We start from the raw sequence: 57,671 nt of genomic DNA, 5'->3' as shown, positions 1-57,671 counted from the left end.
ATCGGTTTCGTACGTTTGTAATTTTCTAACGGAGTTCCTGGAATCGCATGTAAAAAGTTAACTGGAATGGAATCAGCATCAATTTCTCGTAACGAATAAGCAATTTCTACAATTTGCTCATCGGTTTCACCCATCCCGATAATACAGCCAGAACAAGGAGACATACCTGCTGCCTTTACTTCTTCAACCGTATTTACACGGTCGTCATAAGAGTGAGTAGAAGTAATGTTTGTGTGATTGTCCTTATGTGTATTAAGGTTATGGTTATAACGATGAACCCCTGCTTCTTTTAACTTTTTAGCTTTTTCATCACTTAAAATTCCTAAACATGCACAGATCTTTAATGGCATTGTGGCAGTAATTTCACTAACCGCATCAATAACTTGATCAACTTCTTTTTCAGTAGGACCTCGCCCGCTCGCAACAATACAATATGTACCAGCTTTACGATTCATCGCTTCTTTTGCACCAGCAATAAGAGTCTCTTTATCTAGTAATGAATATTTTTCAACAGGAGCCGTAGAAACGATCGATTGTGAGCAATATCCACAGTCTTCTGGGCATAACCCACTCTTTGCATTAAAAATCATATTAAGTTTAACTTTTTTTCCGTAATAGTGCTTTCTAACACGAAAAGCAGCTTGCATAATTGGTAAAACCTCATCATCATCAGCTTGAAGAATATTTACCCCTTCTTCGATTGTTAATAATTCGCCATTCAAAGCTTTATCTGCATACTGTTCCCAAGTGCTTTTTGTTGATGTTGTTATCGTCATTTTTTTCCACCCTTTGTCAACTATCATTTTAGTATAAGTTAACATTAAACAGAAAGATTGACAAGAATTATTTACCATTAGATTAGATAGTTAAAGAACTTCTAAGACCTAAAGACTAAATACTTCGAGGTTGAAGGTTTGTTACCAGTAAAAAAGAGCAGCCAATATGACTACTCTCCTTGTATCTTCAAGTATTGTTGCATTCGCTTCTTAAACCATATTTCTCTCTCCGTACTATAGATGACCTCATCGGCGATTAACTCATTAAGAAACTGGTGACAAGCCTTCTTATCCCTAATACTTTCTATAATCACTTTTCGCGACACTCTTAAAAAATCAACATACCCTTCATATTCTTGTCCATACTTTTCATCTAGTTGGTTTACAATCTTCTTAGCCAACATAGGACTTGCTCCCTCAGTTGAAACTGATATCGTTAGCTTCCCTCTATGTAATGTTGACACCATGTGAAAATCACTTAATTCAGGTTGATCTACGATGTTAATTAATTGATTCGGCTTTCGATCCTGATATATTGTTAAATTTACTTCCGGATCGTTTGTAGCTGCTATGATTAGAAATGCTTGATCTAAAAAAACTTTATTATACGGAGACTTGATCCAGTGTACAGATTGGTTTTGAACTAGCTCTGCTAGCTTCTCACTTAATTGTGGTGACACGACTGTAACTTTACCCTCGTAACTTACTATTTTTATAGCTTTTCGCTCTGCGATTTTTCCACCACCAATAATGACGACTGCCTTATCCTTGAGATTTAAACTAATTGGCATGAAACTCATGTGGACTACCTTTCATTAACTCTATCGTTTTCGCATAAATTAAATTTCTAACCTGCTCGTGATACCCTAGAAAATTGCATAGATGTACTTGTTTATATTCAGTTGTTTGTAAATCTTTAATGGCTCGCCCCATTCTTTTCATTAGTACACCTGTAAATAGTAAATACGGCATAACATAGATGACCTCATTATCTTCCTCTAGTATTTTTTTTAAGCCGTCTTCAAATAGAGGAGTAGTCGCCGCCAAATAACAAGGGGTTACTTGCTTTAAACCCAGCTTCTCTTTTAATCGTCCAGCAATTTCCTCAAAATCAGCCTTTGCTTCCATATCACTACTGCCTCTTCCAACAAGTAAAACAGAAGCCTTTGCTTTATCGTTCGTCTCTTTTTGAAAGCCTTTTTCTTGTAAACGGTCATATACGATATCGACCATACGATCATCGACTCCAATAGGAGAGCCATATATAAATTGAGTTTCAGGGTAAAGATCTTTTGCTTTTTCAATCTCGTCAGGAATATCTTTTTTAGCATGCCCCGCTTCTAGTAATAAAACAGGTTGAACAAATATTCTTGTCGCTCCTTGTTCAATACAACTTTTAATTCCTTCTAGTATTGTAGGTTTTGTTAATTCGATAAACGCAACCTCTTTGATTGATAATGGCAGCATCTCCATAATCTTATTGATAAACACTAGAAATTGTTTATTCCCTGCATTAACTCTTGAGCCATGTCCAATATATAATACACCATCCATCTTTTACACCCTCTTCCTTACATACTTTCAATCTGAGATTGCTTGAGCAAGTGATCGACCAAAGCAGAATGAGATGGTTCATTTAAAACATGGTTAACATGAAATCCAGCACTTGATGCGGCTTGAGCAGACTTTTCTCCAAAGCAGATTACCTCTAATTTTAATAAGCCCGTAAAAAACTGTGATGAAATTTGTTCTGCCCCATTTTTTAATTCTAGTACTGATTTTGCACTAGGAATGATAATTGTTGATAATAACTCATCATCAATCAATCGTTGCAACACAATTTGCGAAGCGTTCGTAATATTGTTTTCATGGGTAATCATTGTGTCTGTATTTGTAAATGCTTCTACCGCTTTTTTTTCGCCGACAACTAAAAAATGAGCTGCTTCTCCTATTTCTTGAACCTTATCTGCCACACAGCCATACTTTCGAAGCTGTTGCATTGACTTATCAGAAAGAACTTGGAACGTCGCTTTAATTGATCGTATATCGAGCTTTTGTACATGTAACCATTCAAAGAAATAACGAATACTATCTGGTGATGTAAAAGTGATTGTATGATATTCATTTATCTTTTTGCTTATATCATTATTTTGGCTCGATAATAGAAGTGTAGTCTCTTCAAACGAAGGATAACTGTACACATCTGCACCTAATTCACTTAACTTCTCTTCTAGAACGCTTTTTTCAGTACTTGTCCGTGCTAATAATATTTGTTTCCCGATTAAAGGTTTCATTTCGAACCATTTGATCTTCTCTCTTAAGTTAACAATGTCACCGACTAATGTTATCGCTGGATTTTGAAACTTCGTTTTTTCGACCTTATCGCCGATTGTTTCCAAAGTTCCTACTAATGTTTTTTGTCTTCCATAAGTACCCCATTGAATTAATATTACAGGTGTCTGGGCAGGACGACCATGCTTCATTAATTGAGTCGCAATATGAAAGATATTACTGACTCCCATATAAAAAGCAATCGTATCAATCCCTTTTGCAAGTGAACTCCAATCAATTAACGGTTGACCTAAAGTGGATTTATCATGTCCGGTTACAACGGCAAATGTTCCACCATATTCACGATGTGTCACTGGGATCCCGGCGTAGCTTGCTGCCGCAATACTTGAAGTTATACCTGGGACAATTTCAAAAGGAATACCTGCTTGAGCTAAGCTATCCGCTTCTTCTCCTACACGCCCAAAAACACTTGGGTCTCCACCTTTTAAGCGAACAACAACCTTTTCAGCTAATCCATGTTCTACAAGAGTTTCATTGATTTTTTCTTGTCGCATAATGTGACGCTTTGGGAGCTTACCTGCATAGATAAATTCAGCATTTGGCTTGGCCAGTAACAGAAGAGCAGGGTTCACTAACCGATCATAAACAATAACATCTGCTTTTTCGATAACTTTCTGCGCTCTAATTGTAAGGAGCCCTGCATCCCCTGGTCCTGCACCTACTAAATAAACTTTACCTTTTTTCATTTCAGCTTCCCCTTTACCGTTCATTGTAAGAAATCTAATTATTTTATTTATGTACTTTAAGCTCATTCATATACACTTCACATGAATTTGTATACGGTCTTCATTTAAATCCGAGTTTTTTTATATGTTTTATAAAGTATATTAAAAATCCAACATACTTGCAACTTATAAAATAGTATAATTTAACATAGCTAAAAAATAAAAAGTGCCAGCTATCTTGAATAGAGCTATACAAGAACAAAGACGGTTTGTTTTGTATAGTCTAACATTCAAGTTATACAGGCACTTCATTTTAGTCTTTTAGGAATAAGCGTTCAAAATCTGTTGCACATACCGGTTTACTGATAAAATATCCTTGAATTTGGTCACATTTATGATCTTTTAAAAATTGTAACTGCTCCTCGACTTCTACACCTTCAGCAATGACTGACATATGAAGGCTGTGAGCCATTGCTATAATGGCACGAACAATCGAAGAATCGCCGTTTTTCATTATTTCATCAACGAAAGATTTATCAATTTTTAATGTATCAATTGGATAATCCTTTAAATAGCTAAGGGATGAATATCCTATACCAAAGTCATCTATTGAAATTTTAATCCCCAAGTTGCGGAGTGCATTAAGTTTTTGATTAACATAATCTTTTTCATGTACTGCTACGTTCTCGGTAATCTCAAGTTCTAAAAAATTTGGATCTAGTTGAGTCTGTTCCAAAATAGCTGTAACCGTTTCTACAATATAAGGATCTAAAAATTGACGAGCAGATAAATTTACCGATACTGTTATTCTGTGAAATTTATTGGATTGCCACAACTTATTTTGTAGACAGGATGTTCTTAACACCCACTCGCCGATATCACTGATCATCCCTGTTTCTTCAGCTATTGGAATAAACTCAGCTGGAGAAACATTTCCTAACTCTTTGTTATTCCAACGGAGCAGCGCTTCCATTCCAACGATCTGTTTTGTAAGGATATCTTGCTTAGGTTGATAGTGTACAGTAAACTCATCATCATCTAATGCAGTTCTTAGATTTTTTTCAATTTGTAATTCTCTAGATAGTGAATGATCCATCGTCGACTCGAAAAACTGAAAAGAGTTCTTCCCCTGTTTCTTTACCCGATTTAAAGCAATATCAGCTTTTTGATACAATTCCTCAAAGGTACTACCGTCTTGTGGATAAACACTAATCCCCATACTTATAGATGAAAAATGGTCCGTCTGGTCCAAACGAATGGGCAACTGTAATGAATTCATGAAATTCCTAACAATATGCTTTATTTCTTCATACGTCACATTTCGTAAGTAAATTAAAAATTCATCACCGCCATGCCGAGCAATAAAGTCATCTTTTCGAAGATTCCCTCTCAAACGTTCGGCTACCGCTTTTAATAATAGATCACCATACCGATGACCTAATGTGTCATTAATGATTTTAAATCGATCTAAATCCACACTAACAACCGCAACTGGTTCATTCGTATGCTCGAGTAACACTTGCTCTAACTGATTTTTAAAATATGTCCGATTGGGTAACTTCGTTAAATCATCGTAATAAGCTAGCTTTTTTACCTTTTCTTCAACTAATTTACGTTTACTAATATCGGTTCGAATCGAAACATATTGATAAGGTTTTCCGCTTTCATCTAAGAACGGGACAATCGTCGTTTGAACCCAGTAAAAGGTATTGTCTTTGGCCTTATTCTTTACTTCACCTTGCCAAACTTGACCACTTCTAATGGTACTCCACATTTCCTTAAAAAACGACCTAGGATGATAATCTGAATTTACAATACGATGATCTTGTCCTAACAATTCATTTCGATTGTACTTCGAAAGTTCACAAAATTTATCGTTAACATATTGAATTTTACCAAATGGATCAGTGATCGCTACAATTGCTGATTGATCCAAGGCAAATTTAATATCCTTTATTTCTTTTATTGATTGTTTCAACTCTGCTTCAGCCTTTTTCTGTTTCGTCTGATCCTCAGAGATAAATAAAATTCCTAAAAATTGATCTTTCTCATATAAATGCACAGAAGATATTGAAACATCAAGATAAAGTCCCGAACGTTTTTTCATCACACTATCTTGCTTTATTATGAACTCTTCTTTTTTCATCTGTTCTAAAAGGGTATTATCACTCCCTTCATTTAAAAAGATAGGGTAACTTTTACCCATTACCTCTCCTTCTTGCCACCCAAACATCGTTTCAGCACCGTAATTTAACAATTTAACCTTTCCATCTATATCTAAAACGGCTATTGCTAATGGTGAAGATTGTACAATCGATCTTAGGAGGTCACAATTTTCCCATAACTGGTTTCTTGCGATTTTCATGATTGTTTCAGGGTCATTTGTCACCATTATGTATCCTACTTTCATTGTGATTATCACATTAATAAATCTTTTATATCTTTAGTACTATTTTACATATTTTTTATAAACAATGGTGTGAAAAGAAGGGAAATTTTTTTACAATTTTTTAACCTTTTTTCTTAAAGGTTTGTTTTTAGAATGCCTGTTAGATTATCTAACATTGAACCCTTTTACGAAATATCTTTATGGTATAGTAATAATTGAGAAATAGACAGAAAAGTTTTACTAATGGAGAGGAGTAGGCGCATGTCATATAAAGATAAAAAAGTAATTACGATTGGTATAGTTAGTGAATTAACAGGACTATCCGAACGGAAAATTCGTTATTATGAAGAGCGCAAACTAATCTTCCCTGAACGTTCAAAAGGTGGTACACGAAAATATTCATTTCTCGATGTCGAACGACTGGTGGATATCGCCAATAAAATGGAAGATGGAATGCAAACTTTTGAAATACGAAAGATGGAACAAAAACAACTTAAGAATAAAGATGTTCGTGAAAAAATGTTACGCGGTCAATTAAATGCCGCTTTCAATATGAGAAAATAAGCAGTTAAACGTTTATGTTTACTTGCTTATTTTTTTTGCTTTCATAAGAAATTCAGTTTAAGGAAAACTATTAATAATATGTAATTTAAAAACGTTAATTAATTTGCGTTGAAAGGAATGACTCTCATGTCGTACGACTGCATTATCATCGGTGGCGGTATTGGAGGACTCCAAGCAGCAATCCAACTAGGTCGTTATAAACACAAGATCGCAATTGTTGATAACGGTGGCGGCCGTTCAACCTTATGCAAAGAATATCATAATATTCTCGGTTGGCCTGATGGAGTAAATGGTGACTTTTTTCGAGAAGCAGGAAAAAAACAAGCCCTCTCTTATGATGTAGAAATAATAGAAGATACAGCATCTTCTATCACTAAAAATGATGATGGCACTTTTCTTGTTCACTTAAAAAATAGTAATTCTATCCAAGGAAAAAAGCTATTGTTGGCAACGGGTATGACTGAACGAATACCAGAGTTAGACGGAATTTATCCATGTTTAGGTAGATCGATTTACATTTGTCCTGATTGTGACGGGTATGAAATATCGAATAAAAAAACGCTTGTCATCGGTTCTGGAAATAAAGGAGCACACCTCTCTTTACTACTTACGTATTGGACAAAGGACATCATCTTCGTTAACCACGACCTTGATGAAATCGATAAAGAACTAAAGGCTAATTTAAAAGAAAAACATATTCCTTTATATCAAGAAGAAGTGAGTGAGCTTCATTATATAGAGGAAGGATACCTATCTGGCGTCACATTATCCAATGGATACAAAATTGAAGCTAATCATGCCTTTCTTGCGATGAAAGGAACAAAAGTCAATTCTAATATTGCAAAGGAAATTGGAATTGAAAGACTTGAAAATATGCATGTCAATGTAAATCACCGTACTAAAGAAACAAATGTACCAAACGTTTGGGCGGTTGGTGATCTAGTCAACCACTCTCAATTACTGAGTGTGGCCATGGGTGATGGAGCGCAAGCAGCAATTTGGATCCACAAAAGTTTACAAAAGGAGCTGGCTACATAAATGAAAAAATACTTAACCTTCTTTACATTACTTATTTTTCTAACAACATTTCAAACAACACTCTTCGCTAATGAACATTCTACACCACACCAAAATTTCCAGGCTGCCATTATTATCGATGACTTTGGGGGAGACGTGAAGGGTGTAAATGAATTTTTCGGTTCGAAAATCCCAATTACCGTTGCCGTAATGCCCTTTTTAAAAAACAGTAAAGAACAAGCATTAAAAGCACATGAACTAGGCTTAGAAGTAATGCTCCACCTGCCTCTTGAACCTAAAAAAGGAAAAAAATCGTGGCTTGGACCTAATCCGATTACAAGTGATTTAAGTCACGAAGAAATAAGAAAAAGAGTAACGGCAGCTATCGAAAGCACCCCTCACGTTGCTGGTGTGAACAATCATATGGGGTCCAAAATTGTAGAAGACGAAGAAATTATGCGAGTTATTCTAGAGGTCGTTAAAGAATATGACTTATACGTCATCGATAGTGGAACGAGTGGAAAATCGGTTATACCTAAATTAGCAGAAGAGATGAATATCCCTTGGTCGATCAGGGATACTTTCCTTGATGATACACATTCGTCAAGCAGTCATGTACATCAACAAATGATGAAATTAGCTAAAGTTGCAACCAAACACGGAAAAGCTATAGGTATAGGTCATGTCGGAGTAAAAGGAACAGAAACTGTAAAGGGCGTAAAATCGGCTCTCCCTCATTTTAAAGAAAAAGGGATAGAAATCGTACCAGCTTCCCACTTATTGCAAACAAAAATAGAAGAAAACCCTGAAAAGTTCTGGCAGTCAGAATAACTACGGGGAAGGAGGATTATCTTGTTACTTAAAGAGAAACAACAAACGAGTGAGACATTTACAGCCAAAGATGGTACTACAGTAACGCTTCGTCCTGCTACAACTAAAGATAGTACAGGTATTGTTCATGCTGTTTCAGAAATCGTTGCCGAAGGTACTTTTCTACAAAAAGAAGCCGTTCGAACAGATGAAGAAGAAAAACAATTCATTCATGAGATGCGGGAGGACGGCAACATGTATGTTGTTGTTGATATTAATGGAAAAATAAGTGGATTAGCTCGAGTCATACGTGGTTCTCTTGAAATGAAAAAACATACCGGACTGTTTCGTACATGGTTAACTCCGGATGCACAAGGAAAAGGGATCGGGAAAAAACTAATGGCTTACACCCTAAACTGGTGCAAATTTAAGCAATTGCATAAATTATGTCTTACTGTATTTTCTTCCAACCAAATAGCAGTTGAACTATATGAAAAAGCTGGCTTTGTTGTGGAAGGTGTACAAAAAGAACAAGTATGTTTAAAAGGAACGTACGATGATGAAGTATTAATGGCTTACTTTTTTAATTCAGGTGGTGAAAAGAAATGAAAAAGATGTATCAAGTCGCACTATTTGTCGGTGGATTTATATTTCTAGGATTTATAGCTCTCATCCTCACTAACGGTGACCAACTGGGAATGCAACGTACCCCACCGCCGAATCAAAAGGAAGAAAGAATGGAACAAAAGGGGATGGATCAAGTGTTAGCAGAAGATCTTTCAATGACAACATCGATGTTTCTTTCCCAATTGTCTCTTCAACTTGATCGCTGGGCAGAACAAGATTTAAGTGATAACGTATTAAAACAAAAATTCCAACAGGAAGTACAAGAGCATCCTCATTTTCATTCCTTCGCAATCGTTAAAAATGGAAAAATAACGGAAACATTCGGTGAAATACATGAAGAAAAATTGAAACAACTTCATCATCAACATAAGGAATTAACTTTTTCTGACCCTTATCAAGAAGAAAATGAACACTTCTTTATGATTAGTAAAGAAATGGCTAATGACAAAACCGTTGCAGGTGAAATCAATTTAACTTTTGTAAAAAATTATATTAAAGATTTAGCGTCTGTTGCTGATTCAAATGGAAACTTCTTCGTTTCAGGTGATGACCCTGAAGTTCAATGGAAAACAACGAAAGATTTACCTAGAGGTGTATCGGCTCAAACCGTACCAGAACTCGGGTGGCAAATTGTCGTACACTCTGACCTTGAAGATGATGAGGAACAACATTATGTGGAAGGACAAGCTGTAATTAAGCTTGTTAATAACCAAAATAGTGAAGCTTGGATTGAGGAACAGGAAGACTTATCTTTAGTTAAAAATAGTGATCCTTATTATGTTGTAGAATCTACTACAAAATCAACGAATGAATTACTGGACGATTTAACGGATCATCCTGATATTGAATTTGTTGAACCCAACTTTGTATTTACTAAACAAGCTACACGTACCGTCGTACCAAACGATGAATTTTTCCAACCTTATCAATGGAACTTGAGCCAAATACAAGCTGAAGAAGGTTGGAAAGTAACTGATGGTTCCGAGGAAACAACGATTGCTGTACTCGATACAGGAGTTGACCCTAACCATCAGGACCTAAAAGAAAAAGTGCTTGAAGGATTTAACGCTTTTGATGGCACGTCTAATTCAAATGATCAACACGGTCACGGTACACATGTTGCAGGTATCGCAGCAGCACTAACAAATAACGTCACAGGTATCGCAGGGGTTGCATGGCAAAACAATATTCTTCCTGTTAAAGTTCTTAATGAGAACGGTGAAGGATCTTCCTTTGAAGTTGCACGTGGAATACGCTGGGCGGTCGATAACGGTGCCCAAGTAATTAATATGAGTTTGGGTGATTACCATAACTCTTACATCCTACACGATGCCATTAAATACGCACATCAAAATGATGTTGTCTTAATTGCAGCAAGTGGCAATGATAACACGAATGAACCGATGTATCCTGCTGATTATGCAGAAGTACTGACAGTAGCAGCAACAGACGACAAAAGAGAACGCGCTTTTTTCTCTAACTACGGGAACCACATTGATGTTGCTGCACCAGGCGAGCACATACCAAGCTTATTCCCAAATAATAATTATGTTATTATGTCTGGAACTTCCATGGCTGCCCCACATGTTGCTGGTTTAGCCGGGTTAATCCGTTCGATCAACCCTGAACTATCGAATGAAGATGTTTATGATTTAATAACAGCGACTGCCATTGACTTAGGAGAACGAGGTCATGATCCTTTTTACGGATCCGGTGAAATCAATGTTGGAGATGCTTTAAAACAGTTAATCGAGTAGATCAAAAAGGAGCACTACAGTAAGATATAAACTGCAGTGCTTCTAAATTATTTTACTTATTGTATTATCCCGTTTTCTTCTAAGTATTGTACGACACGGTTAGCTGCTGCTTCAATTGATAATATATCTGTTTCTATTGTTAATTCTGGTGAAATTGGCTCTTCATATGGCGAGCTAATTCCGGTAAAATCAGGGATTTCACCAGCCCTTGCTTTCTTGTATAACCCTTTTGGATCTCTTTCCTCACATTTTTCAAGAGAACATTTCACGTAAACTTCAATAAATTCTCCAGATTCAACTAAACCTCTTACATTATCTCGGTCTTCTCGAAACGGAGAAATAAAAGCGGTGCTTGTAATCACTCCCGCGTCTACAAACAATTTTGATACCTCACCGATACGACGTATATTTTCTTTTCGACCCTCATCACTGAAGCCTAGACCTTTATTCAAGCCATGACGAATGTTATCACCGTCTAAAACATAACTATTGATGTTACGTTCAAAAAGCAAATGATCTACTGCATTAGCTAAAGTTGATTTTCCTGATCCAGACAAACCAGTAAACCATAATATGACACTTTTATGTTTGTTCTTCCCTTGTCTCTCTTCTTTGCCAATTGTTGATTGGTGCCAGACGATATTTTTACTCATTTCTCCACCCCTTAATTAACATTTATTCACATTGGAATACTATGTTTTGTTTGTATACTAAGTTCAAGAAAACTAACTTTACTAAATCCCGCCACCGTGATCATGGAAAGCTCGTTTTTCTTTTTTTACGGCTCTCGCTAAGCTAATCGATCCAACTGTAGCAACGAAAACACTGACAATAACTACCACTGTATAAAAATCGGCTTGTAAAAAGATGAGAATTAAACCGTAACTCATTACTAATGAGAAAACAGGAGATACAACCCATACCTTTACAATTTTTTTAATAATCCCTTTTTGCCATAATTGGAAGCCGTTTTCTGCTGTACCAATCCCAACAATAGCTGAAGTGGTGACCTGAGTTAACGGAACAGGTAAACCAAATATAGACGCAATAATTACTAAGGTCCCACCTGTAGTTGAAACTGCTGTTCCTTGCATTAGTGATAACTTTGTAATACGCTTTCCGTTCGTTTCAAGAACACGACCACCTAGTAAAATCGCACCTAACCCCACAAATAAACCACCAATAATAACTGCTGTATTAATGTCAATAAGACCCGCACCAACAAGTGGCCCTACAGCATTTGCTACATTGTTCATCCCGGCAGCATACGCTTCGAAGCAACCCGAAAAAATTAATAAAAAGACGAGAACTTTTTTCCATTTCCCCTTCCCAGTAAGACTAGGGTATTTTTTCTCTAATTTCGTTATTACTTTTCCAGCTATAAAAGCTAACACAAAAGCGACAATTGGTACAATCACCCAAAAAGATACGATAACTATTAACTTATCAAAGTATAATGATTGAAAAGCTATACCTGCTCCGACAATTGCTCCAACGACAACCTCACTAGTTGAAAGAGGAATTCCCATTAGATTAGCAATAAATAACGTTAAGCACGCTGATCCTAAAATTATAATAACTAATTGAACGTCAATGATAGAAGAGGGAATAATTCCCCCACCAATCGTTTTTACAACTTCACCACCGGCTAAAGCGCCAATAAATGCACTAACCGCTACTAGTATCATCGCGACTCTCTTTTTAGGAATTGCACCACTACCATATGCCGGCCCCATCGCTGCAGCGGTTCCACTAGCACCAATATTCATAGCAAAAAATAAAGCAATAATATAGGCAATTGAAATTAAAAGCATCTTTCAATCACCACATCAGCGCGATGATGAACTATTCCCATAGCGTTCTCTACTCCTTATGCATGAACCTTGCTCATGCCCCGTATTAATACTTCTACAACCTCTTTACGACTAAATTCAGGTGGAGGGGTTTGACCATTACTTAGCATTTCACGCACCTTTGTTCCTGACAAAATAACATGATGTTCTTTTCCGTGTGGGCATGTTTTCGCACTCGCCATATTGCCGCAAGCTTTGCAATAGAAGCTATGCTCAAAGAATAATGGTGTAATCCCAAGTTCTTCCAGTTGAAAGTTTTTGAAAATTAATTGCGCATCGTACGTTCCGTAGTAATCGCCTACTCCAGCATGATCACGGCCTACAATAAAGTGGGTGCAACCATAATTTCTACGGACGATGGCATGGAAGACAGCTTCTCTTGGTCCTGCGTAACGCATCGCAGCAGGAAATACCCCTAAAAACACACGGTTTTCTGGATAGTAATTTTTTAATAAGACTTGATAGCTTTCCATTCGAACGTCAGCCGGAATGTCATCAGACTTTGTTTCCCCTACAAGAGGATTTAAGAATAAGCCGTCGACGATTTCTAATGCCGACTTTTGAATATATTCATGCGCTCGGTGAACCGGGTTTCTTGTTTGAAATCCAACGACCGTTGCCCAGCCCTTTTCCTCAAATGTTTTTCTCGTTTCAGTAGGATCCAAATAAAACTCTTTAAACCTTTCACGCTCAATTCGTTTGACAAGTGTAATTGGTCCCGCAACATATACGTTTGGTCGAGAAAATAATTTAGCGACACCTGGATGGGCTTTATCACTTGTTCTATAAACATTTACAGCTTCATCGTCTTTATTAGGTTCAAATAACTCAGCTACTTCGATGACACCATAAACTGACCCATCTTTAGTAAGCTTTACTTGTTCACCAATAACAAGTTGTTCACTTTTTTCTTTTGAAACCGGTAAAGTAATGGGGATACTCCAAACCGTTCCATCTGCTAATCTCATTTGATCTACAACAGATTGATAGTCTGCTTGGTCCATAAAACCTGTTAACGGACTAAACGCCCCGTTAGCAATTAACTCCAAATCAGATAAAGCAAAATCGTCCAACTCTATTTCTTGTTTAATTTTGGATATATCATATGACTCATTAATTAAATTTATAAGTTTACCACCATGTGCCTCAATTGTTGTCATCCATTACTCTCTCCTTTTTTCATTAAATTGGTTGCTATCACTTTATTTCTTTGACTTACTTATCACTGTTACCAGGAAGGTGTAGACCACATTCCGTCTTTGCTGAATTTGCCCATCGTCCACTTCGCGGATCCATTCCTTCAGCTACTTGTGAGGTACAATGAAAACAACCAATACTAGGATAGTTGTTATCATGGAGCTCATTGTATGAAAGATTGTTGAGTTTGATATACATCCAAACCTCTTCTTCTTTCCAATGGATCAGCGGACAAATTTTTATTGAATGAAATCGACGGTCAATATTTACGTATTGTGTATTACGTCTCGTCGGTGATTGTTCTCTTCGCAAGCCTGAAATCCAAGCGGTGTACTTGGAAATCTCTTTTTCTAGCGGTTCTAGCTTCCGTAATTGACAGCAACGATCTGGATCTTTTTCCCACAATTTATCCCCATGTTCATTTGCTTGCTGCTCAACTGTTATTGCCGGTTGTATGATTTGAATATTCAGTTGCGGATATTTGTTTTTCACTTTTTCAACTAACTCATACGTTTCTTTAAAATGAAAATTGGTATCAAGAAACAGGATCGTCGCATTCGGTTTCACCTTACTAATTAAATCAACTAACACGACTCCTTCAGCCCCGAAACTACAGGAGTACACTAACTCATCCCCATAGGTTTCATAAGCCCATTTTAAAACATCTACTGTATCTTTTTCCTTTAATACAATTTCGTTTAGATGCTCTAGTTGTTGTTCAGACACGGTTTGAAAAGTAACCATCCATCACTTCTCCCCTCTTGTTTATTTCTTTATTTAACTCTTAATTATTTACTGTTTGATTAACTAAAAGGCTCTTTTCTTAAAAATTGTTGCTCTTGCTATTGGACCGTAAGCAACAAAGTATACGTACACAATCAATTAAAAAGAGACGGCACTCAGCACGGAAAACCGTTACTGAATGCCGCCTCTAGTTTTTCTAGTCAGCGAACGTTAGACCTTATTTTAAACGAACTTTTTCATTTTTTTCAATTTGAATGACTTTTTCATCTTGTACGACAATCGTAATTGAGCCGTATTTTAAATCGTTGAGGAGCAGTTTTATTTTCTCAAAAACTCGCTCTAGGTCCTGGTCGTTTCTTGTCCCCACCGGCTCTGCCTCCCTCGTTTTAATCCCGTGTATTTTTATAAGATTTATATGTTTAATTGAATTATATCCATCATCTAACAGTGTGTCAACCAACTTTTTTGAAAATAGGCCTACAAAAAAAGTCAGCACCCTCAACATGAAAGGTACTGACATATTTATAAAGCAAACGATTATTGAGTAATCGTGCCTGATACATTTGTAATTTCCACTTTACCACTACGATTTTCTAAAATACTTACGTCACCATTAACTTGATCGATATAAATGGATCCAGACCCACTTCGTACTTGAAGGTTTCCTGTTATTTCTTCAACATTTATTTCACCTGATCCACTTATTAACTTAAGATCACCTGTATGGTTCACAATCGCAACGGCACCAGAATTGTTATTTATTGAAATATCCCCGTCGTTATTCATAAGATTAATGGCACCGGTACCATCCGTAATCGTTATATTCCCATTTGTATTCTCAATCTCGATCTTTCCAGCCCCTTGATTTATAACTAAAGAATTAGACAATTCTCTTATTCCTAAGTTTCCACCATCATGATCCATTATCACCTCAAGATCACGAGGAACGTAAGCTTTAATATGAATGCGCGCCTCAATTGGAGATTGATTTCCACGATAAATGTTCGTTATTAATTGTGCTTCATCTTCCACTTGTTCCAATGAAACACTCATATTATCAACTTGAAATTGTTCTGTAAGATCCGCTTCTTCACCTCTGGAAGCAAAAGTAGCAATCACTTTTATATCCGTACGGTCTTCACCGTAAATTTCAATTTCCCCTTCATCTAAATCCATGACAAACCTTTGTACTTCTGTTGCATCTATTGAGTATTCTTGCTCATTTTGAATCATCGTTAAATTACAACCAACTAAAATGAGTAGTGGAAATAATACTACTAGAGATAAGCCGAGTTTCTTCATTTAAAGTAAACCTTCTTTCACATTATCATATCGGCTTTACGATACCATATCAATTAAAATGTGTACAGTGAAAACTTAGCGTCTTTTGACTAGCTCTGAAAAGTTGATCACTTCAGCTGGTTTCTTTTCCATCACAATAAACTCCGTGCGAAAACCTTCTTTTTTTCTTTTAAAAAATGTTTCTTTAGTAATAGGTCTAGGTGCAGACCAAGTTAATGACCTTATATTTTCCCACGAGTCGTGAGTAATAATTTCTTGTTTATAGTAATAACAATTCCCTGAGGAGTATTGTTTACAAATGTACTTAACCGTTTGTTTCGTATGCATCTACTTTCAACTCACTTTTTAACTTTTCATCTAGTTTCACCAGCTTTACTTATTTTCAAACTTACACTTAATTATCATCAGTCAACCCTTAGGTGACATATAATGATTGTGGAAGCGTTTTCTATGATCTTGACAAAATATTCTGTTCCTCATAGTATTAAATAGTGCACAATTACTTCGTATTTACAATTTTTATAGAGAAGAAGTGATGCTGATCATGCTACAAAAGTTAAAAGATAGTAATATCATGGATAATGAAATCAAAGAGTTAATGATATCTGCTGACAAAGTTGCTCACGTTCAATTAGGAAACCCTCTAGAGCATGCCCTTCTTGTTCTTATTAAATCAGGTTATTCTGCTATTCCAGTTCTAGACTCAAGCTATAAACTGCACGGTCAAATTAGTAAGGCTCTCATTTTAGACTCTATAATAGGACTTGAACGATTTGAATTAGAGCGGCTGAACGAGCAACGTGTAGAAGATGTGATGGAAGAAAAAATTCCTTGGATTAATAAAAGTTCTACTTTCTCAAGGGCATTGGCAATGTCTATTAATCATCCATTTATTTGTATTCTAGATGACGATCGTTCCTTTATTGGCATTTTAACTCGAAGGTCCATATTGGCTTTGATTAATCGTTATTTGCAAAAGTAATGAATATAAACTGATCTGCTCTACGCTGATCAGTTTATTTTTATTTCAAAAGAGTGTTAGAATAATGATTGTTATGTTATTAGAAAGGGGTTATTTCTTTGGAAACCGCATTATTTTCTCCAGTTACAATAAAAAACGTTACACTACATAATAGAATTGTCATGTCTCCTATGTGCATGTATACTGCCAATTCAGATGGAAAGGTAAAGCCATTTCACATCACTCATTATGGGAGCAGATCCATTGGCGGAGTCGGCTTAGTTATGATTGAAGCGACCTCAGTTACCCCTGAAGGACGTATATCCAATCAAGACCTTGGGATTTGGACGGATGAACAAGTTGATGGCTTGCGTAATCTCGTAAAAGAAATTCATCGCTATAATTCAAAAGCAGCTATTCAACTAGCTCATGCTGGACGTAAGGCAATGGCTGAAGGAGATGCAATTGCTCCAAGTGCAATTTCTTTTAATGAAAAATTGAAAATACCAACCGAGATGGACGAAAAAATGATTAATGATACAATAGAGAATTTTAAGCAAGGTGCCATAAGAGCCAAAGAAGCAGGATTTGATGTAATTGAAATTCACGGGGCTCACGGTTATCTTATTAACCAATTTCTATCACCTTTATCGAACAAGCGCACTGATGATTTTGGTGGAGCTATTGAAAATCGATATCGCTTTCTGGAAAAAATCATTAATGCTATAAACACGGTATGGGATGGGCCATTATTTGTAAGATTATCAGCAAATGAATATGTTGCCGGGGGAAATGACATAAATGATTTCATTTATTTTTCAAAACGAATGAAAGAGCAAGGTGTTGATCTCGTTGATGTGAGTAGTGGCGGGGTTGTAGTCGCACCTATTCAAGCCTACCCAGGTTACCAAGTTACTTACGCCGAACAGATTCGAACAGAAGCCAACATTAAAACAGGGGCTGTCGGTCTAATAACATCTGGCATTCAAGGAGAAGAAATCCTACAAAATCATCGTGCGGATCTCATTTTTGTCGGGAGAGAGTTATTACGTAATCCATATTGGGTTCTACAAGCCGCAAAAGAGTTAAATGTTAAAATACCTACACCAAAGCAATATGATCGTGTTTGGTTTTAAAGCATTTTTAATATAAATCTAGTTCTTAGATCGTGGTCAAAACCCGTGTGAAAGAGAGGCTTTCCGCTCACACTTTATTGAATACGGGCAGCGAAGCAAGCACAAGAATTAAAATGCCACGGGGATTTCTTTCCCGTGGCATTTTTTAATTAGCTAGTAAATTTCTCTACTAATACTTTTTTCCTTCCAGCAAACATTTGCCTTAGGACAAGTGTAACTAATAAATCTGGGATTGATGCTTGATAGTTCACAATGTCCGTCATCTTTGTTCGATTTCCATCAAACTCAAACTGATGCCTATGTTCCCACTCCATAAAAGGAAAAGGTAGCTTTATTCCTTTATCAATAAAATACTCTTCCTCTTTCACTTCAAGAATTTTGGCCGTCCATTTCTTTTTAACTACACCGAAATTTAGTTCCATTTCAATATGGTTCCCCTCAATCGTGCTCGGATCAGAGTGAAGCTTAATTTTAGGAAACGATGTGATAACAGTCAAATTTTCAGCACTCTTAAAAAAGTCCCAAACCTCACTAAGTGGTGCATCAATAGTTGTTTCGTAATTAAATGTTCCTCTCCCCACACCTACCACCCCCATTGGATACTTTATCCTTATTTTAAATTTATAGTACAATTAATGTAAACCATTACGACTGGAGGATTACAATGAGCTTTCGCTTTCAAAAACGAGTTCGAGTTGCACCAGGAGTGCGACTAAATATTAGCAAACGAGGGATAAGTTCCTCAATTGGTCCAAGAGGGGCAAGTCTTACTGTTGGCAAGCGCGGGCTATACGGAAATGTAGGAATACCCGGAAGCGGCCTCTCCTACCGTACACGTATTGATCGACGCAGCGGTCAGCGCTTATTTAATGTTACTGATAAAAATCGAACCTATGAAAACGTACCATTATCCTTTAATACACAGGACAATACCGTTCAATTTGTAACAGACAAAGGAGAACCATTACCGGTAACAGCAGAAAGAAAGCTTAAGAAAGAATTTTCCACACAAATTGAACAAATGTACCTGGAAAAAGAACAAGAAATTAATGCTCAAACCGAGAGACTTTTACAGCTACATCATCAAGTCTTTAAGGCTTTTTCCATTCAAGAATTGCAAAATCTTATGGAACGAAATCTTTCTTTTGAAGAAAAGGAACCCAATGAAAGTGAAATAATTGACCAACTAAAGGAAGGAAGAAAAAAACAGCTGAACTTCCTTGACCGCTTAGTCCTTCTTTTCCCTTCTAAAAGAAGAGAATTTGAAAGTCGTATGCAAGAAAAAGCTGACCAGATGTTTCAAGAACAGTTAGAAGAATATAACGAGCAAAAACAGTTAGTAATCGAGGAAAAACAGAAACGGGAAAACCTCCTTGCGTCTGTTTTAAAACAAGACGTACAAGCAACAGAAGATTGGCTTGCTCTACACTTAGAAGAATTAGACTTTCCATTAGAAACAAATGTCGATTTTAAAATGCTGAGTGAAAGCACGATCTATTTCGATGTCGACCTACCAGAACTTGAAGAAGTGCCTTTGGAGAAAGCGACAATTATGAAGTCTGGTAGGCTTAAGATTCAAGAAAAATCCCAGCGCGAGACGCGAGAACATTATGCAGTGATGGTTGGTGGCACAGCCCTTTATTTATGTTCATTCGCCTTTGCCTTTGTGCCCACATGTGAAAGAGTCGTTATCTCTGGATATACACAACGGTTAAATGAAGCAACAGGACATAAAGACGATACTTACATATACAGTTTAGTAGTGGAGCGAGATCGCTTTTATTCATTAAACATGGCTGGCCTCCACCCTATGTCAGCCTTTGAAAACTTTGAGCATCGGTTAAATGCAACGAAGACGTTTATTTTTAAAGAAATCAATCCATTCACTCCAGAAGAGTTTATAGAGTAATCGCTATGAATAATCATCTTACACAATTAACAGCCGGGCTCCTACTTGCCCACCTGCTCTTATGGGCAAGTTTCTATTGGCAACCTGTTTCATTTTGGATCATTTTCTCGTTTGCTTTATTTATTTTAATTGGTTTTTCAATCGGCTTTGGATCTATAAACAGTCGTAAGATTATTTTTGGACAACTTTTGTTAGCAATAGGAAGTGGAGTTGGACTCTATGCTTTATTTGCCTTTGGTAAGTTCCTAATTGAATGGCTCAATTTACCGCTTCTGAAACAACTGAATGCACTCTATTCACTGGTACAACCGATCGAATGGTGGCACTTTCTTATGCTGTTTGTAATCGTCATTCCTGGTGAAGAACTGTTCTGGCGCGGCTTTGTTTTTCAAAAGTTACGTTTTTGGATAAAACCTGTCCCTGCTATCTTCATCTCAACGGTTTTATACGGTGCTGCACATATTTACGCCGGAACCCTTCTATTATTGTTAGCGGCACTAGTCGCAGGACCTGTTTGGGCGTATCTTTACTACCGAACGAAAAACATTACCATCCCGATTTTATCTCATACTATATTTAACTTATTATTATTAGTGCTTTTTCCACTGTTGTAAAAAAACATCCCATGCTTCTTTCAAGCTTGGGATGTTGCTATAAGTAAGACCGTTTATCACTCTTAGGCATAAATATTAACAATTAAACCTTTAATTTCACCGACCATATCGAGAATATCAAGACCTCTTTTTTGTTTATCTAACACCGCATTCGTTAAGTCTAATAACTTGCGATCGACCTCTTGGACAATCTTATAGACTTTTGTACGGCCGCGGCGGTTAAAACCACGCTTTTCTTCGAGACGAAGCCCTAGCGAAACGGCATCTTCCATAAACTCTTTAATAAGTGCTTTATATTTTCGTAGTTCATCAACCGTTCGGGTTTCGGCTAATACTTTTCCTTGGTCATCAATTTTTTGCATCAATTGATTGATTCGTTCATACGCTTGTTCATCCCGCTGCTTCCCCATCACTTCTGCAAATGAAACCGAAGCCGTCGGTCCTTGTGCTTTTTGCTCGACTCGATTTAAATTCGCTCTGCCAATACGTTGAACATCCATACTTTAACCGCCTCTACTTAAAATTCTTCTCTCATTTTATCACACTGTTGAAATAGGTATAAGACCAAGTTAAATGAAGACTTGACCAAATTTGGCCAAGTCTCCAGAAGTAACCATTATTGAAGTAATTGAAGAACACCTTGAGGTAACTGGTTCGCTTGCGCAAGCATCGCAGTTGCCGATTGATTCAGAATATTGTTCTTCGTGAATTCAGTCATTTCAAGTGCCATATCAGCATCACGGATACGCGATTCCGCAGCTGTTAAGTTTTCATGCGTGACTTGTAAGTTGTTTATCGTGTGCTCCATGCGGTTTTGCGTAGCACCAAGTTTAGCACGAGCTTCGGAAATCTTGTTAATTGCTTGGTCTAAAGCGTGGATTGCACTACTTGCTCCTTTATGTGTAGAAACGTCAATCGTCTCAATACCTAGAGTAACTACATCCATACGCGGAATATCAATCATTACTTGCTGATTTGTGTTTGGCCCGATTTGAAATGCTAGGGAATTGTTAGTGATGGAAAATTTGGTAGTACCCTCAGCAATTTCGTTATTTATGTTAAATTCTATACCACCATGTCTCATTACACCATTAACACTCGTATATGTTTGTGCTGCGGTTAATACTTTGCCAGTCTCAACCGTCTCCCCTGTATGAATAGTTAATTGAGCTCGTTGCTCAATTGAGATTTTAACTGTACCTGCACCAATGATATTTTGGGTATCAATGATTATTCCACCAATTTTAACTTCTCCTCCACTATCACCGACATCGACAGAAAGAGTTTCTAATGGTAAGCCATCAGGACCAATCACTTGAATTTGAGCATTTTGATCAGTAGAGTTAAAATTACGAATGTTTATCGTATACTCACCGAATGGCTGTGGATAAAAACTACTAGTATCGTCATCTAATTTAACTGACTCACTACCAACAGTGTTAACATTTAAATTTGTAATTCCTGCGTTCTCTTGTTTTACAGTTAATACTGGTATTGGATCAGAAACTTCAACATGATAAGTACCAGATTCTAGCCGAGCATCTAATACTTTAGGTATCTGAGCTAAATTTGCACCGTTATCATCAGTTGTATTAATTGATGTTAACACCGCACTCGAGCCATCTAATAGTTTACGAGTATTGAACTCTGTCTTATCAGATATACTATCAATCTCTAATTTCAACTGATCGATCTCTTTTTGGATTTGCTCACGATCATACTCTGTGTTCGTATCATTTGCCGCTTGTACCGCTAATTCGCGCATACGTTGTAGCATTGTGTGTACTTCTTGCATTGCTCCTTCAGAAGTCTGCATTAAAGAGATACCGTCTAATGCGTTACGCTCAGCTTGTTTAAGACCACGGATCTGAGAGCGCATTTTTTCAGAAATCGCTAACCCCGCAGCATCGTCAGCTGCTCGATTAATGCGAAGACCTGAAGAAAGCTTTTCCAAGTTTTTTGATGTATTAAATTGATTTTGGTACAGGTTACGGTAAGCATTTAGAGCTTGAATATTATTATTAATTTTCATGTAGGTTGGACTCCTCTTTTATTATTCGTAGATTGATGTTTGCTCATAAGCATTCGCTTTTTGTTTGATCACTTTCGGCTGTATATCTGTATTTTTCTTCATCGCTTGATTCCAAGCAGTCATAATCTCACTTAAAAGATTTAGAACCTCTTTTACTAACTCTACATTTTTTGTATAGTTAGCTTGAACTAATAGATCCGCCATATAGCTATAAATACTTTCTAGTTGATCAGCTACAATTCCGGCTTCGTAATTAATTCCAGCGCCAAGGCGGTGAATGATATCACTGGCTTTTTGTAAATGTTCATTAGCATTAGTGAACTCTTTATTGTCTATTTCTTCAATGGCTAGCTCTAAATTGTTATAGCATGCTTCATAAAGTAAAGCTGTAATTTCTTGTGGAGATTTTTTATGAAGTGCTTCGTTCGTCAAAATTTGCGTCAAGGTTACACCCCACTCCTATATTTCTACTTTTTTTATCGACAAAATCATTTGATTGTTTAATACTTTTTCTCCATTTGTTCTATTAAAAGCAAAATTTCTGCCATAACCGAATACAGTTGCGGTGGAATGTTCTCACCTAAATCCATATCTAATAGATTTTCCACAAGCAGAGGATCTTCTTGCATATGAATATTATTTTTTTTTGCTAGACTAATAATTTGATTGGCGACATCACCTTTTCCTTGCGCTACCACTTTAGGTCCCCCGCCGTCTTCCTTATCATATTGAATGACCGCAGCTGTTGGACCGTTTGTTACACGACGCTGTTTATGATTAAAGTGTTTAGAAATCATCATATCTTATAATCAAAGCCTTTCTCTGTAAAAATCGGTTGTTGAGATTTGTTTTGAACCTCAGTTTCCTCTATTGTTGAGTTTTCTTTTTCAGTGTTAGTAGCTAGTTTTGTATACTTTATTCCATTAACGTAATAACCAATCTCTTTTATATTATCAACGCATTGGTCAACAAGTGGTTCCATTTTCGTTTCGAACATCGGTTGATTATTTTTAAGTGTTACAGATAAGTTTCGATCGACAACTGAAACCATAATCCCTACTTCACCTAATTTCGGCGTATCGATTAAGAAGTATAAATTACAATTTTCCCAGTCTACTTGTTGCCCTTCATTTCTTGAATTCACAAAGACTTGTAGATTTTCAACTTGTTCTTCTAGTAAAAACGGCAAGTTAAAAAACATACTTTGAAGGTTTCCTTGGTCCGATTTACTAAGCAGCTGTTGACCTGTTATGTTATTCACTGCTTGATTCGCTTGTTGTCCAAGGCGACTGTTTTCTTCTTCTCCTCGCATTAACGTCATTAATGCTGCTTTTAAGTTTCTTTGATTAGCCTCTTGTTGTGATTGTTCCCTAGAATTAGCTAACATCATCCCTAATTCACTATCGCGATTTAATCCTAATCCGCGAACCATTTCAAACGCTTGACGAGCCGAAGCCTCTTGCCCATAGTTTGGCTTTATCCCTTCATTCATTTGACTCATAACGTGCTGGGTTGGTGTTCTAGACTCTAGTACCTGTCTTTCATTACTAATGTAATGCATCACTTTTGTTTCAGAAGGCTTAAACTGAAGACGCTCAACAACACCTTTTACTTCTTGAACAATACGATTAGCTTCTTGGTATTGCCCTTTTGATAGAAGTTTTTTCGCTTCGGCTAATTGACTGCTCGCCTGCATGAGCCTTTTTTCCGTCTTCATATCTGTTAATAACATCATTTCACTTTTTAAGATGGCATTATCCAATTTTTTAATCGTTGTTTCAAGCAGTGGTTTTACTTGGTGTTGTGCTTGATTTTTAAATTGATCCATTAATCGATTAGCCACATCTAGGTTTCTCGTAATCTCTCGTTGAAGGTTTTTAAAATCAGCTGCAGCTTGTGCTAACTTCTCAGTAATTGTAGTTACTGCTATATCCTTACTATTTAATTGAACACTGGTCTGGAACTGTTCATTATTTATATATTGATTCGACTCAACCGGTTGCCTGTTAGCTTCTGATAGTTGAGTTTGCTCTTTGGTTATCGCTTGCTGCTCTAGTTGATTTATGGCTTGCATCAACTGCTGTCTCGCAGCCATTTCTCTTCCTTGATTCGATAACTGTTTACTTTCATCTGTTGCTTTTGTTAACTTATCAATCATTTGCACATCACTGTTTGAATTTTGATTGATTTGCAGCTTCACTTGCTCAACTGCCCGATCAAAATTGGCTTCTTTTTGCAGAAGCTGTTGCATTTGACGTAACGCCTCGCTTAAACGTTGCTCATTTGATTGCCCTTGGATGTTTATATTAGCCGTTTGACTTGGTTGATTGGTTCCTGCTGTTTCCGTTCGTACTGTTGCTTTTTCCGCAGTAACTAAAGCTTGTGACAACCGTTCTTTTGAAACATTCTCGATTTGTTGTGACTGAGTAATTGCTCTTTCAACCTGCTGCTGAGTATTTCGATCAAATGTCTGATTATAAAGGTGATTTCGAAGTTGGTCTACACTTCTGTGAACATTTTGATCACGGCTAAGTTGATCCCTGACTTCACGGATTGCATCGCGTGCACGGGAGTTTTCTTCAGATTTCGGTTGGTTACTTAATTGCTTTTCAATCGCTTGTAACGATTGAACCATCCGGTCTTGACTTACTTGTACAAGTTGTCTGGCTTCTCGACTAGCTCTTTCAACACCTTGCACTACTTCTCTATTCAGTCCATGATTATTCACCACTTGCTGACGCACGTGCTCGATCGCCCGTTGCACATTCGGCTCGCGTTGGAACTGTTCTCGTACTTGACGGAGCTGCTCACTTGCTCGTTGGTCTTGTTGCGGACGTTGCTCGACGCTCCTAGCATTTTCAGCAACTGGCTGACGGCTAGAATTTCCTTCTACTCGATTATTTTCTACAGTCGCTCTTGTACTTGCTTCAGTCCGCTGTTGTTGTTCAAATCGACGCACAGCTTCACTTACTTGACGTTCTATGTTTTGTCTTGATTGCTCGTTTTCCGTATTTCCTCTTGTCCCGGAATTGATTTCTTGACCAATATTAGATAGTACTTGGTTTAAAGGACGACCGTGTAATGCCTCATGAACCGCACGAACTTGTGCTGGCGTCACTTCTAATCTTTTATTTGCCATTGCTTGGATCGTTTGTTGTCGCTGTTCTACTGTTCCTTGATTGGAGTTAAAATATCGCTGCAACTCTTGAACCGCTTCTCGCGTTAACGGAACACCTTTATCTAGTAAAGTTTGCGCTGCTTGACGCAACTCAGGTGTAGGAGATTGAGAACCCCCTAGATTGCGTAGGACACGCTGAATATCTTTTGAATCGCCTTGTTGTACCGTTGAACCGCTTCGTTCTTCTCCTATCGAACGAACAACCGGAATGTCTTGGCGATTTTCATTTACTTGTATAGTTACTCGATCTGTTGATGGTTGAGCCCCTTCAAATCTTGTATGAACTTCACGACCTCTTATTTGTAAAATAGCTTCATTGTTTGGTAATCGTTCTTTAACAGTTGCTCGATAAACTTCGCCTTCACGCAAGTTTATCGTACGATCTGATGTCTGTTGTGTAGCATTTGTCGGTTGATTCGTTATTTGCATCCTTTTTCACTCCCGTACATTATCTCTATCGTTAATATCGGTCTAACCTATAAAAAGGTTTATGAACAATTTTTGGAGAGTTTTCATTTCCTTTTAACTGAATACAAAAAAGACCTAGTTTTCATAAGAAAAGCTAGATCCTTCTCAGTTTAAAAAATCTTTATCTAAACTCGTACCTCTTGTCTTTTGATCTCGTAATTGTTCACTCCGCTGTTCACCTAACTGCCCACCCTTAAGTAGTGAATGTTGACCATATTTCGTACGAATATCATCAACTGTTTTTGATAGCTTCCACTTTTTCTCATCTTCTTTATAAGAAAACAAGTCTAATTGTTTATAGGCTTCTGACTGTTCAACTAAATCGATTGCTGTAATGCCTAATAACCGTATTGGCTCACCACTCCAATACTTATTCCAGAGAAACAGAGCCGCTTCTAAAATATCATCATTCGTTTGTATAGGACTCGTTAGCTTTCGACTTCTAGTAATTGTTTTTCGATCATGATAGCGTATTGTAATTTGAATGTTTTCTGAACACACCTTTTTTGTTCTTAACCTGCGACCTACTTCATGTGCTAGATTAGTAAACACAGTTTTAATTTTATTAACATTTCTCGTGTCGGCAGGTAATGTGACTGAATTTCCAACACTTTTGAATTCTGAAACCGAATCAGGATCAACTGAACGTGTATCGATGCCATTGGCTCGTTCAATTAATTTCTCACCGTAAATTCCTAACCGTTTTTTTAATAAAGTTGGATCGAAGTTGGCTAAATCACCTATCGTATGTAGTCCAAGTTTATTTAATTTATTTGCTGTCTTTTCACCAATCCCATACATTTCTATTAAAGGGAGCGGCCAAAGCTTCGTAGCAATATCTCGCCTTCTTAAGACTGTAATACCTAAGGGCTTTTTCATATCACTGGCCATTTTAGCAAGAAACTTATTCGGCGCTATTCCAATGCTGCAAGGTAAAGATAAGTGCTCTAAAAGATACGTTTGAATTTCAGTCGCTTTCCGAAGTGGTTCATCACCTTCATAATGAGACATATCCATAAAGCCTTCATCAATGGAAACCGGTTCAACTAAAGGCGTGTATTCCCGTAGTACATCGAACATTCGCAAAGAGGCAGAGCGGTATTTTGTGAAGTCAGGCTGTCTAATGATTAAGTTCGGGCATAAGCGCTTTGCTTGCCAAACAGGCATCGTTGCTTTTACACCCCTTGCTCTTGCTTCATAACTGCAAGTGACCACAATTCCCCGACGTTCCTCTTCATTTCCTGCAACTGCTAAAGGCTTACCTCGTAAACTCGGGTCATTAGCAGATTCCACTGAAGCATAAAACGAGTTCATATCGATATGAAATATCACTTTTCTTTTCATTATCATCACCTACAACCATTATAAAACAAAATATTAGATGGGACTTATTTAAAAGCCGTACGATTGTAAAGAACTAAAGAAGCTTCAACTATCACTCCATTGGAACCTAAAAAGATGCGAGCTATTAGTTAACTCACACCTTCTGTATTACTTATTATCATTATCTGCTTCATTTAAACTACTCGTTTTATCCACCCATTGTATAAATTCCTGTCCATAATAATGCTTACAAAAATCTTTTACAAAGTGTAACGACTCTTCAAGCCTTTGTTTTTGTTCATCGTTTTCGTTTGCATAATTAGCTAAAAATTCAGAGAAACGGTAGGAAAATTCGGAAGTTGCTTCTCTCTTCTTCTCACCATCTGGCGTCAACATTACATACGAGATTCGAAGGTCATTTTCGTCTTTAATGGTATGAACAAGCCCTTTTGCTTTTAAACGTTTAATCACTTGCATAACTGTCGATAAATCCCATAAACCTACTTTGGCAATATATGACATTGAAACTTTTTTCCCAAAATAAATAATCCAGAGCATATGTTGCTCTGACTGTGTAATGCCGACTTCTTGCGCTGACTTTTGCCAGTCTTCTTCAACAACTTTATACGTTGCACGGAAATAATTTAACATTTGATGGATATCATTATATTCCATATTAATCAACCCTTTCTCCCAGGCCCATAATATAAGTATTTATCTATATTTTACTTTTATTCACTAACTTTACTAATATAGTGTACCAAAAAAACCAAAAAGAGCCCAAACATTTGGACTCTATCGGGAGTTTTATTTATTTGTAACGGTTTTTACAATCGAAACAACCGCTTCTGCAAGCTTAATTAGTTCCGAAATAGGCATGCGTTCATTTTTCGTATGTATCTCTTCATACCCCACTGCAAGGTTTACCGTTGGAATTCCAAAGCCAGCAATGATATTGGCATCACTGCCACCGCCGCTTTTTAGTAACCGTGGTGTACGATCGATAGAAGTCATCGCCTGTTTAGCAACCTCAACTACTTCATCACCATCGCCTAGTTTAAAGCCAGGGTACATAACATCTACATCAACATCTGCTGTCGTATCAAACTCTTTTGCAGTCTCTTCAAAAGCGGCTTTCATTGTTGCCACTTGCTTTTCCATTTTTTCTGGAAGCAGGGAACGAGCTTCAGCTAAAATGGCTACATAATCACAAACAATATTCGTTTGTGTGCCACCTTCAAAACGGCCAATATTTGCTGTTGTCTCTTCATCAATTCGTCCTAGTGGCATTTTTGAAATGGCCCTAGCAGCTACCGTAATAGCTGAAATCCCTTTTTCAGGTGCTACACCAGCATGAGCTGTTTTTCCGTGAACTACAACATTTACTTTTGCTTGTGTTGGAGCTGCAACGATAATATCACCAACTGGTCCATCACTGTCTAATGCAAAACCGAACTTTGCTTTTACTAAAGAAGGATCGAGTGCTTTAGCTCCTACTAACCCTGATTCTTCACCAACTGTAATGATAAATTGGATCGTGCCGTGGTCTAAGTTCTGCTCTTTTAATACTTTGATTGCTTCAAGCATTACAGCAATTCCGGCTTTATCATCAGCACCTAAAATAGTCGTTCCGTCCGTTACTACATATCCATCTTTAATAGAAGGTTTTATCCCAACACCAGGAACAACAGTATCCATATGAGAAGTAAAATAAATTGGGTCTACTCCCTCTTTTGTACCAGGTAAAGTACAGATTAAATTGCCTGCACCATGTCCTGTTTGTTCTGTCGTATCATCTTCAAATACTTCAACACCAAGGTCCTCAAACTTTTTCTTCAAAACAGGTGCAATCAATTGTTCATGTTTCGTTTCTGAGTCAATTTGAACGAGCTCTAAAAACTCATCCAAAACACGTTGTTCATTTATCATTTATCTGCCTCCATCTATCGGTTTTTCACTTTAAATGGTACATGATTTTCCCGAACATTTCACCTTTTGTGAGGTTCTATAGAAGAGAAAAATTATTCTGATTTATTTTTTTCGCAAAACTCATAGAGGATTCCGCCTGATGACTTTGGATGAATAAAGGCAACTTGAGCTCCACCCGCTCCTTTTACCGGTTCATTGTTTATCATTTGGATCCCTTTTTCTTTAATTTCATTAATACGGTCTTGAATACCTTCAACACCTAATGCGATATGGTGAATACCTTCTCCTTTTTTAGCAATGAATTTTGCTATTGGACTTTGCTCATGTAAAGGCTCTAGTAATTCAATTTTGGATTCACCAATCTTCAGAAAAGCTACTTTAACTCCTTGAGAAGCTACTTCTTCAATGGCTAGTAGTTGAAGGTTTAATTGTTCTGTGTAAAAAGGCAGTGCATTTTCAATTGATTGAACAGCAATTCCAATATGATCGATTTTTTTAGGTGCATTCGAATTTTCCATAACTATCCACTCCTAGTTCATTTTGATCTTTATCTATATAATAAAACACAATGTAGAATCTTCTCTATCATTCTCATTTTTCCTCTTTTTTTGTCATTGTCAATCAATGATTTTAATGGGAAATTCATGAGTTATAGGAATAAAAAAGAACCTTGTTCAAACGTCTATAACAAGGTACAATAACTATAGTATGTCTTTCTAGGAGGTCATTTCTTATGCCACGTAAATTTCAAAAATTAGTTATCTATGTGATGATTGTAACATTAGTAGTAGGTAGTTTACTTACAGGAGCCGCTTTGTGGCTCTAGGTGATATGAAGAGGCGTACTCATCTAACTAATGAGAATGCCTCTTCTTTTTCTTTATTCAATCGCTCCTGCTTTTCTAGCAAGTTCTTCAAAACTCTCAGTCGTATTTACAATTAGGATTTTTGTTCCTAATGGGATTTCAGCATATAACTTTTCTACATTTGTATTTTCCATTCTTACACAACCTGCTGTCACATAATGCCCTATTGATTGGGGAGCATTGGTCCCATGTACACCGTATATTCGTCCGTCCGTTTCTAGAGCGTCAAAGCCGATCCATCTCGTTCCTAGTGGATTTTCTTTTGCCCCGCCCTCAATATCTTTTTTTCGATAATAAGGGTTTGGCGCCTTAACGACAATCATAAACTCACCTTCAGGGGTTAAATCGAGTTCCTTTCCAGTTGCTACAGAATATACGTCTTGAATGGCACCATCATGAATATACGCTAGTTGATTATATTGTTTATTAACGATAAGGTACGGATCACCAATCAATGGATTTTCACCAAGTGGCCAAATAGGAGAAGCGACTAACAACAGCGATAAGAAAAGTATTTTCAGCATAAGACCGCCTCCAGAATATGCTCTTTTCCTTATCTTGACTAACCATCCTGTTTTTATTCCTATTTCTCTGTGTTTAATGTCTGTTTTCTCAATGATTCCTTAATTAATAAATATTTTTCTAGTTCATGCATGACATAATACAGTGATGATCGAATTTCAAATTCTTGACGTGTTTGCGGTAATTCCATTCGCTCGAATTCTTGTCGCATTTTAGCCAGCTCGTCTAAAAAATAACTAGCTGTATTTACCGGCCCCACTGCTTGACTTAACCCTTCTAAAAACTTCGATATTTTAATTCCTTGAATAACGGTATCATCTAAAGAAGAAATAAACGGCATAATTCTTTCAATGATTTCAAATTGTTTTTCTCGCATTTTAAAGTAATGATAATATTGATCTTCATACCGTAATAGATGATTTTCAATATTTCGTATGGCAATATCTTTAGCATCTTGAATGAGCTCGTATGTTTCCGTCAATTCTTTGCCATCCCATAAATTACCGCTATTCCCTAAATAGTTTGAGAACTCATTTAAGATGATTTTAAAATTATCCTCAATTCTCTTTTGATACTTATGTAAATCTCGGTCTACACTCGGCATATATAAATTCATTAATAATGCTACACCTATACCAATGATGATAATATATAATTCGTTTAGAAAAATAGCTACTGAAACCGTGCCTAGAGTATAAATATGTAAGATGATGACACAACTCGTTACTATACCTTCTTTTACTTTCAGTTTAACGGATAGAGGTATAAAGACTAATAATAAAATCATTAGAGAAATAGGATGGTATCCTACCCATTCGAATAGGATAAAAGCTAACACTAACCCTAATAAGCACCCGACAAATCGTTGCCAGGATAATGAAACCGAGCTCCTTCGCGTAACGGAAATACATAAAATCGTAAGGATAGCTGCTGATGCAAAAAAATCTAATTCAAGCCATTGAGCGATAGCAATAGCAATTCCTGCTCCAACGGCTGTTTTTAATGTTCGATAACCTATTGTAAACATGTAGTTCTCCTATCGGATAGAATAGAAAAAAGATGGCCTAGAGACCATCTTTTATTATACGGTAATTTATTTAATTTATCAGCTTCTCGAAAAGTCAAACTTCGTTTATAACACCTTTTGAAGAAAATCACGAGCCCGTTCTGTTTTCGGTTGACTGAAAAATTCACTAGGAGGAGCATCTTCTAACAGTTGTCCATGATCCAAGAAAATTACTCGATCAGCCACTTCTCTAGCGAAGCCCATTTCGTGTGTAACAATAGCCATTGTCATACCCGTTTGTGTTAATGATTTCATAACTTCTAATACTTCTTTTACCATTTCAGGGTCAAGTGCAGAAGTCGGTTCATCAAATAACATTACTTCAGGGTCCATAGCTAACGCACGAGCAATTGCAACACGTTGCTTTTGTCCACCAGAAAGGCGACTAGGATACTCATCTTTCTTTTCAAATAAACCGACTTTTTTTAGAAGTCCTTCTGCCTTAGCGACAGCTTCGGGTTTCTCCATTTTTTTAACCGACATCGGTGCGTAAGTTAAGTTTTCCAACACCGTCATATGCGGGAATAAATGAAAGTGTTGAAATACCATACCGATTTGTTGCCTAACTTTTAATATATCAACTTTAGGGTTCGTTAATTCCGTATCATTAAACCAAACCTCGCCAGAAGTCGGTTGTTCTAGCATGTTTAAGCATCTTAGAAACGTTGACTTACCAGATCCAGAAGGGCCGATAATCGCAACGACTTCTCCTTTATTTATTGAAGTTGAAATATTTTTTAATACTTCAAGCTTTCCAAATGATTTGTATAAATTTTTTACATTAATCACTGCGTTTCAATCTCCTCTCTAGCAACTTTCCAAGAAGAGTTAATGCCATTACTAATACATAATAGATAACACCAGCAATCAGTAACGGCTCAAAATAGGCGAACGTATTCGAAGCCACAACTTGCGACCTTCTTAAAATATCCATAACACCTATAACCGATACGATCGCAGACTCTTTTGTTAGAGTAATAAATTCGTTAAATAATGCAGGTAAAATATTTCTAAACGCCTGTGGTAATATAATTTTTAGCATCATTTGATTGTAAGGAATACCTAGTGCTTCTGCAGCTTCCTTTTGTCCCTTATCAACCGCTTGAATACCAGCACGAATGATTTCTGATATGTAGGCAGCTGAGTTTAAACCAAATGTTAAAACACCTGCTTCATAGGCAGAAATATTATAATCAATTAACTGAGGTGTCGCAAAGTAGATAATAGATAATTGCAAAATAAGCGGTGTACCACGAAAAATTGATGTATATATATCAGATAAAATAATTAATACCTTAACCTTTCCAATCTTAAGTACAGCAAGGAATGTCCCTAATATTAAACCAATAATTAAAGACACACTTACAAACTTTAACGTGACCCATATCCCTCCCATGATAAAAGGGATAGAGGGCACGATTTGGTTAAAATCCAAATTCATGCCCGTATCTCATTCCTCTCTCGTATATTTCTATCTAGTTAATAATTATTCGTCAAACCATTTTAAAATTAATTCTTCTAACTTTCCATTCTCTTTCATTTCGTTAAGAACTTCATTAAATGGATCTAAAAGTTCGCTACCTTTTGGAAATGCAATAGCTGAACCAGCCTCTTCAGTATGTGGTAACAGGAATGAAGTTAGTTCTTCATTTCTTTCTAAATATCCTTTAGCAACTGTGTCTTCAATAATAGCCGCATCGATACGTCCTGCTAAAATTTCTTGAATTAGTTCAGGAATACGATTACGTTTTTCGACTTGCAACCCGTCTAACTCAGGAGCTAACACACTTTCAGCCTCTTCTTCTTGAATAGAGCCAAGCTGAACTCCAATTGTTTTACCAGCTAAATCTTCTACAGTATCAATTTCACTATCAGCCTTTGAAACAATTAAATTATTTGCTTCATGATAGATATCTGAAAAATCCGCACGCTCTAAACGATCGGGTCTAGGAGTCATACCAGCCAAAACAAAATCAACTCGACCGCCTTCTAAAGCAGGAATAAGACCATTGAAATCCATATCTTGCACTTCAAACTCATATCCTAGTTCTTCCGTAATATAACGCGCTAAGTCTACATCAAATCCAACGATTTCACCTGTAGCTTCATCAATTGACTCGAATGGAGGGTAGTCTGCTGAAGTACCCATGACAAGTACTTGTTTGTCGTCTGATCCACACCCTACAAGTAACCCTAATGATAACAATGCTGTTACACCTAATTTCATAAACTTTTTCATCATAATCCCCCGACTTCTTTTTAAAATAATGTGTATATTTTTTGTATAAATAACTAATAAATATTCATCTTGATGTATCTTAACACACACCCAAAAGTTTGAAAAGGTTTTTTATAAATAATATTGCACATTTATAAATGTTTGAAAGTTCAATAGATTAACAATTTTAAATATAATACTAGTATGGTTTGGCCTTTTTTACAATACTATTTTTATTAAATAATTTAAAATTTTATTATTCACTTTCTTAAAAATACACTCTTTAATATTAACCACTGTTTAAATAAAGGGATAGTGAGGCTTCAGGAAAAAAAAGATAACAACAAAGGTGACATTCACCTCGCTGTTATCCTTTTAATCTTTTTTACCCTTTAAACATTTCAGGGATCATTTGTAAATCCATACTCCAAACGATTGGTAGGTAGAAATAGATTGCGATAACTATAACTACAATTGCTATCATATTAATCCAAAATCCGGCTCTAGCCATATCCAACATTTTTAAATGTCCGGATGCAAAAACAACTGCATTTGGTGGTGTAGCTACTGGTAACATAAATGCACAAGATGCCGCAATTGCTGCTGGGATCATGAGTGCATATGGATGAACATCGATTGCAAAAGCAAGTGAAGCCATGATTGGTAAGATCATCGTTGCAGATGCAGTATTCGATGTAATTTCAGTAAGGAACATAACAAGTGCTGTAACGATGGTAACAACTAAAAGGAAGTGAACCCCTTCAACCACTGTTAGTTGGTTTCCAATCCAAGCTGCTAGTCCTGACTCTCTAAATCCAGCTGCTATTGCAAGTCCACCTCCAAATAAAAGGAGAATTCCCCATGGAACCTTTTTCGCTGTTTCCCAATCTAATAGGAATGTACCTCGTTTACTTAACGAAGGGATCATAAATAAAATAGCGGCTGCTGTTATCGCAATCATTGTGTCATCAATTCCTGGAATAAGGCCGTCTAGTAAAAACGAACGGGTAATCCATGCAAAAGCTGCTAATGAAAAGATCGTCAGTACAGCCTTCTCTTCAAAACTAGTTTTTCCTAATGATTTCTTTTGTTCACGTATTAACTCATCTCCGCCAGGTAATGTTTTCATTTGAACCGGGAATGCAAATTTTATTAAATAGACCCAAGCAAGGCCAAGTAGAATAATAGATAAAGGTAATCCAAACATCATCCAATCTGCAAAAGAGATATCGATACCGTATAACTCATTCACCACACCGGCTAATATCATGTTTGGAGGCGTACCTATTAAGGTCGCTAATCCACCAATTGAAGCAGCATAAGCAATACCTAACATCATTGCACGTCCAAAATTTTTATCTTCATTCGCAATCCCTACATTTTTTTCTTTTAAACTACGTGATACTTGATAAATAATCGCAGTACCAATTGGAACCATCATCATTGCTGTAGCCGTATTTGAAATCCACATGGATAGAAAGCCTGTGGCCACCATAAACCCAAGTACGAGCCTTTGTGTACTTGTTCCAATAATAGAGATAATCGTTAATGCAATTCTCTTGTGTAAGTCCCATCGCTCCATAGCAAGAGCAATTAAAAAGCCACCTAAAAATAAGAAAATAATGCTATTCCCATAAGAAGAAGTGACTGATCCACTATCTAATGCGCCAGTGATTGGAAATAGCACGATCGGTAGCAACGAAGTAGCAGGGATCGGAATCGCTTCTGTAATCCACCAAGTCGCTATCCAAACTGTACTAGCAAGAACCGCCCTTGCTTCTGGTGATAAGCCTTCTGGTGAGAAAAACAACATAATGATAGCAAATAATGCTGGTCCTAATATTAAGCCTATAAGTTGAGATTTTTTATACATTGGATTAGAATTGTTTTTTTTCTCTGTCTCCTTAACCTTTCCTTTTTCATTTACTGTTTCAGAAGTTTGAGTGGCAAATGAGAAGGTTACTATATTTTTTACTTTACTATGCGATTGCCAAAGATTATTCCATAGATTAGAAATAAATGTATTATTCATAAATTATTCTCCCCCTCAAGAATATTTTTACTATTCTAAGTATAAAACGCTTACATTTATATTTGTAATTTTGTACATAAAGGTCTACTTTTGTTCTTTTTGGTCTTAGTTATTGTTGGTAACTTAGGTTACTAGAAAGGTTATGGACTGTTCTAACGTGTAAAGAGGTCAATAAAAAGACACGAGGAAGGGGAACTTCCCCTAACCTACGTGTCTTTTATCATTATATATTTACAAATTACCGTCTATAAATTAACATGCGTTTCTTGATGATAAGCATCCATCTTCTTCACCATTTCTTGTGAAGGTTGCTTTCCTAAATAGGAAACGACAAACATCGTTATGAGAGACAATGGTAAGGCAATTAGTATTTCTGAATTGAATGGCATGCTAAACCCTAAGAAAAGGACCAGGAATGATACTCCCCCAACTAGTAACGCGCAAATCGCTCCTTGCTGGGTCGCTCGCTTCCACCAAATTCCAAGTACTAGTGGGCCAAATAAGGCTGAAACCATAAATCCAACTGCAGCTGTATAGAGAACAATTAAGAACGGTGGAGGATTTAATGTTAAAAGCATTACTGCTATACCGACTATCCATGTAAATATTGCTGATGCCCGTAACACTTGTTTATAGCTAGCATTCGGGGATAATACTCCTTTATAAAGGTCATATGCAAAAGCACTACTTACTGCTAACAGTAACGCATCCGTTGAGGACATGACGGCTGCCATAATTCCAGCTGTAATAATCCCCATTATTATCGGACCAAAAAACTCATTGGCTACTAAAAGCAGCCACATATCTGGTGCATTGTTTTGTAAAGCAGTTGCATCTAATGTAGGTATATACGGGACTACTACGAGTGTGGCCCCTAACATCAAAATCCCAAAGATCAACATACTTATATTTAAAGACAACTTAGCCGAACGCACGTTAGAAGCAGTGAATATTCGCATGACTAAATGTGGTGTTACACAAACGGCTGTAGCCCATGTAACAAAGGCCCCTAAATATGCGGCTACAGGGACAGTCGCTCCAACTACACCTAATGCAGGGTTAGCTACAGTCGCCTCCATAAGAAAGCTAGACCACCCAATCGGAAGGTGATAAATACCAGCAATAACGATAGAGGAAATTAAGAATATCATCATAAAACCTTGGAGTATATTAGTCCATGTAACTGCTAACATACCACCTAATGATACATAAAAGATAAACACAAGTGTAATGATGACTAATCCCCATTCATAGGAGAAACCAGTTACATAAGAAGCAATTAGCCCTCCCGCTCTCATTTGTGACATTAAATACATGGCTGAACCGATAATGATAACAACTGGAATGGCAATCTTAAAAAATTGTCCCCCGTACCGATCATTAATAAATTCAGATACGGTAAACTTTTGAGAGTTACGTAACGGTTTAGCTACGAGGACACTCGCGACCGAAAATCCAACAATCGACCCAACTGTCATCCAGGCTAAAAAAGGAAAACCTAAGTTCCATATCGTCCCAGCCCCAGCCATAAAGGAACCACCGCTCCCAAGAGCAGCAAGCATCGCTAAAGAATTCACACCCGTTCCAATTTTTCTTCCCGCAACGTAATATTCATCAATACTTGATGTCGATTTTGAAATTTTATGTTGCGTTATTAACCCTAGTACGACTAGAAACAATAAGTAGGCAATCATGATCGAGAGCTCAACGGTTTTCATTACATATCCCTCCTTTTATAGCTGTTGATCTTGCTTATGATCTACACTGACATTTGCATTTCGTTCTGATAAGATAAATAAAATCGCTACTATAGGAGCGATAAGGTGCAATCCGTAAGCGCCCCAAGCTAGTAATGTAACATTGAAGATCATAATGTCATAACTCCAAGGAAGAAAAAATATGGCTGAGTACACGATAAGCCCAATTAATAAAACACAGTCACGTCGCGGCAGAGAGTACCATTGCTTATTCATTCCGTTTCCCCCTAGTATTTAATTAGGTAGTCATTAAAAAAAAGAAACCGTGCTTATTTTCCCTCTTTCAATCTTTATCGTTTTATGCATGTTTGGTCTCTGTCGCTTTTTCTTCTTTCAGTAGTCTTCTAAGCACTTTACCTGCTCCTGTCGCAGGAAGACTGTCTCTAAATTCTACATAGCGAGGATACTTAAATGCCGCCATATGATTTTTTGCCCAGTTTACAACTTCTGCTTCACTAATCGTTCCTGCTGCATCAGGCTTTAATACAACAAAAGCTTTAACAGCTTCTCCTCTTGTTTCATCAGGAACTCCAACCACTGCTACTTGAGCTATAGAAGGGTGCTCCATTAATAGCGCTTCTACATCTTCTGGAAAAACGCTGTAGCCGGAAGACTTAATCATCTCCTTCACTCGACCTTTAAAATACAAATATCCTTCTTCACTAATACATCCAATATCTCCAGTATGGACCCAACCATCCTTTAATGTCTCACTCGTTGCATCTGGTCGCTTCCAATATCCTTTAAATACCCCTGGATTTTTTATCGTAATTTCTCCAGTTTCACCAGGTGGTAATTCTTCTTTTGTACTTAAGTCAAGTATGCGGATATCTGTTTCAAACGTCGGTATCCCACAACTCCCGAATACGACTTTATCTGCCGGCATGAAGGTGTCACAAGTATGTGTCTCACTTAAACCATAAGCAGCTTCGAACATTAAACATCCGTTTGTAAGCGTTTTCCATTTATTCGCTAGTTCTTCTGTTACAGGTATACCGAAACTCGTCGCTAAATTTATTTTTAAAGATGATAGATCTCTTTCTTGTATTCCTGGATAAGTTAATAATCCTGCGTTAATTGGAGCTATACTATACCAAGTCGTGACTTTATACTTTTCAATTGCTTGTATCGTAGCTTCCGGTTCAAAGCGAGTCAGTAAGACACATGGAGTGTTTGTGTATATCGGAATGTTAACGCCCATAACCATACCAGCGATATGACAAAGTGGCATAACAGATAACCATGTATCATCATCATCTCCTTTCTGTGCATGAACCGAAGCAGCCGTTTTAAATAAAGCGTTTTCATAAGTTAACATAGCTCCCTTAGGACGGCCTGTTGTACCCGAAGTAAATACCATTAATGCAACATCTTCACTTGGGTTAACTTGGTGACTTTCTTGATCTTTCAATTCATTCGTAAAAACTTCCGATAAATCTATCGTTCCCTCTGGTGTAAGCTTCTCTAACTTTAATTCTTCTGGTATCGGTAAAGATGGTTCCGTAGGTAAAAAGTCAGCATAATTCGTCGTAAATACGAACTCCAGTGTAGAAATTTTGCCACGTATTTGCTCCAAGTTAGGATATAACTCTTGTGCAGAAATAACAGCTTTTGCTTCCATTTCATTTAGTAAATACTCAAGCTCAGAAGCTTTATACATTGGGTTTAATGGACATACAATGGCACCAATTTTTTGAATTGCATAATGAGAAAAGATATACTGTGGACAATTTTGCATAAACAGTCCAATTCGGTCACCTTTTTTTACTCCTTTTTCTAATAAGTAATTTGCTAGTTTTTGAGAATTTTCTTCTACTTCTAAGCATGTAATTTGCCTTCCATAATAAATATAAGCGGTTCTCTGCGGTGTATCTATTGCATTTTGTTTTACATACTCGTGTAATGGCTTTTTCCCTAGACGATATTGTAAAGTGGTAGAAACACCTTCAGGCCAATTTTTTAACCAAACCTTTTCCATATTCATATCTCCCTTCTATTAAAAACCTGTAGGCCAATCGGCTAACAGTCTTTTACTTCTCCCACCATCACGCGAACACGCAAACTCAAGTGATTGCGCTAAGATTTTTCTTGTATCACGCGGGTCAATTACATCATCAATATAATATTTACTTGCAGCTTTAAACGGCGAACTATCAAACTCCCATTTAGATAATAGTTCTTGACGTGCTTCTTTAGGGTTATCAGCTTGCATCAGTTTTTTTCCATAAACCACATTTATACCTACCTCAGGCCCTGTAAAATTAATTTCTGCTGTCGGCCAAGCAAAAACAAAATCCCCTCCCATTGTCGGTCCACACATATTTCCAAAAGCAGCTCCTATACTCTTTCGAATAATGATGGATACCTTCGGTACAGTAGCTCTTGCAAGTGCTTGATTCCAAACCATTATTTTCGTTGGGATTCTTTTCTTTTCCGCATTGCTGCTTACGCGAAAACCAGGTATATCATGTAAGAAAATAATAGGAATATGATATGAATCACATAAACAAATAAAATCAGTTGCCTTATCACACTCTTCAGCTCCACTAGAGCCAGCAAATTGTATAGGTTGATTTGCGATAATTCCTACAACTCTTCCGTCTAGATGAGCCAATCCTGTAAGAAGCGACTTACCAAACAGTGGTTTTAATTCAAAGAACTGACCATCATCAACAATCGCCTTAATAACTTTTTTCATATCATAAGCTCTTGTTCTTCTAGTTGGTACAATATCCAGCAACTCCTCTACTTGCCGGTTTGGATTATCCTTTGTCTCTCTACGAGGTGGAAGTTCATCTTCATGAGCAGGTAAAAAACTAAAGAATTCTTTCATTGCTGCTATCGTATCAGCTTCATCATCACCCGCATGATCGATTTGTCCTGTTTCTTCGGCATGAACTCTCCAACCACCTAATTCCTCTAAATCTACTTTTTCACCAGTCGCCATCTCCAACATTCTAGGTCCGGCAACAGCCATGCAAGTTCCTTTTACTTGTGATACGAAATCAGATGAAACGGCCATCCATGTAGGACCTCCAAAACTATCACCAAAAATCCCTGTTATCATCGGGACTTGACGGCCGACTGTTAAAAGACTATCTGGAAACAGTTTGTCACTTATACCATCTGAGCCCATCCCATCCGGCATACGTAAACCGCCTCCTTCTGCTAGGTTAAAGATTGGGAGGCCTCGCTTTATTGCATATTCATGGGCCATGTGAGATTTCCTTAAATGAACAGCACCTTCTGTACCAGCCATCACATATTTATCGATCGCTTCAACAACTACCGGACGTCCATTAATTTTGGCAAGACCGCATATTAAACCGTCAGCAGGTGTTTTTTCTTCAAATCCAGGTACATCTGAGTGTGCTAGTAACCCAAGTTCTAAAAATGTGCCGGGGTCTACAAGCTTTTCTATTCTCTCCCTTGCTAGTGCATTTTGTTCATCTTTCCTTTTATTTTTCCCGTAATCGAGAGAGCGTTTTTTTCTCTCCTGTAAATCATGAATATATTGCTCCATACTTACTTCTTCCATTAGAACGACTCCTTCAAGTAGTTTACATTACAGGCTTTTTTCCATTTTCGTTTATTAATTAACTGTAATAAAAATGCAAATTGAAACCTAGGGTGTCCCATAATTCTCCAAGGTTCTTCCGGACAATTATGATAGAAATCTGTTAATATTTTAGCGAGTTCTCGCTTCGTTTCAGGTGTAAATGTAATAGAGAGGTAACTAATTCCTTTTAAATGTCGCCGTGTCCCCATTAGTGTTGAAAAAAATCTAGTTAATGGGTCAGCAGAAACATAAATAATAGAGATTTCGAGGTCTTTGGTTTTATAAATGATTTGATCGTGGTTAGAGTCGTAGATATAAATTGGTGGATTGGTTGTTTTAGTAGTTGGTATTTTTCTAGTTTTAAGTACTTTTTCGAGCAGATTGGAAGCTTCATGTTGAGTAATTCCTACATATGCTTCCCATTTATTACGATAGAATGATAGCACAGCAACACCTCCTATTTCGTTTCTAGTAGATCTCCTTCATATGCTTGTATTTTTTCGACAATATCATCAGGAATAGGTTGTGACCGCCCTGTTTCTGAATTATAAGAAACTTGTACAGATTCAGCGCTTACTAGAATTTCATTATTGTCTCCTCGAGTGATCACATACGAGCATATCATACTCGATCGACCAAGTTTTTTAATCCGACAATGCACATGAACGACATCATCTAACTTAGCCGGTTGATGATACTCAATTGTAATTTTTGCTAGTACTAAATCAAAAGTATTCGTTTCTGCTAATTCTGTCCAATTGGAACCAATGATCTCCCTAAAATATTCAGTTGACGCCACATCAATGTACGTAGAATAATGCGCATTAAAGACAATTTTTTGGCCATCAATTTCAGAGTACCTTACTCTTATTGGGTAATAAAAACGAAAATTTTCTAACACGATAAACACTCCTCCTTTTCCGTAAATTATACTAACCGGTTAGTATTAATAACACTATACTAATCTAAATTTTCTTAATTTTCAACCTTTAATTATTATTATCTGCAACTTCTTCTTCTGAATTGGACATTAATACAACATAGCACGGATTAAAAAGAGGCTGAATGATAAATTCAGCCTCTTTCTAATGATTATTTTGTAATCTTTGTATCTCTTTCATTAGTTCTTCACCAATGACACCGCTATATTTTTCATATATAGGTTTAAATGCTTGTTTCCATGAGTTTTTTTCATCTTCAGTTTGATAATGAATTTCTATTTGACCGCTTTTTTCAATTCTTTCTAACATTTCTTCATTTATGGATTTAGTATGTTCCCGCAACCATAAAGTCACTTCTTTCATGGCTTCCATAATACTATTTTGATAATCGGTAGGAAGAGTATCCCAAAATTCCTTATTCATAAATACGGCATACCCTAAATAATTATGATTGCTCAATGTCAAATACTTTTGTTGTTGGTAAAAACCTTTTGAATAGATATTAGATAATGTGTTTTCAGTCCCGTCAACAATTCCTGCACTCAATACATCGTATACTTCATTAAATGGAAATAACAACGGATTCGCTCCTAAAACCTGGTAAGTTTCAATTAAGGCCTCGCTTGGCATCACCCGGACCGAAAGCCCTTCAATATCCTCTGGTCTAGTTACTGGTCTAACATTGTTTGTAAATTGCTTAAAACTGTTGTCCCAATAAGCAATCCCGTGTAACCCATATTCCTCAACACTTTCAAATAATAGACTTCCGACTTTCCCGTTAAAGGCGTTCTCTATCATTTGCTCATCCTGAAAGACATAAGGTAAGTCTAATACGAGCCATTTCGGATCTAATACGGTTACTTCAGAAAATGCTGGTGCAATAATATGAACTTCATTTCTCATTAATCCACCAAACTCTCCTTGCGCTTCATACAAACTAGCATTAGGAAAAACTTGTACTTCTACCCAGCCCTCTGTTTTCTCTCTTACTAACTGTGCAAACATTGATGCAGCAAGTCCTTTTGGTGTATTTTCCGCGACAACATGACTAAAGCGTAATACATACTTTTCGTTTAATCCTTCTAATTCTTTGTCTACTGCCTTGGGTTCTTGTTTTTCACCAAAACCAAACCCTATATAATAGGCAGTTAATACCCCTATAATTAAGAAGGAACAGATTGTAATTAACCCTCTCATCTTTTCCTCCTATTGTTTCAATCGATATAACTGAATAGGACGACCTATTGTTCCGTACGTTAACTCCATTTCAACTTGTCCTATGTTCTCTAAATAATTCAGATAACGACGAACGGTTACTCTAGCTAGACCGACTTCACTTCCTATTTCCTCAGCTGATTTAGCTGTATCCATTTTATTTAGATAATCATTAATTTGATTTAAAGTGTGTATATGCAAACCTTTTGGCAGGGTTGTATCTTGTTTCACTTCTTGTTGAAAAGTAATATGATCTAACTTTTCTTGAGAAACTTTATCAACGTAATTTAATTGTTTGTATACAGTCTTATACTGTATCAATGCCTTTTCTAACCGTTCAAAGGTAAACGGTTTTACAATATAGTCTACTACCCCGTGACGAAGCAATGTTTTAACGGTATCTGTATCGTTAGCAGCGGTAACGGCAATGATATCGACATCAATTAGTTCTTTTCGGATTTGTTTGATCAACTCAACCCCGTCAATACCAGGCATGTATACATCTAAAAGAACTAAGTGAGGCTTATACTTTTGTATTTGCTGTCTTCCCAGTTCACCAGTTGCAGCTACGCCAACGACTGTAAATCCATCAATCTTTTCTATAAACATTCGGTTAACTTCCTGGACCATTGGATCATCTTCAACTAATAACACGAGTATTTCCCCTTTTTTATAAGGCATCGCCGACACTTTCCTCCCTCTTTAAAGGCAGTGTTATCGATATAGTTGTCCCCTCATTTTCTTCACTATCGATATCAATTGTTCCATTAACTCTTTCAACTATTGATTGAATAAGAAACAAACCAATCCCTCTACCTTCATTTTTTTTAGTCGAGAAACCTCTCGTAAAAATTCTTTCTTTATATTGTTTTGGAATTCCAACCCCATTGTCAGAAACTTGAATAAAAAGCTCATCTTCTAACTCCTTAACTAATATATAAACCGTTTTATTGGAAAATTCTGTTTCTAATAGCGCGTCATAACTGTTATCAATTAAATTTCCAATAATTACGACTAAGTCATGGTTAGTAATACCTTCTGGATAGTTTACAAATGAGCTTGATTTATTAATTTTCAATGATATACCTAACTCTTTCCCCCTACTTACTTTACCTAATAATAATCCTGCAATACTATCATCATGAATTTGTTGCATCAAGATTTTAGAGAGAGCAGAATGTTCTTCATTTAATTCAAAAATATACTCAAGTGCTTTGTTTCCCTGATTTAACTGAATTAGCCCAGCTATCGTGTGTAACTTATTTGAGTATTCGTGATTTTGAACTCTAAGTGCATCTACAAAAGCTTGTACACCTGTTAATTCTTTTGCTAATCGATTTACCTCTGTTTTGTCTTGAAAAATAGCAACTGCACCAATGGTCCTGCCGTCATCGGTTATAGGAATGCGATTACTAAGTATCGCTCTGTTTTGTACGTAGAACTCTCGTTGATATACAGGTTTTCCTAATTCTAAGATTTCTGGTAATCGAGTATCTGGGATCACTTTTGATATCTGTTTTCCTATCACATTTCCATTAACATATAACATCGATTTCGCGGCTTCATTGATTACAGTAATCCTTTGATGTTCATCAATTGCAATAACCCCGTCATGTATCGCATTAAAGGTAGCTGTACGCTCTTCTAATACACGAGCTAATTCACCTGGTTCCATTTCAAAAGTTTGTTTCTTTATATGACTAGCAAGCAACCAAGCCCCCCAAAAGCCAAAAAGTGTAGTAATTAAAGTAATAATTAGAGCTGTCCTGCCAAATTCATAAATAATATCACTTAAATAAGGAAGAACATTACCGACTACAACTACCCCAACCTGTTCACGATCTCGGTTGATTATTGGTACAAACGCTCGGACGGTCTCTGTTCCATCTTCTGCTTTTGCTTTCGATATATAGATATGTTCCGTAAATGCTGCACCTTCATCTCCACCTACAAAGGGGGTTCCTAATCGCTCTGGAATGGGATGCGTAAGTCGTATCCTGTCCATATTCAAAACCACAATATAATCCTGTTCATTTAGGATCCGCATACGTTCTATGAGTGGTTGTAATATTTCAGAAGCATTGGCTAATTCAATACTATCTTGCACCGTCTGATTTTTTGCAACTAATTGTGCAGTAATCATTGCTTGTTGCGATCGTTCGTCTTCTTTAATCTCACTAACATAACCTAATAAAATAATGCCTATTATAATAAGAGAAAAAGCAACGATCCCAAAGGATAAGCCAGTGATTTTCCATCGTATAGGTAGTTGTAATAAAGCTTTCAATTCTTTCTCCATTCGACTATTTTCAACATATTTCTGCTTTTACTATAACATATTATTATACAATTTTTTGTTTATTTTAAAAGACAGAGGTGTCACTGGTATGCAAAAAAAACCTGAGGAACTAGTCCTTCAGGTTTTATATGTATAATTATAATATGGCGCGCCCACCAGGATTCGAACCCAGAACGCGAGAGCCGAAATCTCGTGTGATATCCATTTCACCATAGGCGCGTTTTTTAGCGACATGACTAGTATATATCAATATACTAATAAAGTCAAGAGTCAATACCGCAGTCAAAATAATTACTCCAAAGAGGTGTTGGTATCTCAAGACGAGTAGTATGAATTGATTTAATAAATCCATATTCTTATATTGAGATACCTGTCACATACTTTTTAGCGTTACCTACTGATTAGCCTCAACAGGACCGTCTTCAAACATTTTTTCAAAACGTTCATTAATTTGGTCATCATTGTAGCCAAATTTATGTAATCTAACGACAAAGTTCTTTGCCCATAGCTCATTACGTTTAGCCATTTTCTTATACTTTTTTACTAATGCCCCTTTTGTTTCTTTAGACCTTGCATCTGAATTTGACATTAGATTTTCAACAATGAACAATGCTTTCCATACATCGTCTTCAGTGAATTGTTCATTTCTTTCATTAAGGACATCTAATACTTTTTTATAGTATTGATCGAATTCTTCAAATGGAATTTCGTCATCCATATTTAAATACCCTTGTATTTGGTTATATAGTTCTTCCATGTTGACACCCTTCCTAAACATATTCGGGTATATTATATCACATTTCTTTGTAAGAAAAACACGCTTTATTAATATGTATTCACAAGATACCGACAGCGCGCGTTGTTCCCGGACCAACACCGGTATCCCAAAACATTAAAAAGGCTGACTTTATGCTGTCAGCCCTCTTTTCTAATCACAATATTGATCAAATGCAGCTTCTAACTTTTGAACAACTTCAATTGGTTCATGTCCTTCAATTTCATGACGTTCGACCATCATTTTAATTTCTCCATCCTTTAGCAGTGCAAAAGAAGGTGAAGAAGGTGGATACCCTGTGAAAAACTCTCGAGCACGAGCAGTCGCGTCCTTATCTTGACCTGCAAAAACCGTTAGAAATTGATCTGGTTTTTTATCATAGTTGGCCATATAAGCAGCTGTAGGACGAGCTATGCCGCCAGCACACCCACAAACAGAATTAATCATGACTAATGCTGTTCCTTTTTGAGATAATGCTTCATCTACTTCCTCTGGTGTCGTTAATTGCTTGTATCCCGCATTGACCATATCTTGCCTTGCCATTTGAACAACATCGTTCAAAAAATTAAATTGCATGTTTATCACTCCTTGATGTTGTTAAGTCTGTAATTATTGTACCCGTTTTCTTAGGAACAACCAACTAAAACGTTTTACAAAATTCATTTAAATTTAAATCAACGTTATTATGAAAGGCTCTTTTCACAAAGATTGTTGTTGCATGCTTTTGGACCGTAAGCCAAGCGAATGCTTGGCTCTTCACGCTATGCGTGAAGCGAAAGCGGTCCAAAAGCAACAAAGTTTACGAAAACAGCCTTATGAAAAAAAGGAACGAAGAGTTACTAACTCGCCGCTCCCTTTCTATTATTGTAAAGCTGTTCTCAATGCTTCAATATTTTTTCTCATTAAGCTATAATAATCTTCATTGTTATCGATGTTTTCTTGAACCAATACTTCTAAGTTATGAATATAAACTGGTTCTGCACCTACTTCTTCTTTAACTACTTCAGCGACTTGAGAAGTGAAATTCTGTTCAAACGCTACATGTTGAATGTTGTGCTTTTCAGCATACTCAATAATTTGTTCTAATTGCTTACGAGTTGGCTCATTTGTTGGAGAAAGACCTGTAATTCCAATTTGATGAATACCGTAACGGTTTTCCCAATAACCAAATCCAGCATGTGATACGATAAATGTATCTTTTTCTACCTCTTCAACCATCGCAGAAAACTCAACATCAATTGCTTCTAATTCAGTTTTCACATCGTTGAAGTTAGCTTCAAAGACTTCTTGTTGTTCTGGTAATAATTGTACTAATCCGTTCTTAATATTCTCAGCCATTTGGATTGCAAGAATTGGATCTAACCAAACGTGCGGATCTTCATCTCCATGATGGTGGTGGTGATCATCATGTCCATGCTCGTCGTGTTCATGATCATGTCCGTGCTCTTCGTGCTCGTTGTCATGATCGTGGTCGTGTCCATGCTCATCATGATCATGTCCGTGATCATGATCGTGGTCATGTCCATGCTCGTCATCCTCATGTCCGTGATCATGACCGTGGTCGTGTCCATGCTCGTCATCCTCATGTCCGTGATCATGATCGTGGTCATGTCCATGATCGTCATCCTCATGTCCGTGAGCGTGGTCGTGGTCGTAATCTATTAATTCAATTCCTTCAGTTGCTTTTACGACTAAAACATCTTCATTCGTTACCGTATCAATAATTGCATCTGCGAAGCCTTCCATTCCAGCTCCGTTATAAATAAACATATCACCTTCAGCAACACTTATCATCTCACGAGCAGTCGGCTCATATGTATGGGCATCTGCACCTACAGGTATAATGTTTGTAACGTTAACATACTCTCCACCAATTTTATTTGTAAAATCTTCAAGTGGGAACAGTGTTGTAAATACCTCTAAGGCTTCTACCTCTTCTTCTTCCACTACTTCCTCTTGTGCATTTTCTTCAGGCTCCTCTTGTCCTCCACAGGCTGCTAAAAATGACGATGTTACTAACATACCTGCAAACAAGCTTGCTTTTAATTTTCGCATTGTTATCCCCTTCCGTAATCATTACGTTTTCGCTTATAAATTATAACGTAATAGTTACGATTTGTAAATCACTAATCAATCTTTATTTATTGTTTTTGTTTCCACTAAAAAACTGACTGAAAAGCTCCCTCACCTTTTTAGATATATGATGCAATACTATTTTTAATTACATCTAATATACTACAATGATGGATGCGTTCACCGTCAGTTTATTCACTACTATTGGCTATTTTCGTAAACGTTGTTGCTATTTAATCATCGCTAATCTTTCTTTATACATTTTATTCAAGTCTTTTTGTTGTTGAAAAACTTTTGGTAACACTTTTCTCAAGGCTTTTTCATTACGTTGTTCTACAGCTTGGACAAACAAAGTTTGAAGCTCTTCATGCTTTTTGTACCAGTCTTGATCAATGACATCACCGTGCATAAGCTCACCGTTTTTCATCGCTTCTGATATTTTCTTTTTAAGTACTGCTTGCTCTTTACTTATTTCTCTCCACGCATTTACGTATTCGGGTGTATATTTTTCAGCTAACAACTCGTAATACATATTCAAATGAGCTGTAAAACCGTTATTAATTAATAAACTAGTGTGCGAACAACATTCATCATCTTTTTGTTGACTACCAACGCCGAAAGCATACGTAACATTCTGACTACTAAACAAAGTTATAAACGAAAATATACAAGCCAAGCTAAGCGCTATTACTCTTTTCCTTGTCACTTTTAGCACTACTCCTTTTTCTTTAGTATCAAGAGTAGAGTGCCCTTTTCTAGTTGTTTTATGCATAGTTTGTAATATTTTCATTAATACACTTTGATACCAACATTGACTCAACACAGTACAGCATAGAAAACAAATAAAAAAATAAAAAGAGTTCCTAAGAACCCTTTTTATTTTTGATAAAAAACACTATGCTTCACACATCATTAATAAACAGAAGTGTTATCTTTTCCGATCTTCTCTAATTTCTCTTTCACGCTTGCTAGGAAACGTCCGCAAACTAGTCCATCTAACACTCGATGATCTAAAGATAAGCATAGGTTGACCATGCTTCGAACCGCAATCATATCATTTTCCATAACGACTGGCCGTTTTACAATCGACTCCACAGATAAAATAGCTGCTTGCGGATAATTGATAATTGGAGTTGATAAAACAGAACCAAAAGAACCTGTATTATTCACTGTAAATGTACCACCTTGCATGTCTGCTCCTGAAAGTTTTCCAGTACGAACTTTTCCAGCTAGGTCATTTACTTCACGTGCAATTCCTTTAATATTCTTCTCATCTGCGTGTTTGATAACAGGAACATATAAAGCATCATCTGTTGCTACAGCGATAGAAATATTGATGTCTTTCTTTTGAATAATTTTATCTCCTGCCCACATGGAGTTAAGCTGAGGGTATTCTTTTAATGATTCAACAACCGCTTTAATGAAGAAAGGTAAAAACGTAATATTGAATCCTTCTTTTTGCTTGAACTCATTTTTAACAGAATTACGGAAGTTTACTAAGTTCGTCACATCGACTTCTACCATCGTCCAAGCATGCGGTGCTTCGTGCTTACTACGAACCATGTTTGCTGCAATTGCTTTACGCACACCTGATACCGGAATTTCAATATCACCTGCTGCTACAGGAATATCAATAGATGGTGTTTCTTTTGCTGGCTGAGTTGCAACTGGTGTTGGTGCTTTCGAAGCCGACGCTGGTGTTGTTTCCTGTTGTGGTGTTACTGTTTCTGCTGTTTTAGGTTGCGGGATGGCACCACTCTCGATGACCCCAAGAATATCTTTTCGTGTAATTCGTCCGCCTTTACCAGACCCATTGACTTGTTCGAGATCAATATTATTTTCTTGCGCTAGGCGTAGTACTGCAGGAGAATAACGTTTTTTCTGAGATTGATCTGTTTCTACTGCACTTTCTACTGAAGTTGATGCAGTTTCTGCAGGTTTATTTACTTTCTCTTCCGTTGCTGGCGCTGCACCTTCCACTTCGATCTTACAAATAATGGCCCCTACAGCTACCGTCTCATCCTCATCCGCTACAAGTTCTTGAATAACACCTGTATAAGATGACGGAACTTCTGCATTTACTTTATCTGTCATTACTTCAGCAATAGGATCGTATTTGTTTACCTTATCCCCTGGCTTTACGAGCCATTTACTAATCGTTCCTTCAGTTACACTTTCCCCTAATTGGGGCATCGTAATTTCTGTAGCCATGATTGAACCTCCTTCTATTAAAACTCTGCTAAGTCTCTCATTGCTTTTTCGACTTTATCTGGATTGATCATAAAATACTTCTCCATTGTTGGCGCATAAGGCATAGGAGGTACATCCGGTCCTGCTAAACGTTGAATTGGTGCATCTAAATCAAATAGGCACTCTTCTGCAATAATCGCAGAAACCTCACTCATAATGCTGCCTTCCTTATTGTCTTCTGTCACTAAAAGAACTTTCCCTGTTTTCTTTGCTGCTTCAACAATTGCTTCTTTGTCTAGTGGGTAAACTGTTCTTAAATCAAGGATATGTGCCGAAATACCGTCTTTCGCTAATTTTTCTGCTGCTTGAAGTGCAAAATGAACAGATAAACCATACGTAATAACCGTAATATCCTCACCTTCACGTTTTACATCAGCTTTTCCGATTGGCAATGTGTAATCCTCTTCAGGTACTTCACCTTTAATTAAACGATACGCACGTTTATGCTCAAAGAATAATACTGGATCATTATCACGAATAGCTGCCTTTAATAAGCCTTTTACATCGTATGGAGTAGAAGGCATTACAATTTTTAAACCTGGAACAGAAGCAAACATCGCTTCTACTGATTGTGAGTGATATAGTGCTCCATGAACTCCACCACCGTAAGGAGCACGGATAACCATTGGACAATCCCAGTCATTATTTGAACGGTAACGAATTTTTGCTGCTTCACTCACAATTTGGTTAACGGCTGGCATAATAAAGTCGGCAAACTGAATTTCTGCAACAGGTCGCATTCCGTACATTGCAGCTCCAACACCTACACCCACAATCGCTGACTCTGCAAGAGGAGTATCAATGACTCGTTGCTCTCCAAACTGGTCATATAAGCCTTTGGTTGCACGGAATACACCTCCGCGTGCTCCAACGTCCTCTCCTAGTACAAAAACTTTGGAATCGCGTTCCATTTCTTCTTTTAACGCTAGAGTAACTGCATCAATATATGAAATAACTGCCATAGCTCTCTCCCCCCTTATTCTCCGTAAACGTATTTCATTGCTTCTTCTGGCTGCGCATACGGTGCTTCTTCTGCATATTCTGTCGCCTCATTGACGATTGCCATAAGACGGTCGTTTAATTCTTTTTCCTTTTCCTCAGTTAGAAGTCCTACTCCTCTTAAGTACTCAGCAAATGTAAAGATTGCATCTTTTTTCTTCGCTTCTTCAACTTCCTCTTGTGAACGATAAGTTCTGTCATCGTCATCACTTGAGTGAGGTGTCAAGCGATATGAAACCGTTTCAATAAGAGATGGTCCTTCTCCTCTTCTTCCGCGATCAGCCGCTTCTTTTACCGCTTCATATACGGCAAGTGGATCATTTCCATCTACCGTTACACCCGGCATTCCGTAGCCAATCGCACGATCTGAAACTTTTTCACACGCTAATTGCTTTTCAATAGGAACTGAAATGGCATACTTGTTGTTCTCACACATAAAAATAACCGGAAGCTTATGCACTCCTGCAAAGTTAGCCCCTTCATGGAAATCTCCCTGGTTAGATGAACCTTCTCCAAATGTTGTGAACGTTACAAAATCTTTACCTTCCATTTGTCCAGCAAGGGCAATACCTACAGCATGAGGAACCTGAGTTGTTACAGGAGATGAACCGGTAACGATTCTGTTCTTCTTTTGACCAAAGTGCCCTGGCATCTGACGTCCACCAGAGTTCGGGTCTTCTGCTTTAGCAAAACCAGACAACATAAGGTCTTTCGCTGTCATACCAAATGTTAGTACAACACCCATGTCACGATAATATGGTAAGATATAATCTTTTTCACGGTCTAATGCAAATGCTGCACCTACTTGTGCAGCTTCTTGCCCTTGGCAAGATATAACAAACGGTATCTTACCTGAACGATTTAATAGCCACATACGCTCATCAATTCTTCTAGCAAGTAACATCGTTTCAAACATTTCTAATACTTTATCATCAGATAATCCTAACGCTTGATGACGGTTTTCTGTCATGGATATATCCCTCCTATTATGAATGAATCGCTTTTCCTTCAACTGCTAGTGCAGCTTCACCGATAATCTCTGATAATGTTGGATGTGGATGGATTGTATGAGAAACTTCCCAATTTGATGCGTCTAATACTTTTGCAATCGCTGCTTCTGAAATCATATCTGTTACATGAGGTCCAATCATATGAACACCTAGTAAATCATCTGTTTTTTCATCAACAACAAATTTGACAAAACCATCGCTTTCTCCAAATACTAACGCTTTACCAATCGCCTTAAATAAAAATTTTCCTGTCTTTACAGTGTGCCCCTTTTCTTTTGCTTCCGCCTCAGTCAAGCCAACTGAAGCAACTTCAGGGTGACTATAAATACACTTCGAAACGGTGTCATAGTTGATCGGATCAGGGTTTTGTCCAGCAATATGTTCAACTGCTACAATACCTTCATGTGAGGCAACATGCGCTAACTGTAATCCACCGATAACATCCCCAATTGCATAGATGTGAGACTCTTTTGTTTGATAAAACTCATTGGTTAAGACCATCCCTTTTTCTACTTGGATGTCTGTATTTTCAAGTCCAATACCTTCTACGTTTGCTGCTCGCCCTACCGAAACAAGGAGCTTATCGGCAGTGAATGTTTTTTCTTCACCTTTATGTTCTGCTTTTATCGTAACACCAGCAGATTTTTCAAGAGTTTCTGGAAGTACCTTCGCACCAGTCACAATTTTAATACCTTTTTTCTTCATCAGACGTTGTGCTTCTTTTGAAATTTCGTGATCTTCTGTCGGTAAAATACGGTCACTGTATTCAATAACTGTTACTTCTACCCCGAAATCTGCTAGCATTGAAGCCCATTCAATGCCTATAACGCCACCACCAACAATGATGATTGAAGAAGGAAGTTCCTCAAGTTGCAATGCCTCATCTGAAGTTAAGACATGAGTTCCGTCCGCTTGCATACCTGGTAACATCCGTGGTCTTGAACCCGTTGCGACGATAACGTTTTTCGGAATTAACATTTCATTTTCGTCACCGTTATTCATTTCAACAGAAATCGTCCCTGGCGTAGGTGAAAAGATTGATGGTCCTAAAATACGTCCCGTTCCTTCATAAATATCAATTTTTCCTTTTTTCATTAGATGTTGAACACCATTATGGAGCTGATCTATGATAGCTTGTTTACGTTCCTGAACTTTAAGGAAGTTTAGTGAAACGTCACTCGTTTCTACTCCAAAATCACTTGCACGCTTCGTTGTTGCAAATACTTCAGCGCTTCTCAATAGAGCTTTTGAAGGAATACACCCTTTATGTAGACATGTTCCACCAAGCTTTTCTTTTTCTACTACTGCAGTTTTCAGTCCTAATTGAGCCGCACGAATGGCAGCAACATACCCGCCTGTACCTGCACCAAGTATAACCAAATCGTATTCTTGAGCCATTTACTTACCTCCTGATATTTCTAATTCACTTAGCATCTTCCCACTAGGATAATGCTTAGCTGTTTCTTCACCATTAATAACACGTATTGCACCTGTTGCAAGCGCTAACATCTCATCTTCACCTGGGTATACGAGGATATCACTGATCCACTCTAACTTCGCTGTAAGGAATGATATCAAGCGTTCACTGTAAGCTAGACCGCCAGTTAAAATAATTCCATCAACTTGACCCGATAGAACAGTACTAGCTGCGCCCACTTCTTTTGCAATTTGATAAGCCATAGATTCATAGTAAAATAACGCTTCTTCATTACCTTTTTCTATTCTTTGCTCAATGACATGGCCATCTTGGGTTCCTAAATAGCTAACTAATCCACCTAAACCTGCCATTAATTTTAATGCCTTCGCTTTTGTCATTCCCTCTGAAAAACAGAGATCAATGACTGCTCCCGTAGGTAGCGTCCCTGCCCTTTCAGGTGAGAAGGGGCCTTCGCCATAAAGCCCATCATTGACATCAATGACACGCCCCTCCTTGTGAACACCTACAGTAATGCCTCCACCCAAATGGACAACTATGAGTTTTAGGTCTTCATACTTTTTCCCAAGAGCTTTGGCTGCGATTCGTGCTGTAGCTTTTTGATTTAAAGCATGAAAAATACTTTTACGTTCTATACCTTGTAGACCTGATACTCTAGCCACCTCTTCCATTTCATCTACGACAACAGGGTCAACGATGAACGATGGAATATTTAACTGGTTCGCTATTTCATAGGCGATAATTCCCCCATAGTTTGAAGCATGCCAACCAGAATATCCATTTTTCAAATCTTCGAGCAGGAGTTCATTTATAGCATACGTTCCACTAGGGATTGGTCTAATTAATCCTCCTCGCCCAACGACCGAATCTAGTTTTGACAGATTAATACCTTCTTCATCTAAGGTTTTGAGAACTGTTTTTTTACGAAAATCGTATTGTTCTTCAACTGTCAATAACGATTGAATTTCAATTAAGCTATGTTCAATTTTTGTCATAAAAAGTGGTGTGTAGCCTTCATAAATCGCAATCTTCGTAGAAGTAGATCCAGGATTAATAACTAAGATTCTTTGTCGACTTTCCATCCTAATTCACCAACTTTATCTACGACTTAAAATGTGCTGCTCGTTTTGTAAAAATTGCTTTCTTGAATTTCTCATTCTTCTAATACGCTCTTCAGCCATGCGGTCGGCAGCCAAATATGTTGGAATTTCATCACGCTTTGAAATTTCAATTACTTTTTCTATGTTTTCATAAATACCTTCAACTTTTTTCATTGCACGTTCTCTGTTATAACCGTATAATTCATCAGCCACATTAATAACACCACCGGCATTGATGACATAGTCAGGCGCATAAACAATACCCATTTCATGAATAAGATCACCATGTCTTGTTTCTTTTAATTGATTGTTTGCTGCACCAGCAATAACTTTAGCTTTCAGTTTTGGAATGGTTTGATCGTTAATAATTGCTCCTAGCGCACACGGTGCAAAGATATCACAATCCACTTCATAGATATCATTTATGTCAACAGCTTTTGCACCAAACTCATCTACAACACGTTGAACTGCTTCTTTATTAATATCTGTAACAACTAAATTTGCTCCTTCTTCATGAAGGTGACGACAAAGGTTGTAAGCAACATTTCCAACACCTTGAACTGCTATCGTTTTTCCTTCTAAAGAATCCGTTCCAAATCCAGCTTTCGCAGCTGCCTTCATCCCAACATATACACCATACGCTGTTACAGGTGATGGATTTCCTGAAGAACCAAACGCTGGTGAAATACCAGTTACATAATCCGTTTCTTCATGAATAAGGTCCATATCTGCCACTGTTGTTCCAACATCTTCTGCTGTAATATAACGACCGTTCAATCCTTGAATGAAGCGTCCAAACGCACGGAACATTTCTTCGTTTTTATCTTTACGTGGGTCACCGATAATTACTGTTTTACCGCCACCTAGGTTTAAACCTGCTGCAGCATTTTTATATGTCATTCCACGAGCTAAACGTAATGCATCTTCAAAAGCAGCTTCTTCACTTTCGTACATCCACATTCTTGTACCACCTAATGCTGGGCCTAATGTAGTGTCGTGGATAGCAATAATCGCTTTTAAACCTGACTCTTTATCTTGACAAACTACGACCTGCTCATAATTGTATAATTCCATGTACTTGAAAAGTTCCATTTTTGTTTCCTCCTAGTGTGCTTGTTGTTCTAAAACTTTTTTAGTGCTAATTGCATTTAAAGCAAGCGCAATTGAATACAGCTTATTTATTGTTGAATCTGATCTTGACGTTAGTACAATTGGAGCCTTTGCCCCAGTAATAAATCCGCCTACATTCGCTTTCGCAAAATAAACCAAAGATTTGTATAAGATATTGCCTATTTCTACAGTAGGGACTACTAAAATATCCGCATCACCGGCAACTTCTCCCTTTATCCCTTTGTACTGAGCCGCATCCTTAGAAATGGCGTTATCTAGGCCAAGCGGCCCATCGATGATACAATTCTTGATTTGACCTCTGCGGTTCATCTGAGATAAGATCGCAGCATCCACAGTCGCTGTCATTTCAGGGTTCACTACTTCTACAGCGGCAATTGGAGCTACTTTAGGTAATTCCACCCCCACCTTGCGTGCAACTTCCACTGAATTCTCAATAATGTGTACCTTTTGTTCAAGGTCTGGTGCAATATTCAAGGCAGAATCCGTAATAAACAGCAACTTTTTATAATTTGGGATATCGAATGCTGCCACATGTGAAAACAATCTACCCACTCTTAATCCGTAGTCTTTATTTAAGACTGCCTTCATAAGAACCGATGTAGGTACCATTCCTTTCATTAATATATCGGCCTCTCTATTATGAACAGCCTTTACCGCTTCTTGTGCAGATTTTTCAATACTGTCTGTGGAAACAATAGTAACAAATTGCCAATTAATTTTTCTTTCTTCTATTAATCGACGAATTTCCTCTTCATTTCCAAACAACAAGAAAGATGCAAGTTTTAATCGTACAGCCTCTTCTACTACGGTCATCATTCGTT

The 57,671-nt window shown here is 37.2% G+C and carries 58 protein-coding genes and 1 tRNA gene (2 of these 59 running past the window's edge); 10 read left to right on the top strand and 49 right to left on the bottom strand.

Annotation, left to right across the window (positions count from 1 at the left end; all coding sequences use genetic code 11):
• The 5 genes from bioB to ACNSTQ_RS09525 all read right to left on the bottom strand — a co-directional run.
• Window positions 1-776 carry the 5' portion of a biotin synthase BioB gene (gene bioB / locus ACNSTQ_RS09545; RefSeq protein WP_418199612.1) on the bottom strand. The gene continues 226 nt to the left of window position 1, outside the view, so the window shows 776 of its 1,002 coding nt (coding positions 1-776); the start codon lies at window positions 774-776; its stop codon lies beyond the left edge, outside the window.
• 170 nt (window positions 777-946) lie between these two features.
• Window positions 947-1,576 (bottom strand): precorrin-2 dehydrogenase/sirohydrochlorin ferrochelatase family protein, encoded by a 630-nt coding sequence (locus tag ACNSTQ_RS09540; protein ID WP_418199611.1) that lies wholly within the window; start codon window positions 1,574-1,576, stop codon window positions 947-949.
• Window positions 1,557-2,330, bottom strand: coding sequence for a sirohydrochlorin chelatase (locus ACNSTQ_RS09535; RefSeq protein WP_418199610.1), 774 nt, complete (start codon window positions 2,328-2,330; stop codon window positions 1,557-1,559). Before ACNSTQ_RS09535 ends, ACNSTQ_RS09540 begins: the two co-directional genes overlap by 20 nt.
• Window positions 2,331-2,347: 17 nt before the next feature.
• The gene (gene cobA, locus ACNSTQ_RS09530; protein WP_418199609.1) at window positions 2,348-3,814 is read right to left on the bottom strand and encodes a uroporphyrinogen-III C-methyltransferase; all 1,467 of its coding nucleotides are present in this window, start codon (window positions 3,812-3,814) and stop codon (window positions 2,348-2,350) included.
• 292 nt (window positions 3,815-4,106) lie between these two features.
• Window positions 4,107-6,185, bottom strand: coding sequence for an EAL domain-containing protein (locus tag ACNSTQ_RS09525; protein WP_418199608.1), 2,079 nt, complete (start codon window positions 6,183-6,185; stop codon window positions 4,107-4,109).
• A gap of 258 nt (window positions 6,186-6,443) precedes the next feature.
• Between ACNSTQ_RS09525 and ACNSTQ_RS09520 the strand changes: the two genes are divergently transcribed.
• The 5 genes from ACNSTQ_RS09520 to ACNSTQ_RS09500 all read left to right on the top strand — a co-directional run bounded on the left by ACNSTQ_RS09520 (window position 6,444) and on the right by ACNSTQ_RS09500 (window position 10,957).
• Window positions 6,444-6,746, top strand: coding sequence for a MerR family transcriptional regulator (locus tag ACNSTQ_RS09520; protein WP_418199607.1), 303 nt, complete (start codon window positions 6,444-6,446; stop codon window positions 6,744-6,746).
• Between the two features lie 126 nt (window positions 6,747-6,872).
• Window positions 6,873-7,784 carry an NAD(P)/FAD-dependent oxidoreductase gene (locus ACNSTQ_RS09515; protein WP_418199606.1) on the top strand — a complete coding sequence of 304 codons (912 nt, stop codon included), beginning with the start codon at window positions 6,873-6,875 and terminating at the stop codon, window positions 7,782-7,784.
• The gene (locus tag ACNSTQ_RS09510; protein ID WP_418199605.1) at window positions 7,785-8,594 is read left to right on the top strand and encodes a divergent polysaccharide deacetylase family protein; all 810 of its coding nucleotides are present in this window, start codon (window positions 7,785-7,787) and stop codon (window positions 8,592-8,594) included.
• 15 nt (window positions 8,595-8,609) lie between these two features.
• Window positions 8,610-9,182: an N-acetyltransferase family protein gene (locus tag ACNSTQ_RS09505; protein ID WP_418199690.1), complete on the top strand. Its 573-nt coding sequence runs from the start codon at window positions 8,610-8,612 to the stop codon at window positions 9,180-9,182.
• Complete coding sequence (locus tag ACNSTQ_RS09500; protein WP_418199604.1) at window positions 9,179-10,957, top strand: S8 family peptidase; 1,779 nt, start codon at window positions 9,179-9,181, stop codon at window positions 10,955-10,957. Before ACNSTQ_RS09505 ends, ACNSTQ_RS09500 begins: the two co-directional genes overlap by 4 nt.
• A 56-nt stretch (window positions 10,958-11,013) precedes the next feature.
• Here the strand turns inward: ACNSTQ_RS09500 and cysC are convergent, their stop codons facing one another.
• The 7 genes from cysC to ACNSTQ_RS09465 all read right to left on the bottom strand — a co-directional run bounded on the left by cysC (window position 11,014) and on the right by ACNSTQ_RS09465 (window position 16,380).
• Window positions 11,014-11,610 carry an adenylyl-sulfate kinase gene (gene cysC / locus ACNSTQ_RS09495; protein WP_418199603.1) on the bottom strand — a complete coding sequence of 199 codons (597 nt, stop codon included), beginning with the start codon at window positions 11,608-11,610 and terminating at the stop codon, window positions 11,014-11,016.
• Window positions 11,611-11,691: 81 nt separating this feature from the next.
• Window positions 11,692-12,771: an inorganic phosphate transporter gene (locus tag ACNSTQ_RS09490; RefSeq protein WP_418199602.1), complete on the bottom strand. Its 1,080-nt coding sequence runs from the start codon at window positions 12,769-12,771 to the stop codon at window positions 11,692-11,694.
• 56 nt (window positions 12,772-12,827) lie between these two features.
• Entirely contained in the window at window positions 12,828-13,970 is a 1,143-nt protein-coding gene (gene sat, locus ACNSTQ_RS09485) for a sulfate adenylyltransferase (RefSeq protein WP_418199601.1), read from the bottom strand.
• 55 nt (window positions 13,971-14,025) lie between these two features.
• Window positions 14,026-14,751, bottom strand: coding sequence for a phosphoadenylyl-sulfate reductase (locus ACNSTQ_RS09480; protein ID WP_418199600.1), 726 nt, complete (start codon window positions 14,749-14,751; stop codon window positions 14,026-14,028).
• A 217-nt stretch (window positions 14,752-14,968) separates the two neighbouring features.
• Entirely contained in the window at window positions 14,969-15,118 is a 150-nt protein-coding gene (locus ACNSTQ_RS09475; protein ID WP_418199599.1) for a YezD family protein, read from the bottom strand.
• Window positions 15,119-15,288: 170 nt separating this feature from the next.
• Window positions 15,289-16,053, bottom strand: a complete 765-nt coding sequence (locus tag ACNSTQ_RS09470) for a DUF4097 family beta strand repeat-containing protein (RefSeq protein ID WP_418199598.1) — start codon at window positions 16,051-16,053, stop codon at window positions 15,289-15,291.
• Window positions 16,054-16,128: 75 nt separating this feature from the next.
• The gene (locus ACNSTQ_RS09465; RefSeq protein ID WP_418199597.1) at window positions 16,129-16,380 is read right to left on the bottom strand and encodes a hypothetical protein; all 252 of its coding nucleotides are present in this window, start codon (window positions 16,378-16,380) and stop codon (window positions 16,129-16,131) included.
• 217 nt (window positions 16,381-16,597) lie between these two features.
• Here ACNSTQ_RS09465 and cbpB point away from each other — a divergent pair, with 217 nt between their 5' ends.
• Window positions 16,598-17,035, top strand: coding sequence for a cyclic-di-AMP-binding protein CbpB (gene cbpB, locus ACNSTQ_RS09460; protein ID WP_418199596.1), 438 nt, complete (start codon window positions 16,598-16,600; stop codon window positions 17,033-17,035).
• Window positions 17,036-17,133: 98 nt separating this feature from the next.
• Window positions 17,134-18,150 carry an NADPH dehydrogenase NamA gene (gene namA, locus ACNSTQ_RS09455; protein WP_418199595.1) on the top strand — a complete coding sequence of 339 codons (1,017 nt, stop codon included), beginning with the start codon at window positions 17,134-17,136 and terminating at the stop codon, window positions 18,148-18,150.
• A 149-nt stretch (window positions 18,151-18,299) separates the two neighbouring features.
• On the opposite strand, the gene ACNSTQ_RS09450 is transcribed toward namA, so the two are convergent.
• Entirely contained in the window at window positions 18,300-18,731 is a 432-nt protein-coding gene (locus ACNSTQ_RS09450; RefSeq protein ID WP_418199594.1) for an SRPBCC family protein, read from the bottom strand.
• An 83-nt stretch (window positions 18,732-18,814) separates the two neighbouring features.
• Between ACNSTQ_RS09450 and ACNSTQ_RS09445 the strand changes: the two genes are divergently transcribed.
• Both ACNSTQ_RS09445 and ACNSTQ_RS09440 read left to right on the top strand, forming a co-directional pair.
• Window positions 18,815-20,059 carry a DUF4236 domain-containing protein gene (locus tag ACNSTQ_RS09445; RefSeq protein WP_418199593.1) on the top strand — a complete coding sequence of 415 codons (1,245 nt, stop codon included), beginning with the start codon at window positions 18,815-18,817 and terminating at the stop codon, window positions 20,057-20,059.
• A 5-nt stretch (window positions 20,060-20,064) separates the two neighbouring features.
• Window positions 20,065-20,673 carry a lysostaphin resistance A-like protein gene (locus tag ACNSTQ_RS09440; RefSeq protein ID WP_418199592.1) on the top strand — a complete coding sequence of 203 codons (609 nt, stop codon included), beginning with the start codon at window positions 20,065-20,067 and terminating at the stop codon, window positions 20,671-20,673.
• 62 nt (window positions 20,674-20,735) lie between these two features.
• Here the strand turns inward: ACNSTQ_RS09440 and ACNSTQ_RS09435 are convergent, their stop codons facing one another.
• The 9 genes from ACNSTQ_RS09435 to mce form a co-directional block, all read right to left on the bottom strand.
• A complete protein-coding gene (locus tag ACNSTQ_RS09435) occupies window positions 20,736-21,173 on the bottom strand; it encodes a YaaR family protein (protein WP_418199591.1) in 438 nt (145 codons plus the stop codon).
• 116 nt (window positions 21,174-21,289) lie between these two features.
• Window positions 21,290-22,705: a flagellin gene (locus ACNSTQ_RS09430; protein ID WP_418199590.1), complete on the bottom strand. Its 1,416-nt coding sequence runs from the start codon at window positions 22,703-22,705 to the stop codon at window positions 21,290-21,292.
• A 21-nt stretch (window positions 22,706-22,726) separates the two neighbouring features.
• On the bottom strand, window positions 22,727-23,149 hold the full coding sequence (gene fliS / locus ACNSTQ_RS09425) for a flagellar export chaperone FliS (protein ID WP_418199589.1): 423 nt from the start codon (window positions 23,147-23,149) through the stop codon (window positions 22,727-22,729).
• 56 nt (window positions 23,150-23,205) lie between these two features.
• Entirely contained in the window at window positions 23,206-23,505 is a 300-nt protein-coding gene (locus ACNSTQ_RS09420) for an EscU/YscU/HrcU family type III secretion system export apparatus switch protein (RefSeq protein WP_418199588.1), read from the bottom strand.
• Window positions 23,502-26,312, bottom strand: a complete 2,811-nt coding sequence (locus ACNSTQ_RS09415; RefSeq protein ID WP_418199587.1) for a hypothetical protein — start codon at window positions 26,310-26,312, stop codon at window positions 23,502-23,504. The genes ACNSTQ_RS09420 and ACNSTQ_RS09415 overlap by 4 nt, the downstream gene beginning before the upstream one ends.
• Window positions 26,313-26,456: 144 nt before the next feature.
• A complete protein-coding gene (locus ACNSTQ_RS09410; RefSeq protein ID WP_418199586.1) occupies window positions 26,457-27,695 on the bottom strand; it encodes a DNA polymerase IV in 1,239 nt (412 codons plus the stop codon).
• Window positions 27,696-27,842: 147 nt separating this feature from the next.
• On the bottom strand, window positions 27,843-28,349 hold the full coding sequence (locus tag ACNSTQ_RS09405) for a MarR family transcriptional regulator (RefSeq protein WP_418199689.1): 507 nt from the start codon (window positions 28,347-28,349) through the stop codon (window positions 27,843-27,845).
• A 132-nt stretch (window positions 28,350-28,481) separates the two neighbouring features.
• A complete protein-coding gene (locus tag ACNSTQ_RS09400; protein ID WP_418199585.1) occupies window positions 28,482-29,603 on the bottom strand; it encodes a tripeptidase T in 1,122 nt (373 codons plus the stop codon).
• 92 nt (window positions 29,604-29,695) lie between these two features.
• Complete coding sequence (gene mce / locus ACNSTQ_RS09395) at window positions 29,696-30,121, bottom strand: methylmalonyl-CoA epimerase (protein ID WP_418199584.1); 426 nt, start codon at window positions 30,119-30,121, stop codon at window positions 29,696-29,698.
• A gap of 215 nt (window positions 30,122-30,336) precedes the next feature.
• Between mce and prli42 the strand changes: the two genes are divergently transcribed.
• Window positions 30,337-30,429 (top strand): stressosome-associated protein Prli42, encoded by a 93-nt coding sequence (gene prli42 / locus ACNSTQ_RS09390; protein ID WP_418199583.1) that lies wholly within the window; start codon window positions 30,337-30,339, stop codon window positions 30,427-30,429.
• 53 nt (window positions 30,430-30,482) lie between these two features.
• On the opposite strand, the gene ACNSTQ_RS09385 is transcribed toward prli42, so the two are convergent.
• From ACNSTQ_RS09385 to yqiS, 27 genes are all read right to left on the bottom strand, one after another.
• Window positions 30,483-30,992 (bottom strand): L,D-transpeptidase, encoded by a 510-nt coding sequence (locus ACNSTQ_RS09385; protein WP_418199582.1) that lies wholly within the window; start codon window positions 30,990-30,992, stop codon window positions 30,483-30,485.
• A 59-nt stretch (window positions 30,993-31,051) separates the two neighbouring features.
• Window positions 31,052-32,017, bottom strand: coding sequence for an aromatic acid exporter family protein (locus ACNSTQ_RS09380; RefSeq protein ID WP_418199581.1), 966 nt, complete (start codon window positions 32,015-32,017; stop codon window positions 31,052-31,054).
• Window positions 32,018-32,122: 105 nt separating this feature from the next.
• Window positions 32,123-32,845, bottom strand: coding sequence for an amino acid ABC transporter ATP-binding protein (locus ACNSTQ_RS09375; protein ID WP_418199580.1), 723 nt, complete (start codon window positions 32,843-32,845; stop codon window positions 32,123-32,125).
• Window positions 32,838-33,497 carry an amino acid ABC transporter permease gene (locus ACNSTQ_RS09370; RefSeq protein ID WP_418199579.1) on the bottom strand — a complete coding sequence of 220 codons (660 nt, stop codon included), beginning with the start codon at window positions 33,495-33,497 and terminating at the stop codon, window positions 32,838-32,840. Before ACNSTQ_RS09370 ends, ACNSTQ_RS09375 begins: the two co-directional genes overlap by 8 nt.
• A gap of 45 nt (window positions 33,498-33,542) precedes the next feature.
• On the bottom strand, window positions 33,543-34,295 hold the full coding sequence (locus ACNSTQ_RS09365; RefSeq protein ID WP_418199578.1) for a transporter substrate-binding domain-containing protein: 753 nt from the start codon (window positions 34,293-34,295) through the stop codon (window positions 33,543-33,545).
• Window positions 34,296-34,659: 364 nt separating this feature from the next.
• Entirely contained in the window at window positions 34,660-36,306 is a 1,647-nt protein-coding gene (locus ACNSTQ_RS09360) for an SLC13 family permease (RefSeq protein WP_418199577.1), read from the bottom strand.
• Window positions 36,307-36,551: 245 nt separating this feature from the next.
• A complete protein-coding gene (locus ACNSTQ_RS09355) occupies window positions 36,552-38,024 on the bottom strand; it encodes a sodium:solute symporter family protein (protein ID WP_418199576.1) in 1,473 nt (490 codons plus the stop codon).
• A gap of 15 nt (window positions 38,025-38,039) precedes the next feature.
• Complete coding sequence (locus ACNSTQ_RS09350; protein WP_418199575.1) at window positions 38,040-38,279, bottom strand: hypothetical protein; 240 nt, start codon at window positions 38,277-38,279, stop codon at window positions 38,040-38,042.
• Window positions 38,280-38,361: 82 nt separating this feature from the next.
• Complete coding sequence (locus ACNSTQ_RS09345; protein ID WP_418199574.1) at window positions 38,362-40,041, bottom strand: AMP-binding protein; 1,680 nt, start codon at window positions 40,039-40,041, stop codon at window positions 38,362-38,364.
• A gap of 18 nt (window positions 40,042-40,059) precedes the next feature.
• A complete protein-coding gene (locus ACNSTQ_RS09340) occupies window positions 40,060-41,601 on the bottom strand; it encodes an acyl-CoA carboxylase subunit beta (protein ID WP_418199573.1) in 1,542 nt (513 codons plus the stop codon).
• Window positions 41,601-42,068, bottom strand: a complete 468-nt coding sequence (locus ACNSTQ_RS09335; protein WP_418199572.1) for a hypothetical protein — start codon at window positions 42,066-42,068, stop codon at window positions 41,601-41,603. Before ACNSTQ_RS09335 ends, ACNSTQ_RS09340 begins: the two co-directional genes overlap by 1 nt.
• An 11-nt stretch (window positions 42,069-42,079) precedes the next feature.
• Window positions 42,080-42,523: an acyl-CoA thioesterase gene (locus tag ACNSTQ_RS09330; protein ID WP_418199571.1), complete on the bottom strand. Its 444-nt coding sequence runs from the start codon at window positions 42,521-42,523 to the stop codon at window positions 42,080-42,082.
• Window positions 42,524-42,707: 184 nt separating this feature from the next.
• Window positions 42,708-43,760 carry a TRAP transporter substrate-binding protein gene (locus tag ACNSTQ_RS09325; RefSeq protein ID WP_418199570.1) on the bottom strand — a complete coding sequence of 351 codons (1,053 nt, stop codon included), beginning with the start codon at window positions 43,758-43,760 and terminating at the stop codon, window positions 42,708-42,710.
• Window positions 43,761-43,769: 9 nt separating this feature from the next.
• Window positions 43,770-44,459 (bottom strand): response regulator, encoded by a 690-nt coding sequence (locus ACNSTQ_RS09320; protein WP_418199569.1) that lies wholly within the window; start codon window positions 44,457-44,459, stop codon window positions 43,770-43,772.
• Entirely contained in the window at window positions 44,449-46,065 is a 1,617-nt protein-coding gene (locus ACNSTQ_RS09315) for an ATP-binding protein (protein ID WP_418199568.1), read from the bottom strand. Before ACNSTQ_RS09315 ends, ACNSTQ_RS09320 begins: the two co-directional genes overlap by 11 nt.
• Before the next feature lie 156 nt (window positions 46,066-46,221).
• A tRNA-Arg gene (locus ACNSTQ_RS09310) sits at window positions 46,222-46,296 on the bottom strand.
• A gap of 175 nt (window positions 46,297-46,471) precedes the next feature.
• Window positions 46,472-46,834, bottom strand: a complete 363-nt coding sequence (locus tag ACNSTQ_RS09305; protein WP_418199567.1) for a hypothetical protein — start codon at window positions 46,832-46,834, stop codon at window positions 46,472-46,474.
• Window positions 46,835-47,005: 171 nt separating this feature from the next.
• Entirely contained in the window at window positions 47,006-47,428 is a 423-nt protein-coding gene (locus ACNSTQ_RS09300) for a BrxA/BrxB family bacilliredoxin (protein ID WP_418199566.1), read from the bottom strand.
• 285 nt (window positions 47,429-47,713) lie between these two features.
• Window positions 47,714-48,907, bottom strand: coding sequence for a metal ABC transporter solute-binding protein, Zn/Mn family (locus ACNSTQ_RS09295; RefSeq protein WP_418199565.1), 1,194 nt, complete (start codon window positions 48,905-48,907; stop codon window positions 47,714-47,716).
• A 247-nt stretch (window positions 48,908-49,154) separates the two neighbouring features.
• Window positions 49,155-49,631 (bottom strand): hypothetical protein, encoded by a 477-nt coding sequence (locus ACNSTQ_RS09290; protein ID WP_418199564.1) that lies wholly within the window; start codon window positions 49,629-49,631, stop codon window positions 49,155-49,157.
• 206 nt (window positions 49,632-49,837) lie between these two features.
• Window positions 49,838-51,136: a dihydrolipoamide acetyltransferase family protein gene (locus tag ACNSTQ_RS09285; protein ID WP_418199563.1), complete on the bottom strand. Its 1,299-nt coding sequence runs from the start codon at window positions 51,134-51,136 to the stop codon at window positions 49,838-49,840.
• Window positions 51,137-51,153: 17 nt separating this feature from the next.
• Window positions 51,154-52,137: an alpha-ketoacid dehydrogenase subunit beta gene (locus tag ACNSTQ_RS09280; RefSeq protein WP_216829466.1), complete on the bottom strand. Its 984-nt coding sequence runs from the start codon at window positions 52,135-52,137 to the stop codon at window positions 51,154-51,156.
• 14 nt (window positions 52,138-52,151) lie between these two features.
• Complete coding sequence (locus ACNSTQ_RS09275) at window positions 52,152-53,144, bottom strand: thiamine pyrophosphate-dependent dehydrogenase E1 component subunit alpha (protein WP_418199562.1); 993 nt, start codon at window positions 53,142-53,144, stop codon at window positions 52,152-52,154.
• Between the two features lie 16 nt (window positions 53,145-53,160).
• Window positions 53,161-54,582: a dihydrolipoyl dehydrogenase gene (gene lpdA, locus ACNSTQ_RS09270; RefSeq protein ID WP_418199561.1), complete on the bottom strand. Its 1,422-nt coding sequence runs from the start codon at window positions 54,580-54,582 to the stop codon at window positions 53,161-53,163.
• On the bottom strand, window positions 54,583-55,701 hold the full coding sequence (gene buk, locus ACNSTQ_RS09265; RefSeq protein ID WP_418199560.1) for a butyrate kinase: 1,119 nt from the start codon (window positions 55,699-55,701) through the stop codon (window positions 54,583-54,585).
• 15 nt (window positions 55,702-55,716) lie between these two features.
• Complete coding sequence (gene bcd, locus ACNSTQ_RS09260; protein ID WP_418199559.1) at window positions 55,717-56,811, bottom strand: branched-chain amino acid dehydrogenase; 1,095 nt, start codon at window positions 56,809-56,811, stop codon at window positions 55,717-55,719.
• 12 nt (window positions 56,812-56,823) lie between these two features.
• Window positions 56,824-57,671, bottom strand: the 3' portion of a protein-coding gene (gene yqiS, locus ACNSTQ_RS09255) for a phosphate butyryltransferase (RefSeq protein ID WP_418199558.1). It continues 76 nt past the right edge of the window; only the last 848 of its 924 coding nucleotides appear in the window; the start codon falls outside the window, past its right edge — the gene reads right to left on this strand; it ends in the stop codon at window positions 56,824-56,826.

Origin of the sequence: Alkalihalobacterium sp. APHAB7, from assembly GCF_048323755.1 — a bacterium.
Classification (GTDB): Bacteria; Bacillota; Bacilli; order Bacillales; family Bacillaceae_F; genus Alkalihalobacterium.
The sequence above is the reverse complement of the archived record's forward strand: the minus strand, read 5'-3'. Positions and strand labels throughout refer to the sequence as shown.

Bases quoted from the DNA above. Each gene is read 5' to 3' on its own strand.
- cbpB (WP_418199596.1), top strand. From the start codon at position 16,598: ATGCTACAAAAGTTAAAAGATAGTAATATCATGGATAATGAAATCAAA.
- ACNSTQ_RS09410 (WP_418199586.1), bottom strand. From the start codon at position 27,695: ATGAAAAGAAAAGTGATATTTCATATCGATATGAACTCGTTTTATGCT.
- ACNSTQ_RS09280 (WP_216829466.1), bottom strand. From the start codon at position 52,137: ATGGCAGTTATTTCATATATTGATGCAGTTACTCTAGCGTTAAAAGAA.
- ACNSTQ_RS09295 (WP_418199565.1), bottom strand. From the start codon at position 48,907: ATGCGAAAATTAAAAGCAAGCTTGTTTGCAGGTATGTTAGTAACATCG.
- ACNSTQ_RS09500 (WP_418199604.1), top strand. From the start codon at position 9,179: ATGAAAAAGATGTATCAAGTCGCACTATTTGTCGGTGGATTTATATTT.
- buk (WP_418199560.1), bottom strand. From the start codon at position 55,701: ATGGAAAGTCGACAAAGAATCTTAGTTATTAATCCTGGATCTACTTCT.
- ACNSTQ_RS09360 (WP_418199577.1), bottom strand. From the start codon at position 36,306: ATGAATAATACATTTATTTCTAATCTATGGAATAATCTTTGGCAATCG.
- ACNSTQ_RS09510 (WP_418199605.1), top strand. From the start codon at position 7,785: ATGAAAAAATACTTAACCTTCTTTACATTACTTATTTTTCTAACAACA.
- ACNSTQ_RS09325 (WP_418199570.1), bottom strand. From the start codon at position 43,760: ATGAGAGGGTTAATTACAATCTGTTCCTTCTTAATTATAGGGGTATTA.
- ACNSTQ_RS09415 (WP_418199587.1), bottom strand. From the start codon at position 26,312: ATGCAAATAACGAATCAACCGACAAATGCTACACAACAGACATCAGAT.
- ACNSTQ_RS09305 (WP_418199567.1), bottom strand. From the start codon at position 46,834: ATGGAAGAACTATATAACCAAATACAAGGGTATTTAAATATGGATGAC.
- ACNSTQ_RS09285 (WP_418199563.1), bottom strand. From the start codon at position 51,136: ATGGCTACAGAAATTACGATGCCCCAATTAGGGGAAAGTGTAACTGAA.
- ACNSTQ_RS09380 (WP_418199581.1), bottom strand. From the start codon at position 32,017: ATGTTTACAATAGGTTATCGAACATTAAAAACAGCCGTTGGAGCAGGA.
- lpdA (WP_418199561.1), bottom strand. From the start codon at position 54,582: ATGGCTCAAGAATACGATTTGGTTATACTTGGTGCAGGTACAGGCGGG.
- ACNSTQ_RS09350 (WP_418199575.1), bottom strand. From the start codon at position 38,279: ATGAATAAGCAATGGTACTCTCTGCCGCGACGTGACTGTGTTTTATTA.
- ACNSTQ_RS09340 (WP_418199573.1), bottom strand. From the start codon at position 41,601: ATGGAAGAAGTAAGTATGGAGCAATATATTCATGATTTACAGGAGAGA.
- ACNSTQ_RS09525 (WP_418199608.1), bottom strand. From the start codon at position 6,185: ATGGTGACAAATGACCCTGAAACAATCATGAAAATCGCAAGAAACCAG.
- bcd (WP_418199559.1), bottom strand. From the start codon at position 56,811: ATGGAACTTTTCAAGTACATGGAATTATACAATTATGAGCAGGTCGTA.
- ACNSTQ_RS09490 (WP_418199602.1), bottom strand. From the start codon at position 12,771: ATGCTTTTAATTTCAATTGCCTATATTATTGCTTTATTTTTTGCTATG.
- ACNSTQ_RS09435 (WP_418199591.1), bottom strand. From the start codon at position 21,173: ATGGATGTTCAACGTATTGGCAGAGCGAATTTAAATCGAGTCGAGCAA.
- ACNSTQ_RS09465 (WP_418199597.1), bottom strand. From the start codon at position 16,380: ATGCATACGAAACAAACGGTTAAGTACATTTGTAAACAATACTCCTCA.
- ACNSTQ_RS09535 (WP_418199610.1), bottom strand. From the start codon at position 2,330: ATGGATGGTGTATTATATATTGGACATGGCTCAAGAGTTAATGCAGGG.
- ACNSTQ_RS09300 (WP_418199566.1), bottom strand. From the start codon at position 47,428: ATGCAATTTAATTTTTTGAACGATGTTGTTCAAATGGCAAGGCAAGAT.
- ACNSTQ_RS09385 (WP_418199582.1), bottom strand. From the start codon at position 30,992: ATGCTGAAAATACTTTTCTTATCGCTGTTGTTAGTCGCTTCTCCTATT.
- cysC (WP_418199603.1), bottom strand. From the start codon at position 11,610: ATGAGTAAAAATATCGTCTGGCACCAATCAACAATTGGCAAAGAAGAG.
- ACNSTQ_RS09365 (WP_418199578.1), bottom strand. From the start codon at position 34,295: ATGAAAAAGTTTATGAAATTAGGTGTAACAGCATTGTTATCATTAGGG.
- ACNSTQ_RS09445 (WP_418199593.1), top strand. From the start codon at position 18,815: ATGAGCTTTCGCTTTCAAAAACGAGTTCGAGTTGCACCAGGAGTGCGA.
- ACNSTQ_RS09355 (WP_418199576.1), bottom strand. From the start codon at position 38,024: ATGAAAACCGTTGAGCTCTCGATCATGATTGCCTACTTATTGTTTCTA.
- ACNSTQ_RS09400 (WP_418199585.1), bottom strand. From the start codon at position 29,603: ATGATAAATGAACAACGTGTTTTGGATGAGTTTTTAGAGCTCGTTCAA.
- ACNSTQ_RS09275 (WP_418199562.1), bottom strand. From the start codon at position 53,144: ATGACAGAAAACCGTCATCAAGCGTTAGGATTATCTGATGATAAAGTA.
- ACNSTQ_RS09440 (WP_418199592.1), top strand. From the start codon at position 20,065: ATGAATAATCATCTTACACAATTAACAGCCGGGCTCCTACTTGCCCAC.
- ACNSTQ_RS09480 (WP_418199600.1), bottom strand. From the start codon at position 14,751: ATGGTTACTTTTCAAACCGTGTCTGAACAACAACTAGAGCATCTAAAC.
- cobA (WP_418199609.1), bottom strand. From the start codon at position 3,814: ATGAAAAAAGGTAAAGTTTATTTAGTAGGTGCAGGACCAGGGGATGCA.
- ACNSTQ_RS09370 (WP_418199579.1), bottom strand. From the start codon at position 33,497: ATGAATTTGGATTTTAACCAAATCGTGCCCTCTATCCCTTTTATCATG.
- ACNSTQ_RS09540 (WP_418199611.1), bottom strand. From the start codon at position 1,576: ATGAGTTTCATGCCAATTAGTTTAAATCTCAAGGATAAGGCAGTCGTC.
- sat (WP_418199601.1), bottom strand. From the start codon at position 13,970: ATGACAACAATTGAGGCACATGGTGGTAAACTTATAAATTTAATTAAT.
- ACNSTQ_RS09430 (WP_418199590.1), bottom strand. From the start codon at position 22,705: ATGAAAATTAATAATAATATTCAAGCTCTAAATGCTTACCGTAACCTG.
- ACNSTQ_RS09515 (WP_418199606.1), top strand. From the start codon at position 6,873: ATGTCGTACGACTGCATTATCATCGGTGGCGGTATTGGAGGACTCCAA.
- ACNSTQ_RS09345 (WP_418199574.1), bottom strand. From the start codon at position 40,041: ATGGAAAAGGTTTGGTTAAAAAATTGGCCTGAAGGTGTTTCTACCACT.
- ACNSTQ_RS09470 (WP_418199598.1), bottom strand. From the start codon at position 16,053: ATGAAGAAACTCGGCTTATCTCTAGTAGTATTATTTCCACTACTCATT.
- ACNSTQ_RS09405 (WP_418199689.1), bottom strand. From the start codon at position 28,349: ATGGAATATAATGATATCCATCAAATGTTAAATTATTTCCGTGCAACG.
- ACNSTQ_RS09320 (WP_418199569.1), bottom strand. From the start codon at position 44,459: ATGCCTTATAAAAAAGGGGAAATACTCGTGTTATTAGTTGAAGATGAT.
- prli42 (WP_418199583.1), top strand. From the start codon at position 30,337: ATGCCACGTAAATTTCAAAAATTAGTTATCTATGTGATGATTGTAACA.
- ACNSTQ_RS09520 (WP_418199607.1), top strand. From the start codon at position 6,444: ATGTCATATAAAGATAAAAAAGTAATTACGATTGGTATAGTTAGTGAA.
- ACNSTQ_RS09420 (WP_418199588.1), bottom strand. From the start codon at position 23,505: ATGATGATTTCTAAACACTTTAATCATAAACAGCGTCGTGTAACAAAC.
- mce (WP_418199584.1), bottom strand. From the start codon at position 30,121: ATGGAAAATTCGAATGCACCTAAAAAAATCGATCATATTGGAATTGCT.